We start from the raw sequence: 57411 nt of genomic DNA on the forward strand, positions 1-57411 counted from the left end.
GCGCGCGCGCGCCGCTACCCCCCCCGGCCCCCCCTTCTCGCTTCTAGGGGCGCGGGGAACTGCGCGAGCAACCACTCACGACGTGCACCCGCGAACCGGCCTCAGCCCTCTCGGCGATGGCGCGCAGGCCCCCCGGAGGACGCGGCCCCCTCACCGCCGGCCTCCCGCTCCTTGGCGGCAGCCTCCTCGGCCTCCATCTCCGCGAACACGTCGATGGGCGGCGGAGCCTTGGCGAGGAACACCCACGTCAGCCACACGGCCAGCAGGAACGGCGGAATCTTCAGCGCGATGAGCACCCAGCCGAACTGCGTGTTGTCCGAGTCGGTGTCGGCCCAGAAGTACATCGGGAAGAGGATCGCGCACTTCGCGAGCAGGATGAGCCCCCAGGCCCAACTCGCCTTCGCGTAGGCCTTCTTGCGGCCGGGGTTACGCGTCCGCCAGGACAGGTTCTCCTTGAAGACCGGCCCGAGGATCAGCCCGATCAGCGGGACCCCGCACAGCGTGGTCACGATGTACGCGACCGCGAGCCCCAGCGTGTAGAGCATGCCCGGCAGGTAGAAGTCCTTGGCGTTGCCGGTCATCATCGCGAAGACGACACCGAAGGCGACGCCGAAGACACCGCTGAAGGCGTGCTTGACCGTGTCCTTCATGACCAGGCGCACGACCACCAGGACGAGGGACACCGCGAGGGCCGCGATGGCCGACACGTGCAGGTCCTTGTTGATCGTGAAGATGGTCACGAAGAGGAGGCCGGGGACCACGGTCTCGACCATGCCCCGCACTCCGCCGAAGGCGTCGAAGAGCGCGGCCTCCGTCACCGCCCTGTCCGTGGTCGCGTCGGCGTCGGCACCGGCTTCGCGATCGGTCGGCTTGTCGTCGAGGGACGTCACCGGCTACTCCCGTCCGAGCGGTCTGAGTTCGTACTTGGGGTTGAAGAGCACCCTACGGCCCCGGCTCATCGAGACACGTCCCGAAGCGATCAGCTTGCGGCCCGGCTCGATGCCCACGATCGAGCGCCGGCCGAGCCAGACCACGTCGAGCGCGGCCGAGCCGTCGAACAACTCCGCTTCCAGGGCCGGGACTCCAGCGCGTGGCCGCAGGGTCACCGTGCGCAACGTACCAGTAACCGTCACGATCTGTCGGTCGTGGCAGTCACCGATCCGCGTACAACCAGTGGTCTCCGAGTCCTCGCGCAGCTCCTCCGACTCCAGGTCCTCCTGCGAGGTGGAGAGTCGGTCGAGCATGCGCCGGAACCGGCCCGCAACAGCACTCATACAGGAAGCGTACCCGGGGCCACCGGCACGGACGCAGGGGCTACTTCTCGAACCTGTACCCCATTCCGGGCTCCGTAATGAAGTGCCGCGGGTGGGAGGGATCGGTCTCCAGCTTGCGGCGCAGCTGCGCCATGTACACACGGAGATAGTTCGTCTCCGTACCGTAGGAGGGCCCCCACACCTCCTGCAGCAGCTGCTTCTGGCTCACCAGGCGCCCCGTGTTGCGCACCAGTACCTCGAGGAGGTGCCATTCGGTCGGGGTGAGGCGTACGTCTCGACCGGCGCGGTTGACCTTCTTGGCGGCCATGTCGACGGTGAAGTCCGACGTCTCGACGATCCCCTCGTCCTCGCCGCCGCCGGTCGGCTCGGCCCGTCGCACGGCCGCCCGCAGGCGGGCAAGGAGTTCGTCCATGCCGAAGGGCTTGGTGACGTAGTCGTCGGCGCCCGCGTCGAGCGCCTCGACCTTCTCGTCCGACGAGTGCCGCGCGGACAGCACCAGGATCGGCACCCGGGTCCAGCCGCGCAGGCCCCTGATCACCTCGACGCCGTCCATGTCGGGCAGGCCCAGGTCGAGGACGATGACGTCCGGGTGGCGTGCGGCGGCGAGCTGCAGCGCCTGCGCGCCGTCGGCGGCGGCGTCCACCTCGTACTTGCGCGCCTTCAGGTTGATGACGAGGGCGCGGACGATCTGCGGTTCGTCGTCGACGACGAGCACCCGGGTCATGCGGACCTGCCTCTCTGAGCTGTCGTGCGGATCAATGGTTGATCGAGTGCGGTGTACGGCGCCCGGTCCGCGTGCGCCGCGCGCAGGGTGAGGACCATGGTGAGGCCGCCGCCCGGGGTGTCCTCGGCGGTGAGCGTGCCGCCCATCGCTTCGGCGAAGCCCCGCGCGACCGCCAGGCCCAGGCCCACTCCGGCGCCCCGGGGAGCGTCGCCGTAGCGCTGGAACGGGGCGAAGATGCGGTCCTTCGCCTCGTCCGGGACGCCGGGACCGCGGTCGACCACCCGCAGCTCCACCCGGTCCCCCAGCGCGCTGGCCGCGACGAGCACCGGCTCGTCGGGCGGGCTGTACTTGACGGCGTTCTCTACGATGTTGGCCACCGCCCGCTCCAGCAGGCCCTTGTCGACGCTGACCATGGGCAGGGTCTCGGGGACGTCGAGATCGACGCTCAGGTCGGGGTCCGGTACGCCGACCAGGGCCAGCGGCACCACCTCGTCGAGGTCGGTCTCCCTGATCAGCGGGGTGACCGTGCCCGTCTGGAGGCGGGACATGTCCAGCAGGTTCCCGACCAGGTGATCGAGTCGGTCGGCGCCCTCCTCGATCCCGGCGAGCAGTTCCGCCCGGTCCTCGTCCGACCACTCGACGTCCTCGGAGCGCAGCGAGGACACGGACGCCTTGATCCCGGCCAGCGGGGTGCGCAGATCGTGCGAGACGGCCGCGAGCAGGGCCGTGCGGATGCGGTTGCCCTCGGCGAGCGAGCGGGCCTGGTCCGCCTCGGAGCGCAGCCGCTGGCGGTCGAGCACGACGGCGGCCTGCGCGGCGAAGGCGGCGAGGACGCGCCGGTCCTCGGCGGGCAGGACGCGGCCGGACAGGACGAGCGCGGTGTGATCACCCACCGGCATGTCCACATCGGCCTCCTCGGGGCGCCCGAGCGGCCGTGGTCCGACGCTGCCCGCGCAGGTCCACGGCTCGGTGTCGGCGGCCCGTTCCAGGAGCGCGACGGAGTCCATCGCGAAGGTCTCCCGTACGCGCTCCAGGAGCGCCTCCAGGCTGGTGTCGCCGCGCAGCACGCTGCCCGCGAGGAACGACAGGATCTCGGACTCGGCGCGCAGCCGGGCCGCCTGGTGGGTGCGCCGGGCCGCCAGGTCCACCACCGACGCCACCGACACCGCGACCCCGACGAAGATGGCGATGGCCACGATGTTCTTCGGGTCCGCGACGGTCCACAGGTGCAGCGGCGGGGTGAAGTAGTAGTTCAGCAGGAGCGAGCCGAACGCCGCCGAGGCGAGCGCCGGGAGCAGCCCGCCGACCAGCGCGGCCGCGACGATCAGCGACAGGAACAGCAGCATGTCGTTGGCGAGGCCGAGGTCGCTGTCCACGTTGGTGAGGATCAGCGCGAGCAGCGCGGGGCCGCCGACGCCGATGAGCCAGCCCCACACGACGCGGGACCGGCCGAGCCGGGCGCCGCGCGCGACGGGCAGGCCGCGCCCCTTGGCGACCTCCTCGTGCGTGACGATGTGCACGTCGAGGTCGGGGCCCGATTCGCGGGCCACGGTGGCGCCGACGCCGGGGCCGAACATGTACTGCCAGGTCTTGCGGCGGGAGGAGCCGAGTACGATCTGGGTGGCGTTGATCCCGCGCGCGAACTCCAGGAGGGCGGCGGGGATGTCGTCGCCGATCACATGATGGAACGTTCCGCCGAGGTCCTCGACGAGGGTGCGCTGAAGGGCCAGCTCCTTGGGGGACGCGGCCGTGAGCCCGTCGCTGCGGGCGATGTACACGGCCAGGACCTCGCCCCCGGCGCCCTTCTCCGCGAGCCGCGCCGCCCGTCTGATCAGCGTGCGGCCCTCGGGACCGCCCGTGAGGCCGACGACGATGCGCTCGCGGGCCTGCCAGGTGGAGCGGATGTTGTGCTCGCCCCGGTACTGCTGGAGGTACTCGTCGGCCCGGTCGGCGACCCAGAGCAGGGCCAGCTCGCGCAGGGCCGTGAGGTTGCCGGGACGGAAGTAGTTGGAGAGGGCCGCGTCGACCTTGTCCGGCTTGTAGATGTTGCCGTGCGCCATGCGGCGGCGCAGCGCCTGGGGCGACATGTCGACCAGCTCGATCTGGTCGGCGCGGCGGACCACCTCGTCCGGGACGGTCTCGCGCTGCCGGACCCCGGTGATCGACTCGACGACGTCGCCCAGCGACTCCAGGTGCTGGATGTTCACCGTCGAGACGACGTCGATGCCGGCGGCGAGCAGCTCCCCGACGTCCTGCCAGCGCTTGGCGTTGCGGGAACCCGGCACGTTCGTGTGGGCCAGTTCGTCGACGAGGGCGACGGCGGGCGCCCGCTGCAGGACGGCGTCCACGTCCATCTCCTGGAAGACGGATCCGCGGTAGGCGATCTCCGCCCGCGGGACCTGCTCGAGGCCGTGCAGCATCACCTCGGTGCGCGTACGCCCGTGGTGCTCGACGAACGCGACCACGCAGTCGGTGCCGCGCTCGACGCGGCGGTGCGCCTCGGAGAGCATCGCGTACGTCTTGCCGACGCCCGGTGCCGATCCGAGGTAGATCCGTAGCTTGCCGCGTCCCATGGCCCCATTGTCTTTCAGTCGGCGCTCCACGCAGCGTCGACCTTACGGCCAGCAATCCCGGCAAATGGGATGGATGCCTGGTGGGCGGGCGGCTTTGACGCAACCCTGATGCGCCGGAGCCGCCCGCCCGCGTACGCCTAACTCGGGTTCTCGGCGTGCGTCAGGGTCTCCCAGGCCACGAACAGGTTGTTGGAGCCTGCGGGCCGCTGCTGCTCGGTGAGCTTCTGGGTGTTGGTCATCGCGGTGCCGAGGCGGGTGTGCAGCGCGTTGTACCCGACCTCCGTGACGGGCCCGAGGCCGCGGTTGACGCTGCCGCCGCACAGCGAGGCGGGCGGCGCCTCGCCGAGCTCGTACCTGGCCTGGAAGCCGAGCGCCTGCCGCAGCCGCTCACCGACGTCCGTGCCGTACAGGTCCTGCCCCTGGATGCGGCTGGTCTCGGCGATGTGCGAGATGGCAGAGATGCCGTAGCCGGTGTGCGTGAAGTCGCGGCAGGTCTCCTGCGTCAGGCCCGTCACGAAGGTCGACTGCCCCTGCCAGTAGCTGACGATCTTCGCCCTGGTGTCGAGGTTCTGGCTCGGCACGGTCTTGGGCAGGTCGCCGTCCGAGGACAGGTAGACGTACGCGGCGGTGCGCGTGCGGAACTTCGCCATGGCCTTGTCGTACGAGGTCTTGTCCTCCAGGAAGACGGAGATCCCGACGGCGGCCTCCATCATCGACAGCTCCCAGTTGCCGTTGGAGTTGGAGCCGTTGATGACCTTGGGCAGGTAGACGTCGCGCAGCATGGTCCTGAAGCGGGCCTCGTTGGCCCAGCCGCCGCTGTACGTGTACTTGATGATCTCGGCGGCCTTGGGCCAGGAGGAGCCGGCCCAGCCGGTCTGCAGGGGCGCGTTGCTGTTGGTGTGCTCCTTGATCGTTCCGGACCAGGCGTCCATCAGCGCGATCGACTTCTTCGCGTACCGCTCGTCGCGGGTGAAGTACCAGGCGAGGGCGTCGGTGTACGCGGCTATCGCGTCCTCGCGCTCGTCGGTGCAGCCGTAGTTGGGGTTGGAGTACGAGCCGCACTCGACGGTGGCGCGGGGCTTGGGGGTGCGGTTCAGGTCCGCGTACTTGCTGGCCATCATCTGGTCGTAGGCGCTCTTCCAGGGCTGCGCCCCGGCGGCGACCTTGGCCTTGGCGAAGTCCAGCTGCCCCTTGGAGACGGTGACGCCGGGGTGGGCGAAGGTGCTCGGCGCCGCCTCGGCGCGATCGGCACCGGGCCAGGCGAGGACACCGGCGACGAGGGCCGTGACGGTGGTCGTCAGGGTGGCGAGCAGGGCGGTGCGCGATCTTCTGTGACGAGCCTGCATGGTGGGGGCCATCCGTTCTCGTATATGAACGTGGGGCGCCAATGTGAACTCTGGCGTTGGCCGGTGACCCTAGGTACGGACCAGACTTCCGTCAAGTGCTGAAGAAAGAACGGCAGTTGGGAGCAGGCAGCAAAAAGCCGGGGGCCGCGCACCCTTGCGGATGCGCGGCCCCCGGCCACGTACGGCGAACCTGCGGTGTCAGCGCACCTCGGTGATCTCCGGACCGCGGGCCAGCTGGCCCATGCCGCCGGAGAAGCGCGAAGCCTCCTGGCTGTCCTGAGCGGCGCCCTCGGCGACCATCTGCGCGTCGTCCGGGAGCTTGAGGACGATCGGGTCGCGCGGGGCCATCGGACCCTCACCGCGCACGACGACCGTGTCCCGGAAGATCTGCTCCAGCAGACCGGCGGCCTGCGGCTGCACCGCGCCCTGGCCCGAGATCACCCCGCGCAGGAACCAGCGCGGACCGTCCACACCGATGAACCGGACGACCTGGAAGCCGCCCGTGCCGTCGGGCAGCTGCACCGGAACCTGGGCGCGCAGCTCCCAGCCGAGCGAGCCCTCGATCTCGTCGATCACACCACCCTGCTGAGTGATGCCCGTGGCGATCTCCTCGCGGACCTCGCCCCAGATGCCCTCCTTCTTGGGGGCGGCGAAGGCCTGCAGCTGGATCGCGCTGTCCCGCAGGACGACGGTCGCGGCGACGATCGCGTCACCCGCGACCTCCACGCGCAGCTCCATGCCCTCCACACCGGGGACGAAGAGCCCGCCGAGGTCGACCCGGCCCTCGCCGGGCTCACGGACCTCGGAGCCGTCCCAGGGGCCGTCGGGACGCGGCTCGGGCTCGAGTCGCACCCGCCGCGAGCCGGTCGTGGCGTCGTCGTCGGCACTGTCGGCACTGTCGGCACTGTCGACGGGTCCGTCGACGACCTGCTCGGCCTCGCCCGCCGCGTCCACTGCGTCCTCAGCGGAGCTGTTCTTCTTGCGACGTCCGAACACGTCACTGTCCTTCCCGGTCGGATACGACCGAAGCGTATCGATTCCCACCCTTTTGACCGCCTGTGTCCTCGACGGTCCCGGCGGAGACGCCCACAGAGGCGTGCCCACCGGTGGACCCGAAGCCCCCCTCGGCCCGCGCCGATCCGGGAAGCTCCGCGACCTCGTGGAAGCGGACCTTCTCGACCTGCTGGACGACCAGTTGGGCAATCCGGTCGAAGCGCTCGAACCGCACGCTCTCGCGCGGGTCGAGATTCACCACGATCACCTTGATCTCTCCACGGTACCCGGCATCCACCGTCCCCGGGGCATTCACCAGAGCGACACCGCAGCGCGCGGCAAGACCGGATCGCGGGTGCACGAAGGCCGCGTACCCCTCGGGCAGGGCGACAGACACCCCCGTGGGCAGCACGGTCCGCTCGCCGGGGGCGAGCTCGCACGCCTCCGTGGTCCGCAGATCGGCGCCGGCGTCGCCCGGCTGCGCGTACGCGGGCAGCGGTACATCGGGGTCGACGCGCCGGATGAGCACGTCAAGGAGCTGCTGGGTCAAGGGTTCACCTCGAAGGCACGGGCGCGCCGGACCTGGTCCGGGTCGCTCATGGCCGCCTGAATCTCTTCCTGGCGGCCGTTGTCGATGAAGTGGTCGACCTTCACCTCGATGAAGAGGGCGTCGGCACGGACGGCGACGGGCCCCTCGGGGCCGCCGATCCGGCCGGTCGCGGTCGAGTAGATCTTGCGCCCGGCCACCGCGGTGATCTCGGCGGACAGGTGCAGCACGGTGCCGACCGGCACGGGCCGCACGTAGTCCGTCTCCAGACGACCGGTGACGGCGATGGCCTGCGTCAGCCAGTTCAGCGAGCCCAGCGTCTCGTCGAGCGCGGTGGCCAGCAGGCCGCCGTGCGCGAGCCCCGGGGCACCCTGGTGCTCGGGGCGTACGGTGAACTCGGCGGTGACGGTGACGCCGTCGCCGGCCCGTGCCGCCAGGTGCAGCCCGTGCGGCTGCTCGCCGCCGCAGCCGAAACAGTGGCCGTAGTGCGGGCCGAGGAGTTCGCCGGGGGCGGGCGCGTCGGGGTGCCGCACCGGCGCTATCGCGTCGGCGGGGGGCGTCAGAGCTGCTGAAGTACCACTCACAGGCGCAGACCTTACCCGCGAGTCCTGTGCCCGCACGCATCGTGCCAAGCTAGTCCGCATGGAGCTCTCGACGACACCGTACGAAGAACGACTCACCGCGCCCCGTTCGTGGTGGCTCATCACCTTTCTCGTCGGTGTCGCGGGCGGCATCATCGCGCTGCCCTTCGGCACGCTCCCGCTGCTCGGCGGCTTCGTCGTATTCCTGCTCGTCGCGGCCGTCATCACCAGCTCGTACGGCTCGATCCGGATCCGTGTCGTGGGTGACTCGCTGATCGCGGGCGACGCGAAGATCCCGCTGTCCGCGCTGGGTGCCGTGGAGGTGCTGGACGCCGAGGAGGCGCGCGCCTGGCGCATGCACAAGGCGGACCCGCGCGCCTTCATGCTCCTGCGCAGCTACGTGCCGACGGCGGTGCGGGCCGAGGTCACCGACCCGCAGGACCCCACCCCGTACGTCTATCTGTCGACGCGCGAACCTGAAACTTTGGCAAAGGCTCTGGGCGGCGGGTCAGCCCTCTAGCTCCAGGGGGTCCGCGGGGGCTTCCAGGGGCGGCAGCTCACCGAGCTCGTCCCAGGGCACCTGGGCGGCCCGCAGGTCCTTGCGGATCCGCTCGGCCAGCTTCTTGGTGTCCCGCCGGTTCATGACCGCGCCGACCGCCGCACCGACCATGAAGGGCGTCAGGCTCGGCAGGTTCCGCACCATCCGCTTCATGATCTGCTGCCGCAGCTCGCGCTTCATCTGGCTGCCGAGCGCCGCGTTGATCGTCAGCGGCTTGGACACGTCGATCCCGCGCTCGTCGGACCAGGAGTGCAGATAGGCCGTGCTGCGCTCCTTGAGGTTGCCGGGCGGGCGCAGCCCGTAGACCTCGTGCAGCTCGGCGATGAGTTTGAGCTCGATCGCCGCCACACCCGTGATCTCCGCGGCCAGCTCGGTGGGCATGGCGGGCGGTACGGGGAGCATCGCCGCGGCGCCGACTCCCGCGCCCACCGTGGACGTCGCGTTCGCCGCGCCGGTGATCAGCTTGTCGGCGAGCCGCTCGGGCTCCAGGCCGGGGAACTGCTTGCGGAGGGTCGCCAGGTCCCGTACGGGCACCCGCGGCGCGTTCTTGATGATCTGGTCGGCGAGATAGCCGATGCCGGCCTTGGCGGCGGCGCCGCCCTTGGCCATCCCCGTTCTCGCGGCGCTGCCGCCTCTTGCCATCCCCGCTCTCGCGAGGCCGCTGCTCCTGCGGACGCCGTCCCTGACGGCGGCCGCCCGGCCTCTGGCCGACGCCTCGGTGTGTGTGTCGGCGGCCGGGTCGGTGTCGTACAGCTCCACGGCGTCCACGGCTCTCGCTGAGGCCGCCGCTGCCGGGTCGCCCGTCGCCTCGTGACCGTCCGCCGATTCGAGCGAGGCCTCTTCACCGGCTGCGCCGGGGAAAGAGCCTCGCTCGTCGTCACGCACGGCCTCTGACGGGCCTTGAGCCGCATCCCTGCGCTTGCTCCAGGTGCGGCGCTTCCAGGGCGGGGTCGAGCCAGTCATGCCCGACCCTGCCTCAGTCGCAGTCGCGGCAGATCGGCTGCCCGTTCTTCTCCCGCGCGAGCTGGCTCCGGTGGTGCACCAGGAAGCAGCTCATGCAGGTGAACTCGTCCTGCTGCTTGGGCAGGACGCGGACGGCCAGCTCCTCGTTCGAGAGGTCGGCGCCCGGGAGTTCCAGGCCCTCGGCCGCCTCGAACTCGTCCACGTCGACATTCGACGCGGACTTGTCGTTCCGCCGGGACTTCAGTTCTTCGATGCTGTCCTCGTTGAGGTCGTCATCGGTCTTACGTGGAGTGTCGTAGTCCGTTGCCATGTCGCCTCTCCCCCTCTGGGTGTCTGCGGTGTCTCAGCGCACGTAACGCATGAGAGGCCGGACTTGTGCCCGACCTGAGGCGGAGATTTTGCCTCACATCAAGGTCTGTTACTCAATCGACACCCAACCGGATCCCCCGAGAGTGATCAGCTTGGGTGGCGAACGGGACCGTACACGGTCCTCATGTCGCACTGCACAGGCGCCATCCCGTGTACTTCCCGTGATCAAGGCGCCCGAAAACCCGGATTTTCCAGGCTTTCTGCCGCCTTGAGCGATCACGGACTGTAGATGGCCGGAAATTCGCCCATGTGATCGATCACACACGGCCTCTCCGGGAACAGGTCCCGAAAATTCCGCTAAAAGCGAACTCCGTCAGCGCGTCGGCGGAAGCATGTCAGATCCGCACGCGCTGTGCATCTCGAACCGGAGCAGTGGCGCCCGCGTCGCCCCTAGAGGGGCAAGGTGACGCGCATGACGAGGCCACCCCCCTCACGGGGCTCGGCCGCGATCCTGCCGCCGTGGGCGCGCGCCACGGACCGGGCGATGGACAGGCCGAGACCCACGCCCTTGTCGCTGCCGGTCCGCTCGGTGCGCAGCCGCCGGAACGGCTCGAAGAGGTTGTCGATCTCGTACGCGGGGACCACCGGACCGGTGTTGGCCACGAGGAGGACCGCCTGGCCGTGCTGGGCCTCGGTGTCGACCTCGACCCAGCCGCCCTCCGGGATGTTGTACCGGATCGCGTTCTGGACGAGGTTGAGCGCGATGCGCTCCAGGAGTACGCCGTTGCCCTGGACGACCGCCTCCTTGCGCTCGCCGCGGATCTCCACGCCCTTCTCGTCCGCCTCGGACCTGGCCTGATCGAGCGCCTGGGAGGCGACCTCCGCCAGGTTCACGGGCTTGCGCTCCACGATCTGGTTGTCGCTGCGGGCGAGCAGCAGCAGGCCCTCCACGAGCTGCTCACTGCGCTCGTTGGTGGCCAGGAGGGTCTTGCCGAGCTGCTGGAGCTCCACGGGGGCGCCCGGATCGGAGAGATGGACCTCCAGGAGGGTGCGGTTGATCGCGAGCGGGGTGCGCAGCTCGTGCGAGGCGTTGCCGACGAAGCGCTGCTGGGCGGTGAACGCCCGCTCCAGGCGGTCCAGCATCTCGTCGAAGGTGTCCGCCAGCTCCTTGAGCTCGTCGTCCGGGCCGTCCAGCTCGATCCGGCGCGTCAGGTCGGTGCCGGCCACCCGGCGCGCGGTGCGCGTGATGCGGCCGAGCGGGGACAGCACGCGGCCGGCCATGGCGTAGCCGAAGGCGAACGCGATGATCGCGAGGCCCAGCAGCGCCATGAGCGAGCGGCTGAGGAGGACGTCGAGCGCGTGCTGGCGCTGCTGGTTGACGCAGGCGTTCAGCGCGTCGTTCAGCTGGGAGTCCGACGGGCTGGACGGGAAGCTGCAGACGTTGCTGACGATGTTGACGGTGCTGCCGTTGTTGACGATCTTGAACGGCAGCTCGCTGCCCACGTTCAGGGCCTGAGCCGCCAGCAGATAGATGATCGACAGCAGCAGGATGCCCGCGATCAGGAACATGCCCCCGTACAGGAGCGTGAGCCGTATCCGGATCGTGGGGCGCAGCCAGGGGAAGGGCGGTTCGTCCTTCGGTCCCGGCAGCCAGGTCGGCTTGGGCGGTGCCGTGGGCTTGGGTGGGGCGGGTGAGGTGGCCATCGAGCGATCAGATCCGGTATCCCGAGCCCGGCACGGTGACGATCACGGCGGGTTCGCCGAGCTTGCGGCGCAGCGTCATGACGGTGACCCGGACGACGTTGGTGAACGGGTCCGTGTTCTCGTCCCAGGCCTTCTCCAGGAGCTGTTCGGCCGAGACCACGGCTCCCTCGCTGCGCAGCAGCACCTCCAGGACGGCGAACTCCTTGGGCGCCAGCTGGATCTCCTTGCCGTCGCGGAACACCTCGCGGCGGTTGGGGTCCAGCTTGATGCCTGCGCGCTCCAGGACGGGCGGCAGCGGCACGCTCGTACGGCGTCCGAGGGCCCGGACACGGGCCGTCAGCTCGCTGAACGCGAAGGGCTTGGGGAGATAGTCGTCCGCGCCGAGCTCCAGGCCCTCCACGCGGTCGCTGACGTCGCCGGAGGCGGTCAGCATCAGGATGCGGGTGGACATGCCCAGCTCGACGATCTTCCGGGCGACGTCGTCGCCGTGCACGAGCGGGAGGTCGCGGTCGAGGACGACCACGTCGTAGTCGTTGACGCCGATGCGCTCCAGGGCGGCCGCGCCGTCGTACACGACGTCGACGGCCATGGCCTCCCGGCGCAGTCCGGTGGCCACCGCATCGGCGAGCAGCTGCTCGTCCTCGACGACGAGTACGCGCACGTCGCTTGTCCTTCCACTAAAGCCTTCGGTCGCCCACGGACAGCGCTCGAGCGCACATGGGCAGGACCGGTCACGGGGTTGTGTGTCACCATCCTGCCCCTTTCGGCCATAAACCGGCTGTAAGACGGCCTGGCGTCCGGGGAATGCGGGATTTTCTCGCCGGGTTGAGGTTTCTGCGGAAGGACGCGGGGGGAGGACGGAGCTACACCCGCGATCACGCTTTGTATGTGGCATGCCACGAGCCGCTGTCGAGTCCGCTTCCGCAGGGCGGCCCGATACGTGATCGCCCCTTCCAGAGGGCACACCCCCGTGCCACCGACCCACGACCCAGGACGAGGGGGCGCAACCATGGACGCATTCACCGCAGGGCTGCTGCAGCGCATAAAGGCTGCCGAGACCGACCTGACGCGGGCGCGCGAGACCGGCGACGACTTCCTCGCGGAGGTCGAGCAGGGCGAGTTGGACGATCTCCACCGCCTCGCCGCCGAGCACGGCGTGGAGATCCACGCCACGACCGTCTGACACACCGCGCGCGCATCTCCAGAAGGACCGCACACGCACCGCACACAGGGAAGGGCCCCGGCGCCTGGTTCGATCCAGGCGGGCGCCGGGGCCCTTTCCGTGGGCGGGGTGCGGCGGTCAGTCGTGCCAGGCGCCGAGCTCTTCCAGGCGGTTCTGCAGGGCCTCGAAGAGGCCGGGCGGGGCGGCGATCGTCAGCTCGCTCGACAGGGCGTCTCCCGGGCGGCCGCCGGTGCGGGCACCCGCCTCGCGCGCGATGAGGTCGCCGGCCGCGAAGTCCCAGGGGTTCAGGCCGCGCTCGTAGTACGCGTCGAGGCGGCCGAGGGCCACGTCGCACAGGTCGATGGCGGCCGAGCCACCGCGCCGGATGTCGCGGACGCGCGGCACCAACTCCCGTACGACTTCCGCCTGATGGGCCCGCCGCTGCGCCAGGTAGCCGAACCCCGTACCGACCAGGGCCTGCTCGAAGGGCGGTGCCACGCGCACGCGCACGGGTTCGTCGTTCACGAACGCGCCGCCGCCGAGGACCGCGCGGTAGGTCTCCCCGCGCATCGGGGCCGCGACGACGCCGACCAGCGTCTCGCCGTCCTTGCGGGCCGCGATCGACACGGACCACTCGGGGCGCCCGTACAGGTAGTTGACCGTGCCGTCGATGGGGTCGATCACCCACTCGACGCCGCTGGTGCCCTCCGATGCGGCACCCTCCTCGCCGAGCACGCCGTCGTCGGGGCGGCACTCGGCCAGGAAGTCCGTGATCAGCTTCTCGGAGGCGATGTCCATCTCGGTGACCACGTCGACGGCGCTGGTCTTGGTGGCGGCGACGCCGAGGTCGGCCGGGCGGCCTTCGCGCAGGAAGACGCCCGCGCGGGCGGCCGCCTCCAGGGCGACGTCGAGCAGCTCTGCCTTCAGATCGGTCACAGCGGTGTCCTTACGCGTACGGGCTGTCGGCGCCCGCGGCCGCGGGCTTGGGGGCACGGGCCGGGCAGCAGCCCACCGGGCAGAGGTCGTGGCTCGGGCGGAGCGCGCCGAGTGCGCAGCGTGTGACGTTCCTGCCGCTCTCGGTCGCGGCGCGCTCCAGGATCAGCTCGCGTACAGCAGTGGCGAAGCGCGGGTCGGCGCCCACGGTGGCGGAGCGGCGCACCGGCAGGCCGATCTCCGCGGCCTTGTCCGTGGCCTCCGTGTCGAGGTCGTACAGGACCTCCATGTGGTCCGAGACGAAGCCGATGGGGGCCATGACGACCGCGGGCACCCCGGCTTCCTTCCGCTCCTCCAGGTGGTCGCAGATGTCGGGCTCCAGCCACGGGATGTGCGGGGCGCCGGACCGCGACTGGTAGACGAGCTGCCACGGGTGGTCGACGCCGGTCTCCTCGCGCACGGCGTCCGCGATCAGCCGCGCGACGTCCAGGTGCTGCGCCACGTACGCGCCACCGTCGCCGTGGTCCTCGGCGGGTCCGGAGGTGTCGGCGGCCGCCGTGGGGATGGAGTGGGTCGTGAAGGCGATGTGGGCGCCGTCCCGCACGTCGTCGGGGAGGTCGGCGAGCGACCTGAGGACGCCGTCGACCATGGGGCGCACGAAGCCGGGGTGGTTGAAGTAGTGCCGCAGCTTGTCGATCCTCGGCAGTTCGAGACCCTCGGCCTCCAGGACGGCCAGCGACTCCGCGAGGTTCTCGCGGTACTGGCGGCAGCCCGAGTACGAGGCGTACGCGCTGGTGGCGAGGACGAGAATGCGGCGGTGGCCGTCGGTGACCATCTCGCGCAGGGTGTCGGTCAGATACGGCGCCCAGTTCCTGTTCCCCCAGTAGACCGGCAGGTCGAGGCCGTGCTCCGCGAAGTCCTTGCGCAGGGCGTCGAGCAGCGCCCTGTTCTGGTCGTTGATCGGGCTGACCCCGCCGAACAGGAAGTAGTGCTGCCCGACTTCCTTGAGCCGTTCCTTGGGGATGCCTCGGCCCCTCGTCACGTTCTCCAGGAACGGGACGACGTCGTCGGGGCCCTCCGGGCCTCCGAAGGAGAGCAGGAGCAGGGCGTCGTACGGGCGGGCATCGAGGCTGGCAGCGTGCGCTTCTGGCATGTGTTCGATCCTGCCACCCGTCACTGACAGGCGGAAAACTGCCATGCCGGTCGAACTCTGACACGCGTAAGCTGTTTGAGCCGCGTTCACGCCTTACCAGTTACGCCCCGTACCGTGCCGAGCCGCCCTCGGGCGCGCCCGGGTGCCCGCCCGACCGGAGTCGTTTTGCCCAGCCCCTACCGCGCCATATTCGCCCTGCCCGGCACCAAGAGCTTCTCGGTCGCCGGGTTCCTGGGCCGGATGCCCCTGTCGATGATGGGCATCGGGATCGTGACGATGGTCTCGCAGCTGACCGGGCGCTACGGCCTCGCGGGGGCGCTGTCGGCGACGGTGGCGCTGTCCGCCGCCGCGATCGGGCCGCAGATCTCCCGCCTCGTCGACCAGTACGGCCAGCGGCGCGTGCTGCGTCCGGCCACGCTCGTCTCGCTCGTCGCGGTCGCCGGGATGCTGCTGTGCGCGAAGTACGAGGCACCGGACTGGACGCTGTTCGTGAGCGCCGCGTTCATCGGCTGCGTGCCGAGCGTCGGGTCGATGATCAGGGCCCGCTGGGCGGTGCTGTACCGGGACACCCCGCGGTCGCTGCACACGGCGTACTCCTTCGAGTCCGTCATCGACGAGGTGTGCTTCATCTTCGGGCCGATCATCTCGATCGGGCTGTCCACGGCGTGGTTCCCGGAGGCGGGCCCGCTGCTCGCCGGCTGCTTCCTCGCGGTCGGCGTCTTCTGGCTGACCGGCCAGCGCGCCACGGAGCCGCTACCGCACCCGCGGACCCAGGAGAGCTCGGGATCGGCGCTCCGCGCGCGCGGATTGCAGGTTCTGGTGGCCACGTTCGTCGCCACGGGCGCGATCTTCGGCTCCATCGACGTGGTGACGGTGGCCTTCGCGGAGGACCAGGGGCACAAGTCGATGGCCAGCCTCGTGCTCGCCGTGTACGCGGCCGGTTCGTGCCTCGCCGGAGCGGTGTTCGGGCTGCTGCACTTCAGCGGCGCCCCCGCCCGCAGGTGGGTGGTGGGAGTGTGCGTGATGGCCGTGAGTATGATCCCCCTCCAACTGGTCGGGAACCTGTCACTCCTGGCCGTGGCGCTCTTCGTAGCGGGCCTGACCGTCGCTCCCACGATGATCACGACGATGGCCCTCGTCGAGCAGCACGTACCGCGCGCGAAGCTGACCGAGGGCATGACCTGGGTGAGCACCGGACTGACGGCCGGTGTCGCGCTCGGCTCCTCCGTGTCCGGCTGGGTGATCGACGCCGCCGGCGCGAAGGCCGGGTACGGGGTGCCGGGGATCTCCGGCGCCGTCGCGGTCCTGGTCGCGTTCCTGGGGTACCGCCGGCTGAAGCAGCCGGTTCCGCAGCGGGGAGGAACAACCGATGAGCACGGCGCAGACGGGCAGCAGCAGCAAGAGCGGCGCAGCGTGGCGTAACTGGGCGGGGAACGTCGTCTCACGCCCCGTGCGCGAGGTGACGCCCGCCTCGGTCGAGGAACTGACCGCGGCCGTGCGCAGGGCGGCGGAGGACGGGCTGAAGGTGAAGGCCGTCGGCACGGGCCACTCCTTCACGGCCGCGGCGGCGACCGACGGCGTCCTGATCCGCCCTCAGTTGTTGACGGGCATACGGAACATCGATCGTGACAAGGGCACTGTCACGGTCGAGGCCGGCACTCCGCTCAAGCGGCTCAACATGGCCCTGGCCCGCGAGGGCCTGTCGCTCACGAACATGGGCGACATCATGGAGCAGACCGTCTCCGGCGCCACCAGCACCGGCACCCACGGCACGGGCCGCGACTCGGCCTCCATCGCCGCGCAGATCAAGGGCCTCGAACTGGTCACGGCGGCGGGCGAGCTGATCTCCTGCTCCGCGACGGAGCGCCCCGAGGTCTTCGCGGCCGCCCGGATCGGCCTGGGCGCGCTCGGCATCGTCACCGCGATCACCTTCGCCGTGGAGCCGGTCTTCCTGCTCACCGCGCGCGAGGAGCCGATGAGCTTCGACAAGGTGCTCGCGGACTTCGACGAGCTGCACGCCGAGAACGAGCACTTCGAGTTCTACTGGTTCCCGCACACCGGCAACTGCAACACCAAGCGCAACAACCGCAGCGCGGGTCCCGAGGCGCCGGTCTCGGCGGTCAGCAGCCTGTGGGAGGACGAGATCCTCTCCAACGGTCTCTTCCAGGTGGTCAATTCGATCGGCCGGGCCGTGCCCGCCACGATCCCGGCGATCGCCAAGGTCTCCAGCAAGGCGCTCTCCGCCCGGACGTACACCGACATTCCCTACAAGGTCTTCACATCTCCGCGCCGGGTGCGCTTCGTGGAGATGGAGTACGCGGTTCCGCGCGAAGCCCTCGCGGCGACGCTGCGCGAGCTGAAGGCCATGGTGGACGGCTCGGATCTGCGGGTCAGCTTCCCCGTGGAGGTCCGTACCGCCCCGGCGGACGACATCGCGCTGTCCACGGCCTCGGGCCGGGACAGCGCCTACATCGCCGTCCACATGTACAAGGGCACCCCGTACCAGCGGTACTTCACCGCGGCCGAGCGGATCTTCACCGCCCACGAGGGCCGCCCGCACTGGGGCAAGGTGCACACCCGCGACGCCGAGTACTTCGCGCAGGCCTACCCGCGCTTCGGCGAGTTCACGGAGCTGCGCGACCGCCTGGACCCGGACCGCCTGTTCGGCAACGCCTACCTGCGCCGGGTCCTCGGCGACTGACCGCGCCTACTCCCCCGGCGTCTGCGTGCCGGTGTCGCTGGTGGCACCGGTGCCCGAGCCCGTGCTCTGCGACGGGGTCGGCGTGGGCGTCGGGGTGGACGACGCACCGTCGTCATCGGAGTCCGAGCCGTTGTCGGACCCGTTGTCGGAACCGTTGTCCGTGTCGTTCCCCGTGCCGGAGTCGCTGCTCCGGCTGGGCGTCGGCGTGGGGCTGGCGCTCCCGTCCGTGGACGAGCCGTCACCGTTCTCCGTGGCTCCGTCCGTGCCGGTGCTGCCGGTGTCGGACGGCTCCTGCGAGGTGCCGGGCGCCGGACCGGTGTCGCCGCCGGAGGACCTGTTGTGCCCCTTGAAGACGTCGCTGATGGTGGTGTTGCCGTCACCGCTGAAGCTGTGGCCGCTCACCACCTCGTACGTCGTGATGCCCCCCATGGTGACGCCGAAGACGACGGCCGCGGCGATCAGCGGCCGCTTCCAGCTCTTGACACGGCTGCGGTGCACCGTCCCCTCGGTGAACTCCTCGTCACCCTCGCCCGGGGCCGGCAGCCCGCCGGGTTCGTCCCCCGCGACCCGCAGCAGACGCGTGGCCTCGTCGACGCCCTCGGTCGTGATCAGCTGCGTCTTGTCCGGGTCGGCCTCGCGGACCGTGCCCAGCACACGCGTACGGTCGTCGTCGGCGGCCGCCCCACCCGTGCCGGTGCCGGTGTCGGCCAGCAGGTCGGCCACGGCGCCGGTGTCGAGCAGTTGAGTCCCGTCGAGGTCCGTCGCGGGGCCACCGGACACCTGCGGCAGCACGGTGGTCTCGTCGGCGTACGCGGTGTGCGCCGTGTCGGCGGCGTCGGCGGTGTGTGCAGGATCGTTCCTGCCCCACGTGGTGGTGGTCGGGGCGGTCGGCATCGCGTTCACGGCGGGCCGTGCCGCGGGCGGGCGCTCGCCCGTGACCATCGCCTTCGTGGCGTCCATCGAGGCGTCCGAGCGGAACGTGCGCGGAACGGGGCGCCCTTCGGCCGTCACCGGAACCTGCCGCCCCTTGGGCTTGCCGGTCACGGCGACGTCGCGTATCTGCTCGCCCGTGCGCCGGAAGAAGTGCTGGAACACCGTGCCGCCGCAGGTGGCGAGGGCACTGACCACACCGGCGCCCAGGATCGTCCCGTAGACACCGAAGCTGGAGGCGAGCTTCGCGGCCACGACGGCGGCGACCGCACTGCCCGCCACCTGGGGCACGCTCAGATCCAGCCGCTTCTTCTCCTTGGGCTCACCCTGATCGTCCTTGGAGTTTTCCGGCTTCTCGCCCATCTCCTGATCTAGCCTGCCCTTCTCGACATACACGACTGATTCGTACAGAAGTTCCCGAGGTTACGCGAACTTCCTGTGTCGTATGAGAGAGGGACGTCTATAGGGAGCGTGCAGTTCCGGTTCCGCAGATTTCGTGAAGCACGCCACGCACATTCCCCACGAACGGGACGCTCCCGACAGGGATGCCGCACCCAACTCCCCACCAGCGTGAGAAGTTGAGCGGCGTGCCGATCCACGCGAGTGGCCCGAATGGAGTACTGTTGCGAGCCCTGGGTCCGGTCTCCCGGCAGGGTGCACCGGGGCCTTCCAGGACCGCCGGGAGGGGGCTCGTTGCACAGGGTGACGGACTCGGTCACTTAGCGTTGCGAACAAGTAACCGTGCCATAACGGCGATCTTGGGTCCATGCCCGACACGCCGGGCAACTCGGCAAGGTTGTGGCAGGCTGCACCCGGGCAGGCCACACTCGACTAGCGGAAGCAGCGACGCACGTGACGTCGGCAGGCACCACCCGGGAGGTCCCCATGCCCGAACTGCGTGTCGTGGCCGTCTCTAACGACGGCACACGGCTGGTGCTGAAGGCTGCGGACAGCACGGAGTACACGCTTCCGATCGACGAGCGCCTCCGGGCCGCCGTGCGCGGCGACCGTCCGCGCCTCGGCCAGATCGAGATCGAGGTGGAGAGCCACCTCCGCCCGCGTGACATCCAGGCGCGCATACGAGCAGGAGCCTCCGCCGAGGAGGTCGCCCAGCTCGCAGGCATTCCGGTCGACCGCGTACGCCGTTTCGAGGGCCCCGTGCTCGCGGAGCGTGCGTTCATGGCCGAGCGGGCCAGGAAGACTCCCGTGCGCCGTCCCGGCGAGAACACCGGCCCCCAGCTCGGCGAGGCGGTGCAGGAGCGACTCCTGCTGCGCGGCGCCGACAAGGAAACCGTCCAGTGGGACTCCTGGCGCCGCGACGACGGCACCTGGGAAGTCCTCCTCGTCTACCGGGTCGCGGGCGAACCGCACTCGGCGAGCTGGACCTACGACCCGCCCCGCAGGCTCGTCCAGGCCGTGGACGACGAGGCGCGCTCGCTGATCGGCGAGTCCGACGACATCGGTGCGCCCGAACCCACGTTCCCGTTCGTGCCGCGTATCGCGCGGCTGCCGCGGGACCGGCCGCTGGACCGCGCCCTGGACCGGCAGCTGGAGCGTCCCGCCCCGCCGCCGGAGCCGTCCTCCGAGGAGAACCTGCCGGCGATCGCCTCCTCCTCGGAGCGCGACTCGCTGACCAGCCTGCTGGAGGCGGTACCGAGCTACCGCGGCGACATCGTGGTCCCCGAGCGTCCGACGGCGGCTCCCGAGCCGCAGGAGGAGCCGGAGCCGCCCGCGGCCGCCGAGCTGGAGGAGCCGCCCGCGCCCGCCGCGTCGGCCGGAGCCGGAGCGGCGTACGCGGACGTGCTGATGCCGCGCTCCGTCGCGGGCCACCGGGACCGCCTCACCGGCACCACCGACCGGCAGGCCGAGGCCGACGGGGTGCGCCCCGGACGCCGGGCCGCGGTGCCGAGCTGGGACGAGATCGTGTTCGGCACGCGCCGTAAGAAGCAGGACTAGCGGCAGGAACCGCCAAGAGGTATGCGATCGGGGCCCGGGACGTTCACTCACCCGGGCCCCGATCGCGTTCCGGGGATCGCCTACTGCGGGTCGGGGCCCGTCGCCACCGGACGGGACGCGTCCGCCGACCACTGCGACCACGAACCGACGTACAGCTGCGCGTCGATCCCGGCGACCGCGAGCGCCAGGACCTCGTGGGCACCCGAGACACCGGAGCCGCAATACACGCCCACCTGGTCCGGATCACCGGTCGCGCCAAGCGACTTGAAGCGCTCGGCGAGGTCGGCGGCGTGACGGAAGCGGCCGTCACCGGTGACGTTCTCCGTGGTCGGGGCCGACACCGCGCCCGGGATGTGGCCGCCGACCCGGTCGATGGGCTCCACGTCGCCCCGGTAGCGCTCGGCGGCGCGGGCGTCCAGGAGCAGTCCGGAGCGGGCCAGCGCGGCCGCCGCGTCCGCGTCGAGGAGGCCGGTGGCACCGGGTGCAGGGTCGAAGGTGCCGGGGCGGGGCGACGGGCTCGCGGTCTCCGTCGGGCCCTCCCAGGCGGGCAGGCCACCGTCGAGGACCCGCACGGACGGGTGCCCCGTCCAGCGCAGCAGCCACCAGGCGCGGGCCGCCGCCCAGCCCTGTCCGCCGTCGTACACGACCACGTCGCGGTCCGCCGACACGCCGGCCGCCCGCATGGCGGCCCCGAACACGGCAAGATCCGGCAGGGGGTGCCGGCCCGCCTCGGGACCCGCCTGTCCGGCCAGCTCCCGGTCCAGGTCGACGAAGACGGCACCAGGGACGTGACCTGCTGCGTACGCGGCACGGCCGTCGAATTCCGGGGCTCCTGCGGCCTTCGCGAGGCTGAGCTGCCAGCGGACGTCGAGCACGACGGGCGGTCGCTCCCCCGCCAACTCGCTCGCAAGTTCGGATGCGGTGATGATGGCATTCATGCGGTCCATCCTTGCTCATGCTCTGGCCCGAGCGCCCGCGTTCGGATAGCGTGCTCGATCGACTACACAGCGTCGACCTGCCGGTCACGGTCCGGTCATGGCGCGGCAGCGTGCGCGACACACCGTTTCGGGCGTCCCGGGCGAGGAGCCCGAAGTCTCCGGTGCGGTCGGGAAGCGCCGCGCGGCACCCAGTGCCACCATCGACACGGGCGCGGTACGACGTGTGGAGCCCGATGCAGGGCCCGAGGGTTCTGGTCCGAGAAGTCCGAGGAGAGAGTGACGATGACCGAGGCAGCAGCCCGGCGCGTGCCCGGCACCCCTTGCTGGGTGAGCCTGATGGTGCACGACATGGCGGCGACCCAGGACTTCTACGGGGCGCTGTTCGGCTGGGAGTTCAGGCCGGGACCGCAGCAGCTCGGCCCGTATGCGCGGGCCCTGCTCGACGGCGCGGAGGTGGCCGGCATCGGCCAGCTGCCGCCCGACCGTCACCTGCCGATCGCCTGGACGCCGTATCTGGCCGCGGAGGACGTGGACGTGACGGCGGAGTCGGTGCGGCACTGCGGCGGCACCGTGGGCGTCGGCCCGCTGGACGCCGGCGAGGCGGGCCGGATGGCGATGGCCTCCGACCCGGTGGGCGCCGTGTTCGGGCTCTGGCAGGCGGCCTCGCACCTGGGCATGGCGGTGACCGGCGTGCCCGGCTCGGTGGTGTGGAACGAGCTGGTGACGCGGGAGACCGCGAGCGTCGCCAAGTTCTACCAGGCGGTCTTCGGGTACACCGAAGAGGCCGTGGTCTCCGCCGACTTCGACCATCTGGCACTGTGCCTTGAGGGTCGCCCGGTGGCGTCCGTGCAGGGCGTGGGGCACGCCCTGCCCCGTGATCGGGGCTCGCACTGGATGACGTACTTCGAGGCGGCCGATGTCGACGAGGCCGTGGAGCGCGTCGCCGATCTGGGCGGACACGTGGTCCGGCCCGCGCGGGAGGGCTCGCACGGGCGGGTGGCCACGGTGGCGGATCCGGAGGGGGCGCGGTTCGCGCTCGTGGCATCACGCGAGGCGTGACGCCGACGGCCGCGGACCGCTGGGAAGCGGATCTCAGGCCGGGGCGACCGGCAGCACATCGGGCGAGAGCGCGGCGGCCCGTGCGCCCGCGCTCGTCATCCGGCGCCGGTGATGGCGCCGGCACAGCACCTCGTAGCCGATCCGGTCCTCGGCCTGGTTGACGTCTCCGACGACGACCTGGGCGCCCTCGACGACCATCTCCCCGTTGACGGTGCGGGCGTTGTGGGTGGCGCGCGCACCGCACCAGCACAGCGCCTCGACCTGGAGCACCTCGACGCGGTCGGCGAGCTCGACCAGCCGCTGGGAGCCGGGGAACAGCTTGGAGCGGAAGTCCGTCGTGATGCCGAAGGCGTAGACGTCGAGTTCGAGGTCGTCGACGATCCGGGCCAGCTGGTCGATCTGTCCGGGAGCGAGGAACTGCGCCTCGTCGGCGATGACGTAGTCCACCTTGCCGCCCTGGGAGAGGTGGTCCACGACGTACGCGTACACATCCAGGTCGTCGGCGACCTCCACGGCGTCGGTGACCAGGCCGAGGCGCGAGGAGAGCTTTCCCTCGCCGGCCCGGTCGTCCCGGGTGAAGATCATGCCCTGGAGGCCGCGGGCCGAGCGGTTGTGCTCGATCTGCAGAGCCAGGGTGCTCTTTCCGCAGTCCATCGTTCCGGAGAAGAACACCAGCTCGGGCATGGGAGGTCGAGCACCTTTCGGATCGTGCGGCGGAGGGGAGGCGGTGGGGGGGGGGATGCGGTAGAGGGTCAGGAGCGTGCTTCGAGAAGCGGTACGAGCTGTTCCGCCGGGGTCATCGAGCCGTGGTTGCCCACCATCAGGGACTCCTTCGGCTCGCTCTGCGAGGCGATGATGAGCACGTCGTCGCGGGCGGCGGCGATCACGTCGCCGAGACGGTCGTACACCCGCTGGTCGACGTGGGGTCCGAACCAGCCCGCGGCGATCGCCTCGTCCCGGCTCGCGATCCAGAACTGCTCGCCGAGCACCTCGCGCCACACGGCGAGGACGTCACCCTGGGCGCCGGGCACCGCGTAGACATGGCGGGCGCGGCCCTCGCCGCCGAGCAGGGCGACACCCGCGCCCAGCTCCCAGTCCTCGTCGAAGTCGATCCGGGACTGCTCGTCGAAGGGGATGTCGACCATGCCGTGGTCGGCGGTGACGTACAGGGCGCTGCGCGGCGGCAGTTGCTCGGCGAGGCGCTGGGCGAGCCGGTCGACGTACATCAACTGGCCGCGCCACGGGTCGGAGTCGAGACCGAAGCGGTGCCCCTTGCCGTCCACCTCGCTGTAGTACGTGTAGACCAACGACCGGTCCCCCGCCGCCAGTTGCTCGGCGGCCAGGTCCATGCGGTCCTCGCCGGAGAGTCTGCCGTAGAAGGTGCCGCTCAGCGCGATCTTCGTGAGGGGGGTCGACTCGAAGGTGGGGGCGGACACCTGGGCGGTGTGCACGCCCGCGTCGTGGGCGCGCTGGAAGAGCGTGGGGTAGGGCTGCCAGGTCTTCGGCTTCGTCCAGGGCTTCCAGCGGAGCTGGTTCATCAGCTGGCCGGTCTCCGGGTTGCGCACCGTGTAGCCGGGCAGGCCGTGGGCGCCGGGCGGCAGTCCGGTGCCGACCGAGGCGAGGGAGGTCGCGGTGGTCGCCGGATAGCCGGCGGTGATCGGGCGGCCCGTGCCGCCGCGCGAGGACGCTATGAGCGAGTGCAGGAACGGCGCCTCGTCGGGGTGCGCCTTCAGCTGCTCCCAGCCGAGGCCGTCGATCAGGAAGACGCAGGCCCGGTCGACCGGGGAGAGCTCGGCGATGGCCGGGGTGCAGTCGGGGACGCCCAGGTGGGCGCCGAGGGTGGGCAGCAGGTCCGCGAGGGATCCGGTGCCGTACGCCGGGACGGGAGCGGTGTGGACGGGCAGCGGCTCTACGTCGTCCCAGGCGGCCTGCGTCATCAGCGTCCCGCGTCCGCGGTGGCCTCGGACAGGGACTGGGCGAAGGCGAGTGCCTGGCGCACGGTCTCGGGGCCGTCGCCCGCCTCGCTGACGCGCAGGCTCAGGTCGTCCGCCGTGGAGCTGCCCGTGTAGCCGTGGTCGGCCTCGCAGTTGGGGTCGCCGCAGGCGGCGGGCTCCAGGTCGAGGCGGGAGACGGCGCCCCAGCCGATGGTGAGGACGACCTCGCGGGGCAGGGTGCCCGGGACGTACTTCTCGGGATTGGCGACGACCCGACTGAGCACGACCGACGAGATCCGGTCGAGCTTGACCGACTCCGTGGACGTCGTCGCGTACGGCGTCGGGGAGGTGCTGTCGGCCGCCTGCTCGTCGGTGTGGCTGACGATGAAGCGGGTGTCGGTCAGGACCAGGACGGTGACATGACGACGGACCTCGTTCGCGTCGAACGTGGTCTCCTGGTGGACGAGGTACGACGAGATCGGCTCGCCGCCGACCGCGGCCTCCACCGCCTCGGCCACGAGGGCCGGGTAGTAGCCGCTGCGCTCGATCGCCGCTCGCAGCCCTTGGGTCGTCGTACTGGTCTTGGCCATGGGGTCCATCCTAAGGCCCGGGAAGAGGCTGCCGATGCGCCTGTGGATAACTCTCCGTGAGGGCATTTCGCTGCATCGCCGGAGGCGCGGGCCGGGTCAGTAGGCGCTGGGCAGCGTGCGCGGGCCCAGGTCGTCACGGGCGGGCGGGGGCGCGAGCCGGACGGAGGCGCCGAGGACGGTCAGGCCGGCCTGTGCGACCACGACCGGTTCGAGGGCGACGCCGACGACCTCGGGATGATCGTCGACGAGCCGGGACACCCGCTGGAGCAGTTCCTCCAGGGCAGGGGTGTCGACGGGGGCGGCGCCGCGCCAGCCGAACAGAATCGGGGCCGTCTTGATCGAACGGACGACCGCCTGCGCGTCGCGGTCGGTCACCGGGATCAGACGGTGCGCGGTGTCGCCGAGCAGTTCGGACGGAGCGCCGGCCAGGCCGAAGGAGAGCACGGCCCCGGCGGCCGGGTCGATGACGGCGCGGACGACGGTGTCGACACCCCGCGGCGCCATGGCCTGGACGACCGGACGCAGTTCGGCGGGCCTGCCGAGCCGGTCGGTGAGGTCCTCGTAGGCGCGGCGCAGGTCGTCCTCGTCGGCGAGGTCGAGGCGGACCCCGCCGAGGTCGGCGCGGTGGCGCAGGTGCGGGGCGGTCGTCTTCAGGGCCACCGGGTAGCCGAGCGTGCGGGCGGCCTCGGCGGCCCGGTCGGCGTCGGGTGCGGGCAGGGTCGGGCGGACGTCGACCCCGTAGAGGGCGAGCAGGTCGCGGGCGTCCTCGGGGGCGAGGTCCGTGCCACGCGGATCGTCGTCCTTGGCGAGCAGTCCGGTGATGAGGGCCGCGGCGGCCTGCTCGTCGACGCGGTCGAACTCGGGCACCTTGCCGGGCTCCGCCGCGTCGCGCCGCCACTGGGCGTACTTGGCGGCTTCGGAGAGGGCGCGGACGGCGCGCTCGGCCGCGGGGTAGGCGGGGATGAGGCGCGGGGCGCCCTCCGGGGTCCCGGCGGTCGCGGGGGTCGGCAGGGTCGGGGCGTTGGGGCCGGTGCTGGTCGCGGCGGAGAGCGCCTCGGCGAGGCCGCCGAGTTCGACGTGGACGACGAGCACGGTCTTGGTGGGGGCGGTGGCGGCGGCCGCGCTCAGGGCGGCCGCCAGTTCGGCGTCCCCGGTCGGGTCCTCCCCCACCACCGGCATCGCGGTGACGACAACGGCGTCGGTCTTGTCGTCGGCCAGCGCCTCCTCCAGGGCGGCCCGGAAGTCCGCGGCGGAGGCCTGGGTGGTGAGGTCACGCGGTGTCTTGGGCCGCAGCCCCTCGGAGAGAGCGACGTCGTAGGTCAGCAGACCGAGCGACTCCGAGTTGCCCAGGATGGCGACGCGCGGGCCCGCGGGCAGCGGCTGGCGTGCCAGCAGGAGTCCGGCGTCGACGAGTTCGGTGATCGTGTCGACGCGGATGACACCCGCCTGGCGCAGCAGGGCGGAGACGGTGGCGTAGGGCAGGCGCGTGGCACGGACGGCGTGCCCGGTCGGCGCGATGCCGCTGTGCCGGGCTCCCTGGACGACCACCAGGGGCTTGGCGGCCGCGGTACGGCGTGCGAGGCGGGTGAACTTGCGCGGGTTGCCGATCGATTCGAGGTACATCAGGGCGACGTCGGTGTCGGCGTCGTCGTACCAGTACTGCAGGACGTCGTTGCCGGAGACGTCGGCGCGGTTGCCCGCCGAGACGAACGTGGAGACGCCGGTGACCCCCGTGACGCCGCCGCCCCTGCGGTGCAGCCGGGACAGCAGGGCGATGCCGATGGCGCCGGACTGGGCGAACAGGCCGATGCGTCCGGCGCGGGGCATCTCGGGGGCGAGCGAGGCGTTGAGCCGTACGTCGGGCGAGGTGTTGACGACCCCGAAGGCGTTCGGCCCGATGATGCGCATGCCGTAGGTGCGTGCCTGGCGGACGAGTTCGCGCTGGCGCTCCCGGCCCTCGGCGCCGCTCTCGGCGTATCCGGCGGACACGACGACCAGGCCCTGTACGCCGCGCGCGCCGCATTCGGCGACGACCTCGGGGACGTCCGGCGCGGGCACCGCGACGACGGCCAGGTCCACGGGCTGGGCCGGGTCGATGTCCCCGACCGAACGGTGGGCGGGCACTCCGTCGACTTCCGTGAGGTCGGCGGGGAACGCCTTGTTGACGGCGTAGAGGCGGCCGGTGAATCCGGCCGCCTTCAGGTTGCCGAGAACGCTGTGGCCCACTCCTCCGGCCGTGCGTCCCACGCCGATCACGGCGACGGAGCCGGGCGCGAGGAGGCGCTGCACGGAGCGGGCCTCCGCGCGCTGCTCGCGCGCGTGCTGCACGGCGAGGGACGCCTCGGTGGGCTCGATGTCGAACTCCAGGCGGACGACGCCGTCCTCGAAGCTGCGCTTCTGCGTGTATCCGGCATCCCGGAACACCTTGATCATCTTGGTGTTGGCGGGCAGCACCTCGGCGGCGAACCGGCGGATGCCGCGCTCGCGCGCGACGGCCGCGATGTGTTCGAGGAGGGCGGAGGCGACACCGCGCCCCTGGTGGGCGTCCTGCACCAGGAAGGCGACCTCGGCCTCGTCGGCCGGGGCGGAGGCGGGCATCCCCCGTGCGTCGATCCGGTCGTAGCGGACCGTCGCGATGAACTCGCCGCCCACCGTGACCGCGAGGCCGACCCGGTCGACGTAGTCGTGATGGGTGAAGCGGTGCACGTCCTTGGCGGACAGCCGCGGGTAGGGCGCGAAGAAGCGGTAGTACTTCGACTCGTCCGAGACCTGCTCGTAGAAGCTGGTCAGCCGCTCGGCGTCCGCGGTGGTGATGGGCCTGATCCGGGCGGTGCCGCCGTCGCGCAGCACCACGTCGGCCTCCCAGTGGGCGGGGTAGGCGTGCCGGTCCGACGGGGTCTCCATGCCGCAAGGGTAGGGCCGACCGCCGGCCGGCGGAGGGATGCGTGTCGCCGTCGCACGGGTCGCGGCCCGCGCGCGTGGGAGGCAGGCTGAAGGAGGCCGAAGGGCCGTGCGCGTACGGGACGTGGGTCCGCGGCGAGCACGGGTCACGGTGTGTGAGAATGGTCTAGACAACTGTGAGACACCTGAAGGGCAGCATCACATGGCTGAGCGCCGCGTCAACGTCGGCTGGGCCGAGGGCCTCCACGCCCGTCCCGCCTCCATCTTCGTCCGCGCGGCCACGGCGGCCGGCGTCCCCGTGACGATCGCCAAGGCCGACGGCAACCCCGTCAACGCCGCCTCGATGCTCGCGGTGCTGGGCCTGGGCGCCCAGGGCGGCGAGGAGATCGTCCTGGCCTCCGACGCCGAGGGGGCGGACGCCGCGCTCGACCGGCTGGCCAAGCTGGTCGCCGAGGGCCTCGACGAGCTTCCCGAGACCGTCTGACCCACGGCACCCTTCGACGGAGCCGCGCGTTTCTCTTCGGAGCGCGCGGCTCCGTCGTTCTGTGCCACGACGGCCCTGGACGCTCTTCCCGCACTCACTGAAATTGACGCATGAAAGAAGTGCGCGAAAAAGCCTGCAGAATAAAACACAGGGATATGCGCAGGGGGAAGCCGCCGCACTGAATGCGGCACGGGCATAGGCAGCGGAAAACAGGGCGCGACCCATTCCGCGAATAGTGCACTTCTTTGTATACGGCTCCCCTGTTAATGCTGGAGCCCCGCCGTGTTTACGGGATGTTGCGAAGTCCTCACACGCTCACCCGCGCGCGGGACGCGCAGCCGGTGGGCCGCCGTCGCCCGCTCGGTGTGCTGGGCCGTCAGGGCGCGGGCCCGCTCGGCGTCGCCGCGGGCCACGGCGTCGACGATGGCCCCGTGCTCGGACCAGGAGTCGGCCGGCCGGGGCGGGGTCTCGACCGCGTACATCCAGGCGATCTTGTACCGCAGCTGGGTCAGCAGGGTGATCAGACCGGGGCTTCCGGAGGCCTGGGCGAGCGTCTCGTGGAACCAGCCGCCCAGGGAGCGCAGATCCTCGTTCTGCCCCCGCCTGGAGCGCTCCTGCCCGAGCCTGACCAGGCCGCGCAGCACTTTGAGGTGGGCCTCGGTGCGGCGCTGGGCCGCACGGGCCGCGCCCAGCGGTTCGAGCAGCATACGGATCTCCAGGAGATCGGCGGCCTCCTGCTCGGTGGGTTCGGCGACGCACGCGCCCGCGTGCCGCCGCGTGACGACGAACCCCTCCGCCTCCAGGGTGCGCAGCGCCTCACGGACCGGAACGCGCGAGACGCCGTAGCGCCGCGCGAGCAGTTCCTCGGTGAGCCTGCCGCCGCGCTCGTAGACACCCGCGACGATGTCGTCGCGGATCGCCGTGCATACCGAGTGCGCGGGAATGCGCATGACCCGACCTCCGCCTTAATCCCCGCGAAACGCGGTCGATTGACGCCCGTACAAACGCGATTGACCTCCGGTCAGCGCGCTTGACCGACGACTCTATTCCACCGCGCTTGAATTTCCGACGGCAGGCCGGAATCCAGGGATATTTTTTGGACACCGGAGGTCTGCTCGGGACAGGCGACGCGAAAGCCCCGGCTCGGCGAGCCGGGGCTTTCGGAGGTGGGTCGGGCGTGGGCGCGTCAGACGTTCACGCCGTGCGAGCGCAGGTACGCGACGGGGTCGATGTCCGAGCCGTAGTCGGGACCGGTGCGGGCCTCGAAGTGGAGGTGCGGGCCCGTGACGTTGCCGGTGGCGCCCGAGAGGGCTATCTGCTGGCCGGGGGTGACCGACTGGCCGACGGAGACGCCGATGGACGACAGGTGACCGTACTGGGTGTACGTACCGTCGTTCATCTTGATGACGATGTTGTTGCCGTACGCGCCGCCCCAGCCGGCCTCGACGACGGTGCCGGAGCCCACGGCGTGCACCGCGGTGCCGGTGGCGGCGTGGAAGTCGATGCCCGTGTGGCTGCCGGAGGACCACAGACCGCTGCTGGCCTTGTACGCGGTGGAGACGTACGAGCCGGAGACGGGCGCCACGAAGGAGTTGAGGCGCTTGCGCTCGGCCTCCCGGGCGGCGCGCTCCTTGGCCTCGCGCTCCTTCTTGGCCTTCTCCTCGGCCTTGCGCTTGGCCTCCTCGGCCCGCTTCTTGGCCTCGGCCTCCGCCTTCTTCTTCGCGGCGGCCGCGTCGGCGGCCTTCTTCTGGGCGGCGGCCTGGGCGTCGATCTGGTCGGCGAGGGAGTCGCCGATGGAGACGGCCTGCGTCAGGTTGTTCTGCTCCGGGGCCGCGGTGTCCGCGGCGAGCGCGGGGGCGGCGAGGCCGCCGACGACACCGGTCGTGGTGAGCGCGGCGACACTCGCGACCTGTGCGGTGGTACGCGTGATGCGGCTCGGACGACGGTGCTTCCCGGTGGCACGGGTGAACGCCATGGAGAGGCTGATCCTTTCCTTCCCTCTCGCCTACCGGGTTAGCTGACGGGTTCGGAGCAGGAAGGTCTCCTACGGGCAACCCCCTTGCGGGAGGAGCCCGATTCACCCCAGGGACTTCGGTGGGTCCCCGGCTCCCCCGGCTCGCGCCTTGGGGGACTCGGCGATGACTGTCCGGTGACGCGGGCGCGGCACTGGTGCGGCGGACAGCCGGACCGACGCTAAGCGGGACATCTTTTAATCAACAAACGGATCCCGGCTTTTGTCGCGCATGCCACAGGGCAGACACGCAACCTCCACACCATTTCGGACATATACGAAGCGAGGTGATCGCGTTTGCTCACGTGAGGGACATCACGGACACGCCGGAGCCCCGGCGACCTCACGGGTCGCCGGGGCTCCGATGCGGTGCGGCGCGGTGTGCCGATCAGCCGGTGACCACGGTCACTTCGCCGATGCCGAGCGCCCTGACCGGCTCCTCGATCTGCGCGGCGTCGCCCACGAGGACCGTCACCAGACGGTCCGCCGGGAAGGCGCTCACGACCGCCGCCGTGGCCTCCACGGTGCCCGTCTCGGCGAGTTGACGGTACAGACGGGCCTGGTAGTCGTCGGGCAGGTGCTGCTCGACCTGGTCGGCGAGGGTGCCCGCGACGTTCGCCGCGGTCTCGAACTTGAGCGGGGCCACCCCCACCAGGTTCTGCACGGCCGTGTCCCGCTCGGCGTCCGTGAGGCCCTCCGCGGCCAGCGTGCGCAGCACCTTCCACAGGTCGTCCAGCGCGGGGCCGGTGTTCGGGGTGTCCACGGAACCGCTGATGGCGAGCATCGCGGCGCCCGTCCCGTCCGGCGCGGAGCGCAGCACCTGCGCGAAGGACCGCACCCCGTAGGTGTAGCCCTTCTCCTCGCGCAGGACCCGGTCGAGGCGCGAGGTGAGCGTGCCGCCCAGGCAGTACGTGCCGAGGATCTGCGCGGCCCACACCCGGTCGTGCTTGTCGGGTCCGATGCGGCCGATCAGCAGCTGGGTCTGCACGGCGCCCGGACGGTCCACGATGACGACGCGGCCGGTGTCGTCGGCCGTGACGGGCGGCACGGGGCGCGCCTCCGCGGTGTTCCCGGTCCAGGCGCCGAGCGTGTCGGCGAGCAGGCCGTCGAGATCGACGCCGGTGAGGTCGCCCACCACCACGGCGGTGGCGGTGGCGGGGCGTACGTGCTTCTCGTAGAAGGCGCGGACCGCCGACGCGTCGATGGCGGCGACGGTCTCCTCGGTGCCCTGGCGCGGGCGCGACATGCGCGCGTCGGCCGGGAAGAGCTGCTTGGAGAGCTCCTTGGCGGCGCGGCGGGCCGGGCTGGCGCTCTCGTGCGGGATCTCGTCGAGCCGGTTGGCCACCAGGCGCTCGATCTCGCTGTCGGCGAAGGCGGGCGCCCGCAGGGCATCGGCGAGGAGGGCGAGGCCCTTGGGGAGCCGGGAGACCGGCACTTCGAGGGAGACCCGGACGCCGGGGTGGTCGGCGTGCGCGTCCATGGTGGCGCCGGCGCGCTCCAGTTCGGCCGCGAACTCCTCGGCGGAGTGCTTGTCGGTGCCCTCGTTGAAGGCGCGCGCCATGATCGTGGCGACGCCGTCGAGGCCCTGGGGCTCGGCCTCCAGGGGCGCCTCCAGATTGACCTCCACGGCGACGACCTGCTGGCCGGGGCGGTGGCAGTGCAGGACGGTGAGGCCGTTGTCGAGCGCGCCGCGCTGCGGGGCGGGGAACGCCCAGGGCTTGGCCGCACCGGGCTGCGGCTGAGGGTGGAAGTCCATGCTCGCGAGCTGCTCGGTCACTGGCCCGCCTCCTCGTCGTTCGCTGCGGTCTCGTCGTCGGCCTCGGCGGGGCCCGTGGGCTCGTACACCAGGACCGCGCGGTTGTCGGGGCGCAGGCGGGCCTCGGCGATCTCCCGGACCTCCTCGGCGGTCACGTCGAGGACACGCTGCACGGCGGTGAGGGCGAGCTGCGGGTCACCGAACAGGACCGCGTAGCGGCACAGTTCGTCGGCGCGGCCCGCGACGGTGCCGAGCCGGTCCAGCCACTCGCGCTCCAACTGGGCCTGCGCGCGCTCCATTTCCTCGGGGCTCGGCCCCTCCTCGGCGAACCGGGCCAGCTCCTCGTCGACGGCCGCCTCGATGACGGGCACCTCGACGTCGCCGGACGTCTTCACGTCCAGCCAGCCGAGGGAGGGCGCGCCGGCGAGCCGCAGCAGGCCGAAGCCGGCGGCGACCGCGGTGCGGTCCCGTCGCACGAGGCGGTTGTACAGCCGCGAGGACTCGCCGCCGCCGAGCACGGTCAGGGCGAGGTCGGCGGCGTCGGACGCGCGCGTGCCGTCCGCGGGGAGCCGGTAGGCGGCCATCAGGGCGCGGGCCGGCACCTCCTCCTCGACGACCTCGCGCAGCTGCTCGCCGATGACGTCCGGCAGGCCGCCGTCGCGCGGGGCGGGCTTGCCGTCGTGGGCGGGAATGGAACCGAAGTACTTCTCGACCCACGCGAGCGTCTGCTCGGGGTCGATGTCGCCCACCACGGAGAGCACCGCGTTGTTCGGCGCGTAGTACGTGCGGAAGAAGCTCCGCGCGTCCTCCAGCGTGGCGGCGTCCAGGTCGGCCATGGAACCGATGGGCGTGTGGTGGTACGGGTGGCCCTCGGGGTACATGAGGGCGGTCAGCTTCTCGAAGGCGGTGCCGTACGGGACGTTGTCGTAGCGCTGCCGGCGCTCGTTCTTGACGACGTCGCGCTGGTTCTCCATCGACTCGTCGTCGAGGGCCGTCAGGAGCGAGCCCATGCGGTCGGCCTCCAGCCAGAGCGCGAGCTCCAGCTGGTGGGCGGGCATGGTCTCGAAGTAGTTCGTGCGCTCGAAGCTCGTCGTACCGTTGAGCGAACCGCCCGCGCCCTGGACCAGCTCGAAGTGGCCGTTGCCCGACACCTGCTTCGAGCCCTGGAACATCAGGTGCTCGAAAAGGTGAGCCAGACCGGTACGGCCCTTGACCTCGTGGCGCGAGCCGACGTCGTACCAGAGGCAGACCGCCGCGACCGGGGTCAGGTGATCCTCGGAGAGCACCACGCGCAGGCCGTTGGCCAGCCGGTGCTCGGTCGCTGTCAGGCCGCCGGAACCGGCCTCGGCGGTGGCCGTGTGACCCATGGGCATGTACGTCCCTTCGATCGCGGAAAGTGCAGAAGTGCTGCCAGTCCTGCCACTGTATGCAAGCGTGCTGACCCCTGGCGAAGTTCCCGCCCGGGCTACGCCGTAAGCGAGCACACGGCCCCCGGAAGCGCCCCGTACCGCGCGGTACGGACGGGTCGCGAGCAGCGTTGTCAGTGGCGCGGTCCACAATGGTCCGCGACAGTTCCCGTTTCATGTACCCGTTCATGTTGGTGAAGGAGCCGCAGCAGCGATGGCCCGCCGCAGCACGAAGACCCCGCGACCCGATGACGACGCTGCCTTCGAGGAGAGGATCCTCGACATCGACGTGGTCGACGAAATGCAGGGCTCCTACCTGGAGTACGCGTACTCGGTCATCTACTCCCGCGCCCTGCCCGACGCGCGCGACGGGATGAAGCCCGTCCACCGCCGCATCGTCTACCAGATGAACGAGATGGGGCTGCGCCCCGAGCGCGGCTATGTGAAGTGCGCCCGCGTGGTCGGCGAGGTCATGGGTAAGTTGCACCCTCATGGCGACGCGTCGATCTACGACGCGCTGGTGCGTCTGGCCCAGCCGTTCTCCATGCGCGTCCCGCTGGTGGACGGGCACGGCAACTTCGGCTCGCTGGGCAATGACGACCGCCCGGCCGCCATGCGGTACACCGAGTGCCGCCCGGACGCCGCCGCGGCCCTGATGACCGACTCGATCGACGAGAACACGGTCGACTTCGCGCCGAACTACGACGGCCAGGAGCAGGAGCCCCTGGTCCTCCCGGCGGCCTACCCGAACCTGCTGGTGAACGGCGCGTCGGGCATCGCGGTCGGCATGGCGACGAACATGCCGCCGCACAACCTGGGCGAAGTGATCGCCGCCGCGCGGCACTTGATCAAGCACCCGGGGGCGGACCTCGAGACGCTCATGAAGTTCGTGCCCGGCCCCGACCTGCCGACCGGCGGCCGGATCGTCGGCCTGTCCGGCATCAAGGACGCCTACGAGTCGGGGCGCGGCACCTTCAAGATCCGCGCGACGGTCGCGGTGGAGACCGTCACGGCGCGCCGCAAGGGCATCGTCGTCACGGAGCTGCCCTTCGCGGTCGGCCCCGAGAAGGTCATCACGAAGATCAAGGAACTGGTCGGCGCGAAGAAGCTCCAGGGCATCGCCGACGTCAAGGACCTCACCGACCGCGAGCACGGCCTGCGTCTCGTCATCGAGATCAAGAACGGCTTCGTGCCGGAGGCCGTCCTGGAGCAGCTCTACAAGCTGACGCCGATGGAGGAGTCCTTCGGCATCAACAATGTGGCGCTGGTCGACGGGCAGCCGCTCACCCTCGGCCTCAAGGAGCTCCTCGAGGTCTACCTGGACCACCGTTTCACCGTGGTGCGCCGCCGCAGCGAGTTCCGCCGCAGCAAGAAGCAGGACCGGCTCCACCTGGTGGAGGGCCTGCTGGTCGCCCTGGTCGACATCGACGAGGTCATCCGCATCATCCGCTCCAGTGAGAACAGCGCGGAGGCCAAGCAGCGCCTCATCGAGCGCTTCTCGCTGAGCGAGATCCAGACGCAGTACATCCTGGACACCCCGCTGCGCCGGCTCACCAAGTTCGACCGCATCGAGCTGGACGCGGAGCGCGACAAGCTCAACGGCGAGATCGACGAGCTGACCGGGATCCTCGACTCGGACGCCGAGCTGCGCAAGCTGGTCTCCACCGAACTGGCCTCGGTGGCGAAGAAGTTCGGCTCCGACCGGCGCACGGTCCTCCTGGAGTCCGCGGGCACCCCCGTCGCCTCGGTGTCGCTGCAGGTGGCCGACGACCCGTGCCGCGTGCTGCTCTCCTCGACCGGCCTGCTGGCCCGTACGGCGAACGGCGAGCCGTTCGCCGAGGACGAGGGCGCCAAGCGCGTCAAGCACGATCTGATCGTCTCCGCGGTACCGGCCACGGCCCGGGGCGAGATCGGTGTGGTCACCTCCACGGGCCGTCTGCTGCGGCTGAACGTGATCGATCTGCCGCAGCTCCCGGACACGGCGTCCGTGCCGAACCTGTCCGGCGGTGCGCCGATCTCCGAGTTCCTGTCCTCCCTGGAGGCCGACGAGAAGGTCATCTGCCTGATGACGCTCGACGAGTCGTCACCGGGTCTGGCCATCGGCACCGAGCAGGGTGTGGTCAAGCGCGTGGTGCCCGACTATCCGGCCAACAAGGAGGAGCTGGAGGTCATCACCCTCAAGGACAACGACCGGATCGTGGGCGCGATCGAGTTGCGGACGGGCGAGGAGGATCTGGTCTTCGTCACGGACGACGCGCAGTTGCTGCGCTTCCAGGCGTCCATCGTGCGCCCGCAGGGCCGTCCCGCGGGCGGCATGGCCGGTGTGAAGCTGGCGACCGGCGCGAAGGTCATCTCGTTCACGGCGGTCGATCCCGCGGTCGACGCGGTGGTGTTCACGGTGGCCGGTTCGCGCGGCACGCTCGACGACTCGGTGCAGACGACGGCGAAGCTGACGCCGTTCGACCAGTACCCGAGGAAGGGCCGCGCCACGGGCGGTGTGCGCTGCCAGCGGTTCCTGAAGGGCGAGGACTGTCTGAGCCTGGCCTGGGCAGGACCGGCGCCCGCGCGCGCGGCGCAGAAGAACGGCACCCCGGCCGAGCTGCCCGAGATGGATCCGCGCCGCGACGGCTCGGGCGTCTCGCTGGCGAAGACGGTGGCGGTGGTGGCGGGCCCCGTCTAGGGGCTGTCCGGCGGATCAGGTCGCAGCCCGGTCCGCCCGCGCATTTCTGTACTGGTGAGCGGGGTCTGGCGCGTCGAGCTGCAAGGCGGAGGAGGGCGTCGACGCGGAGCGTCGGCAACCGACGACAACGCCGCAGGTCGGCATGCCAGACCCCGCGCCCGCGACAAGATGCGCCGGACAGGCCCTAGAGGTCCGCTGTCTCCTTGTCCTGTACGTAGCGGAGAACGCCCCACATGCTGTGCTCGTCGGCAGTGTGCGGGGCGTCGCTCTCGCAGGCGGCGAGTGCGCGGTCGAGCGCCCCTGTGTCGACGCCCGCGCCGATGAGGACGAGCTGCGTCAGCCGCGGCCCGCCGCCCGGCCACGGTTCCGGATAGAAACGCAGGAACCGCCCGACGGCGTGTACGGCGTACCTGTTGCGCGGATCGAAGGCGCCGAAGTCGACGTACCCCTTGATGCGGTAGAGCCCCTCGGGCCGGCTGTCCAGGAAAGCCATCAGCCGCCGTGGGTCCATGGGCACTTCGGAGGTGAAGGAGACGCTCTCGTAGGCGTCGTGCAGATGCCCCTCGTGCGCCCCGTCCTCGCCGTGGCCGTGCCGGTGCAGATCGTCGAACGACAGCTGCCCGATCCGCTCCTCGCCCGGCCGGCAGTCGAAGAGCATCTCCGGGTCGACACGGCCGTACGACGCGGTGACCACGGCCGCGCTCTTCGCCGCCGCCCGGACGGCGTCGAGCACCCGCTCCCGCTCCGCCGTGTCCACCCTGTCGCCCTTGTTCACGACGACGAGGTCCGCGAGGCCCAGGTGCCGGGTCACCTCGGGATGCTTCTCGCGGGTGGTGTCGAACTCGGCGGCGTCGACGACCTCGACCAGGCCGCCGTAGACGATCCGCGGATTCTCACTGGCGAGCACCATCCGCACCAGTTCCTGCGGTTCCGCGATCCCGCTGGCCTCGATCACGATGACGTCAATGGCGTGCATGTCATTGACGGGACGAGTCAACTTGTCCAGATAGACGTCAAGTTCACTCGCGTCCACGGCACAGCACAGACACCCGTTCCCGAGCGACACGGTCGAGTCGCCCAGCTGGCCCGCGACGGCCATCGCGTCGATCTCGATGGACCCGAAGTCATTGACGATCGCGCCGATGCGCGTCCCCCCGCTGCGGTGGAGCAGGTGGTTCAGCAGCGTGGTCTTCCCCGATCCCAGGAAGCCCGCCAGGACGACGACAGGGATCTGCGACGGGTTCGCCTTGCTCAACGCGCGACCTCTCTCACACCGGGGCGCGACCGGGTCGGCGGCGGCCGGGTCTCGTACGAAGGATGAATGCCGCTCCCAGGATACGAGCGCGGAGAAAGATGGCGGAGTGAACGATTGCTAACGCCGCTCCCGGGGCAGATGTCTGGACATGGCGCCGGTTTGCCCCAGTACCCTTCCGCGCGCCTTCTCTCCGCCTCCCTGCCGATCAGAGCCGCTCGGCATCCGGGAGGGCCAAGCGCACCGCCTACTGCTCGCCGGTTCTCCACACGTCGACCACCACCCGACGACCGGCGGACGGTCGCCTGAATCGGGGGTTGACATGGCCACACTCGCAAGCGGCAGGCGCTGGTGGGAGCGCGCCACCGAAGTGAGCGTCGCAGCAGTGGCGGCAGGAGCCTGCGCCGCCCTCCTGGCACGACGCCATCGACCAGGCACATGTCACCCACATGCCGACCGGCTGCGGCAGCACGACATGACGCGGCTCCACCTCAATCTGGCTCACCAGCAGCGCCTCCACTGGGAGTTGCTGAAGAAGGCGATCGACGACCCCGACCTCGCCAAGGTCCTGGACGTCTTCGACCCACCACCGCCCGCGGACAAGCTCCGGCAGTACCTCTTCGCCAACGCCCTGTACACCAACGCGCTGTTCTACCACCGCATCGGCAACATCAGCCGCAGCGAGCTGTTCGGGTACATGCGCGGACTGCTGCAGAACGACACCGTCAGGGAGTACTGGATCGCGACCCGCGGTCAGCGGGCCACGCTGCGGCACGGATCGGACGAAGCCGAGATCGGGCACATGATCGACGACCTGCTGCAGGAGTTGGACGACGCCGACAGCGATGAATGGTGGGTGGCCGGGACGCCGCCGGACAGCCCCGAGTCACCCAACTGACTCGTTATAGCGGGCCCTGGGCCATTACGAATCCGGTACGCTCCGCGTTGTCCATGGCGCCGAAGGCGCCGACCTGCAAGCCACCAGCTTCGGGCGGTTCCAAGGTCTACCACTGCTGCCGCCGGTTGCCGAGCGCGCCCACAAAGCCTCTCGCTCGCCTTGACGCAACGGTGCTCCGTCCTAGAAATCAAGGGAAACAAGAGTGAGCCAGATCATCCGACGGATCGGTGTGCCTCCCCACGCCCGAGGCAGCGTGGGAGGCGGGAACTGTCCGGACATCTTCGAGCTGTCCGACGGGAACTTCGCCGTCATCGGCACCGAGGCCACAGCGGCACTCCAGGGTGAGCTCCCCGCAGACGCCGGGGTCGCCGACTACGAGCGGATCGTGATCGTCAGCCGCGAAACGCTCGTCAAGGCGAAGAAGGACATTCCGAACCTCTGACTCCGCGCGTCGGCGCACCGAGGAGACCTTGCCCGGCGACACCGCCGAAGGCCGGCCGAACCGTGTCTGCGAGCGCGACACGCACTCCGAGCACGTCGGCCCTCTCGTCGGAGGAGTCACGGACAACCGGGCAAGGCACCTCCAGTACGTCAGCGCACGGGCGGCACCGCCACCGGCGGTTCCGCCCCCACATAGCGCGCCGCAGGCCTGATGATCTTCGGGTCCTGAGCCTGCTCGAGGATGTTGGCGCTCCAGCCGACGACCCGCGCCGCGGCGAACGTCGGGGTGAACATGGTGCGCGGCAGGCCGCACAGCTCCATGACCACGCCCGCGTAGAACTCCACGTTCGTGTGCAGTTCACGGCCCGGCTTCAGCTCGGCGAGGATCGCCTCGACATGGCGCTCGACCTCGACCGCGAACTCCACCAGCGGCCCGCCGAACCCCTCCGCGATCCCGCGCAGCATCCGTGAACGCGGGTCCTCCGTGCGGTAGACGGGGTGTCCGAAGCCCATGATCCGGTCACCGGCCAGGACCCGCTCGCGGATCCACGAGTCGATGCGGTCCGGAGTGCCGATCGCGTCCAGGGTGTCGAGCGCACGGCTGGGCGCGCCGCCGTGCAGCGGCCCGGACAGCGCCCCGATCGCGCCGACCAGACAGGCGGCGACGTCCGCGCCGGTCGACGTGATGACGCGTGCCGTGAACGTTGACGCATTGAAACCGTGGTCAATGGTGGAGATGAGGTACTGCTCCACGGCTCGCGCGTGCGCAGGATCCGGCTCCGAACCCGTGAGCATGTACAGGTAGTTGGCCGCGTAGGAGAGGTCCGCGCGCGGCTCCACCGGATCGAGCCCTTCGGCGAGCCGGTGCAGCGCGGTGAGCATCGTGGGAACCACGGCGGCCGCGGCGAGGGTGTCCTCGCGGCGCCGGTCGGCATCGATGTCGTAGACGGGCCGGAAGCCGCGGGAGGCGCCGAAGAGCGACAGGGCCGTACGGAGCCCGGCGAGCGGCCCCGACAGGGCACCGGCCCGGGCGATGGCGGGCAGCGCCGCGCGCACCTCGTCGGGAAGGGTGCGCAGTGCGGCGGTCTCACGGGCGAAGGCGGCCGACCGCTCCGCGTCGGGCAGTGCGCCGTGGATCATCAGGTGCCAGACGTCCTCGAAGCTGCGGCTCTGCGCGAGTTCGACGGCGGAGTACTGGCGGTAGTGGTAGAAGCCCTCACGTCCCCTGACATCCCCGAGCGTGGTGTCGGTGACGACGACACCGGCGAGCCCGCGCGGTACGTCGACGACAGGGGTGGCCGTGGTCCCGTTGATCGGCATGTTTCCTCCCTTTACTTGATTCGACTGTCCATGCTTGACTCGATCTCTGTCAATATTGATTCAATCAACCTATTGCCGTCCGGATACGGTGACGCACATGAGGGATCAGGAACCGGGACCGCCGCCCACCACCCGTCCATCTCGTCGGCTGAGCACCAGGGAGACCGCCGAGCTCCTCGGCGTGAAACCCGAGACGGTGTACGCGTACGTGAGCCGGGGACAGCTCACGAGCCGGCGCGGCGAGGGCAGGCGCGGCAGCACCTTCGACGCCACCGAGGTCGAGGCCCTGGCCCGTCGCAACAAGCGCGAGAGCACGACGGGTTCGGCGGCGAACGAGCTGACGGTGCGCACCCGCCTCACCCTCATCGACGCGGACAGGTACTTCTTCCGGGGGGTCGATGCCGTGGAGCTCGCGAAGCGTCACTCCTACGAGGAGGTGGCGGAGTGGCTGTGGACCGGGACCCTGCGCCCCGGCGCCCGGTTCACCGCCCCGAAGGAGTCCCGCGCCGCGGCCGCGCGCGCGGTGGCCGCGCTGCCCGAATTCACGAGTCCCGTGGACCGGTTGCGGGTCGCGGCCGTCGCCGCCGCCACCGCCGACCCGCTGCGCTACGACCTGTCCGAGGAGTCCGTCCTCGGCGCCGCGCGCTCCCTCATCCCGACGCTCGCGACCGCCCTGCCCCTGGTGAGGTCCACGTACGCCGACGGTGAACCGATCGCGCGGCGGCTGTGGGGCCGGCTGTCCCACAAGATGCCCGACGAGGCGTCCCTGCGCGTTCTCGACATGGCCCTCGCCCTGCTCGCCGACCACGACCTCGCCGCCTCGACACTCGCCGTCCGTGTGGCGGCGTCGGCGCGCGCGCACGCGTACGCGGCCGTCTCCGCGGGGCTGGGCGTCCTGGAGGGGCCCCTGCACGGCGCGGCGAGCGGCCTGGCCCACCGGATGCTCCTCGACGTCCTGGACCGCGGCGGCGCGGGACCGGTGGTCTCCGACGAACTGCGCGCCGGGCGCCGCGTCCCCGGGCTCGGGCACCGTCTCTACCGGGGCGAGGATCCGCGCGCGCAGGCGCTGTTCGCGGCGTTGGAGGAACTGCCCGGGGCGCGGCCCGCGCTGGCCGCCGCCCGTGACGTGGTGGCGACGACGGCCCGCCACACCGATCTGCACGCCAACGTGGACCTCGCGCTCGCCGTGTTCACGGCCTCCTCCGGAATGCCGGCCGAGGCGGGCGAGACGCTGTTCGCCGTCGCACGCACCGCGGGCTGGATCGCCCACGCCATGGAGGAGTACGGGGAACGGCCGCTGCGGATGCGGCCCACGGGCCACTACGTGGGCGCGCGTCCACCGCAGCCCCTGCCCGCGCCACCGGGGCAGGAGTGATCGCCGGAGCGGATTAGGCTGCCCTGTGTGAGTACGTGCACGACCGCCTCGCGGGATCTCGACGAACCTCTCGCGGGAACCGCGGCCACCGCCCGGACCTGGCTGCTGATCGAGCAGTCGGGCCCCTGGGGCGCCAAGGCCCTGACCTCCAGCCACCTCGACCCCGAGGTGGGACGCGCCCTGGAGGCGGCCGCCGAAGGCACCGGCGTCCGCGTCGCACTCGTGCGCCGCCCCGGCCGGCACGCGGACCGCCACGGACAGCCGCGGCGTCAGGTGTACGTCGCCCACACCGCTCCCGGTGACGCCTGGCTGCGCAGCGCCACGATCACGGCTCCCGAGGAGTTGCTCGCACTCGACTTCGCCGCTCTGGGGGCGGGTGTTCACGGCGGCTTCGGCACGCCCCACCAGGGTGCTCCGCTCGCGCTCGTCTGCACGAACGGAAAGCGCGACCGCTGCTGCGCCGTCCTGGGCAGACCGCTCGCCGCCGAACTCGCGCTCTCCGGCGAGGAGGGCGTCTGGGAGGTCACCCACCTCGGCGGCCACCGCTTCTCCCCCACCCTCCTGGTGCTGCCGTACGGCTACGCCTACGGAAGGTCCACGGCCGCGGAGGTGAAGGAGATCCTGCAGGCGGTCCGTACGGGCCGCGTCGTCACCGAGGGGTGCCGTGGCAGCTCCGCCTGGGACCGCCCCGGTCAGGCGGCGGAGCTCGCGGTGCGCAGGGCCGCCCGCGAGGACGCCGCCGACGCTCTGACGGTCGTACGCACGGAGGCGGTGGAGGGCGACCTCCCGTGCTGGGAGGTGGCGCTCGCGCACGTCGACGGGCGCCGGTGGCAGGTCACGGTGGCTCAAGGGACGTCCGCGCCGCCGCGTCCCGAGAGCTGTGGTGCCGCCCTCGGATCACCGGCCCGCATGGACGTCGTGGAGGTGCGGGAGGTCTCCGCGCCTCTCGGCTGACGGGGTACGTGTGACGGGGTACGTGCCTCTACGGGCTCGGTTCCGGCTCGTTCGGACTCGTTCGGGGTCGTACGAGATGGGGTTCGGGCGTCGTAGGAGATCCGCGCCACACGGTGTTCGACGGGGACCCACGGGCCCGTACCGTTCGTCATCATGAGCACGACTTCCCCCGCCCGCCGCCTGCGTCTCGGCCTGCCCCGGCGCGTGTTCGCGCAGGTACTGGTCATGCAGCTGGCGATCGCGGCCGGTGTCGCCGTGCTCGCCACCGGGCTGTTCTTGGCGCCCCTGAGCGACCAGCTGGACGACCAGGCGATGCGGCGGGCACTGGCCATCGCGCAGACCACCGCGGCCCAGCCGCGGATCGCCGACGATCTGCGGTCCACGCGGCCCACGATCGGCGGGCCCGTGCAGGCCGCGGCGGAGCGGATCCGGCGCGGCAGCGGCGCCGAGTACGTCGTGATCATGAACAAGAAGGGGGTGCGCTGGTCCCACCCCGACACCGCACAGGTCGGCAAGGTCGTCTCGACGGACCCCAGCGAGGCGCTGGAGGGCCACGACGTGATGCAGATCGACGACGGGACCCTGGGCCGCTCCGCGCGCGGCAAAGTGCCCCTGAGGGGCCGTGACGGCACCATCGTGGGCGCGGTGTCGGTCGGCATCGAGTACGACAGCGTCCGGGCCCGCCTCGTCCACGCGATCCCCGGCCTCTTCGCGTACGCGGGCGGAGCGCTGGCCGTCGGCGCGCTCGCCGCCTATCTGATCTCCCGCCGGATCCAGCGGCAGACACGCGACCTGGCCTTCTCGGACATCGCCGCGCTCCTGGCCGAGCGCGAGGCGATGCTGCACGGCATCCGGGAGGGTGTCGTCGCCCTGGACCGCGGTGGCCGCGTCCGGCTGCTGAACGACGAAGCGCAGCGGCTGCTCGGCCTCGACGCGGCGTCGATCGGACAGCCGCTGGAAACGGTGCTCGGCCCCGGGCGGACGGCCGAAGTGCTCGGGGGCCGGGTCGCCGGCACCGATCTGCTGACCGTGCGCGGCCAGCGCGTTCTGGTCGCCAACCGGATGCCCACGCACGACGGGGGCGCCGTCGCCACCCTGCGCGACCGGACCGAACTGGAGCAGCTCGGCCGCGAACTCGACTCCACACGCGGCCTGATCGACGCACTGCGCGCCCAGGACCACGAGCACGCCAACCACCTGCACACCCTGCTGGGGCTGCTGGAGCTGGAGATGTACGAGGACGCCGTGGAGTTCGTGGGCGAGGTGGTCGGCGACCACAGGGCGACCGCGGAGCAGGTCACCGAGAAGATCCACGATCCGCTGCTGGCCGCGCTGCTCGTCGGCAAGGCGTCCGTGGCGGCCGAGCGTGGCGTGGCCCTGTTGGTCTCCGACCGCACGCTGCTGCCCGACCGGCTGATCGATCCGCGCGGTCTGGTGACGGCGGTGGGCAATCTGGTCGACAACGCGCTGGACGCCGTCGCGGGCACCCCGCACGCGCGTGTGGAGGTCGAATTGCGTGCGGAGGGGACCACGGCGGTCGTGCGCGTGCGGGACACCGGACCCGGAATCCCCCGGGAGCAGAGGGAGTTGATCTTCACCGAGGGCTGGTCCACGAAGAAGCCGCCCGCGCACGGCAAGCGCGGCATCGGTCTGGCCCTGGTGCGCCGGCTGGCGGAGCGGCAGGGCGGCCGCGCCACGGTCACGACGGCCGACGGCGGCGGAGCCCTGTTCACGATCGTGCTGCCCGACGCCCTCACCGAACCGGCCTCCGGCGCCGAGCACGACGGCGCGGGCACCCTGGCGACGGAGGAGTCGCGATGAACCACGTACCGAACGCCGCAGCGACCGGCGCATCGACCGGCGCATCGGCCGCCGCACCGATCGAGGTCCTGGTCGTGGACGACGACACCCGGGTGGCCCGGGTCAATGCCGCGTACGTGGCGAAGGTCGCGGGATTCCGGGTCGTCGGCGAGGCGCACAACGCGGCCGACGCGCTGCGGATGGTGGAGGAGCGGCCCGGGATCGACCTGGTGCTCCTGGATCACTATCTGCCCGACGAGACGGGGCTCGACCTGGTGCGCGAGATGCGCCGGCGCGGCCACCAGACCGATGTGATCATGGTGACCGCGGCCCGTGACGTGGCCACGGTGCAGGCGGCGATGCGCCAGGGGGCGCTGCAGTACCTGGTCAAGCCGTTCGCGTTCGCCGGTCTGCGCGCCAAGCTGGAGGCGTACCTGGCGCTGCGGCACACCTTCGCGGGCGGCGGTGAGGCCGAACAGGCCCAGGTGGACCGGATCTTCGCCGCCCTCTCGGCGGCCGGGGCGCAGCCCGAGCTGCCCAAGGGGCACTCGCCGAGCACGGCGGAGCTGGTCCGCAGGACGCTGGTCGACGCCGAACGGGCGCTGTCCGCCCAGGAGATCGCCGACCTGACGGGCCTGAGCCGGCAGACCGCGCAGCGCTACCTGAAGCTGCTGGAGCGCACCGGCAGCGCGAAACTGACGCTGAAATACGGCGACGCGGGCCGCCCGGAGCATCTCTACGTCTGGGCGGACCCGCGCCGGAGGTCCGGAGCCTGACCCCGGCCCCACGAGGCCCCACGAGCACCCCGAGAACGGCCCCGACGGTCCGCCTGCGGCTGGTGCGGTCCGTCGGGGCCGTGGGCTCACACGGCGCCCGCGCCGGTGAGCGCCCGCACCTCGGTCTCCGCGTGCTTGGCGTCGTCCGGGGGCTCGTGCGAGGTCACGGTGCCCAACCAGCCCGCCAGGAAGCCCAGCGGGATGGAGACGAGGCCGGGGTTCTCCAGGGGGAAGTACTGGAAGTCGACGCCCGGGAACAGCGAGGTCGGGCTGCCCGAGACCACCGGCGACAGCACGACCAGCAGCAGCGCGGGCACCAGACCGCCGTATACCGACCATACCGCGCCGCGCGTCGTGAAGTTCCGCCAGAACAGCGAGTAGAGCAGCACCGGAAGATTGGCCGAGGCGGCCACGGCGAAGGCCAGACCGACCAGGAACGCCACGTTCAGATCACGGGCGAGCAGTCCGAGCGCGATGGCGAGCACGCCGATGCCGGCCGCGGCGACCCGTGCCACCGCGACCTCGCTGCGCTGCTTGCCCACCGGCTTTCCGGTCCGGTCACGACGCCGCAGCGAGGCGTACAGGTCGTGCGCGACGGACGCGGAGGAGGCCAGCGTGATCCCGGCGACGACGGCGAGGATCGTGGCGAAGGCGACCGCCGCGACGATCGCGAACAGCACGGTGCCGCCCGTGGAGTTGGCACCGCCGCCGAGGTCGAGGGCGAGCAGCGGGACCGCCGTGTTCCCCGCCGGGTTCGACTCCCGGACGGCGCTCGAGCCCACGATGGCGGCCGCGCCGAACCCGAGCACGATCGTCATCAGGTAGAAGCTGCCGATGAGCCCGATGGACCAGACGACGGAACGGCGTGCGGCCCGTGCGGTCGGCACCGTGTAGAAGCGCGACAGGATGTGCGGAAGACCGGCCGTGCCGAGTACCAGAGCGAGGCCCAGGCTGATGAAGTCGAAGCGGGCGGTCCAGCTTCCGCCGTACTTCAGACCGGGCACGAGGAAGTCGGATCCGTGCCCGCTGCGTGCCGCGGCGGCGCGCAGCAACTGGTCGAAGTCACCGTGGAATCGCGCCAGGACGAGCACCGTCAGCGCGATCGTGCCGCCCATGAGCAGAACGGCCTTCACGATCTGGATCCAGGTGGTGGCCCGCATCCCTCCCATCGATACGTAGATCACCATGAGCGCGCCGACACCGACGACGGTCCAGGCCTGCGCACCCCCGCTCTTCCCGCCGAGCAACAGCGCGACCAGGCTGCCCGCACCCACCATCTGTGCCACCAGATAGAGAACGGACACGGTGACCGAGGAAGTTCCCGCGGCGATGCGCACCGGGCGCTCCCGCATCCGCGCCGCGACCACGTCGGCGAGGGTGAACCGGCCGCAGTTGCGGACCAGTTCGGCGACCAGGAAGAGCACCACGAGCCAGGCCACGAGGAAGCCCACGGAATAGAGCAGCCCGTCGTATCCGAAAAGCGCGATCACTCCCGAGATGCCGAGGAACGAAGCCGCCGACATGTAGTCACCGGCAATGGCAAAGCCGTTCTCCATGGGAGAGAAGAGGCGACCGCCCGCGTAGAACTCCTCCGCCGATCCATGGCGGTTGCGACTCACCCATGTCGTGATCCCCAGCGTCACCGCCACGAAGGCGCTGAACAGCACCAATGCCAGGGTCTGATGCGTCCCGGTCACCACTGACCACCCTCGTTGCGAGCCGAAGCGTTCTTGCTCGCGGTGCTTGCGATGCCGCGTGTCATCTCCTGTGTGTCCCACCGCAGTTCGAGCGCGGGACGGTCACGGCGCAGCCGCGCGTGACGCACGTACAGCCACGTCAGCAGGAACGTGCTGGCGAACTGACCGAGCCCCGCCACCATCGCGACGTTCACCGCGCCCGTGACCTGCTGGGCCATCAGGCCCGGCGCGGTCGTGGCTGCCACCACGTACACCACGTACCAGATGAAGAAGACCACGCACGCGGGGACGACGAACCTCCGATAGCGCCTGCGCACTTCTTGGAAGGCCTCGCTGCGCTGCACTTCCAGATAGATGCCCGCCGCACTCCGCTGCTCCGGCACGGGCTGGGCGGGGACGGTCGGCGCCGGCCCGCCCGTGGCGTCCACATCGCCCCACCCCGAGGCCAGCGCGTCGTACCAGGGATCGCTGATTCCACCGCGATCACCGGCCCGGGGCTGCGCCGTCTCGCGCCCGTCTTGCTTCTCCACCGAACTCTCCTTGTCCGCGGCCCACTGCGGCCGCGACCCAAGGATGGACAGATCGGGAAGATCCTGGACTCAGCTCACAAGTCGTTCACCCCATTAGGTGATGGCAAAGTGCGGTTAGTTTCCGGTGGGTTCGCAAGCCCGTGCCGATATGCGTAACGCATCGCCTGCGCACGGTCCTTGAGGCCCGTTTTCGCGAACAGATTATTAATGTGCGTTTTCACCGTCGCGGTGGACACGTGGAGCGCCCTGGCGATCTCCTGGTTCGTCAGCCCGTCCGCGATGAGGCCAATGACCTCCGCCTCCCGCGCCGTGAGCCCGTCGGGCGGTTCCGTCGGCCCGGGCGCCGCCACGGGCTCGGGCCGCGCCAGCCTCTCCAGCAGCCTCCGCTGGATTCTCGGGGAGAGTCCGGCGTCACCGGACAGCACATTCTCGACGGCCTTGACGATCTCGTCGCCGCCCGCGTCCTTCGTGAGATATCCCCGTGCTCCCGCCGTGAGCGCGGGGAACAGCGACTCGTCATCGGCGTACGTGGTCAGAATGACGACCTGGGTCCCCGGATACCGGGCCCTGATCCGCCGGGTCGCCTCGACCCCGTCGCAGCGGGGCATGCGCAGATCCATCAGAACGACGTCGGGCGCCAGCTCGGCCACGAGCGCCAACGCCTCCTCTCCGTCGCCCCCGGAGCCGACCACCTCGATCCCGGGCAGCAGCCCGAGGAGCATCACGATGCCTTCGCGCACCACCGTCTGGTCGTCGATCACCACCACGCGGGCCGACGGCCTGCCCGCGCGCTCCCCCGCCTCGGCCCCGCTCACAGGGGCACCCTCAACATGACCACGAACCCCTCCTCGTACGGCCCTGCCTCGAGCGTCCCGCCCAGCAGCTCGGCACGCTCCCTCATCCCCAACAGACCGTAACCGGCACCACTGACAGTGAGCTCCGCACGCGGCCGGGTCGCCCCCGAGTCCCGCACCTCCAGGGCGACTTCGCGTGCCTCGTACGTCAGCCGCATCGCCGTCTTGGCTCCCGGAGCGTGCTTGCGTACGTTCGTCAGCGCCTCCTGGGCGACTCTGCGCACCGCCTGCGAGGACTCGGCGGGCAGCCTGCTGCGCTCGCCCTCCACCGTGAGCGTGGCGCCGTCCTCGGCGGCGACCAGCCCTTCGAGGAACTCCTCCAGTGGTGTCATCTCACCGCGCAGCGCCGACAGCGCCTGCCGGGTCTCGGTGAGACCGTCGCGGGCCATACCGCGTGCCGCCACGACCCGGTCCAGAATCTGCTGCCGGTCGGCGCCGCGCTCGATGAGGAGGCGTGCCGCCTCCAGGTGGACGAGCTGCGCGGAGAGGCTGTGCGCGAGCACGTCGTGGATCTCCCGGGCGATCCGGGCCCGCTCGGCGAGGGCCGCCGATTCGGCCTCCGCTGCCCTCGCCGCCCGCTCCTGCACCAGCAGGCGCTGCGCGCTGCCCCTGGCCTCGGCGTCCAGACGCAGGACGTATCCGGACAGGCACAGCCCCGCCATGATCGCCGCGGTGGTCAGCCACGGGTCCTGGTTGACGACGGCGAAGCCGGCGAGCGAGGCACCGGCGGCGGGGACCGCGGCCAGGAGTGGCATGCGCTGCAGAGCGGTGACGGCGCAGCCGCACCACAGGAGGGTGGACGGCCCGAGGAATCCGATGCGGTGCGTCACGACCGCGGCCAGCAGGAGCAGCGCGAGCAGGCCGAGCGAGGGCCACAACCGATGGGCCAGCGTCATCCAGTAGAAGCTCCAGGTCGCCGCCGCACAGGCGATCAGGCCCACCGGAGCGGCGGCGACGGCCCACGGGCCGACGTCGCGCTGCGCCACCGCGGTCCACAGCAGCGTGCCCACCAGGGCGATCCGCACCGCCCAGGAGAGCCAGCGCCGGGAGCGCGTCCGCCCCACGCGGGAGAGCGCCTCCCGCGTGGGCCACGTCGTCCAGAGACCGGAATTCACCTGTGGCCCTCCCCCACCGGCTGCGGGACGGCACCAACGTACGCCGCCTGCTCGTGACCGGCCCGCCACATCAGGACACCGGTACGAACCAGGAGCGAGAGGGCGAAGCCCAGCATGAACGACGAGCTGCCGAGGTGGACGCCCATCGCCAGGCCGACCCCGGCGACGGCCGCCCGGGCCGCGATACCCCCGACCCAGGTACCGGCGGTGGCCGCCGTGCCCCTGGTCCAGACATCCCCCCGCTCATCGGTCCAGATCCGGGTGGTGAACGCCCAGCCGATCCCTATGCCGATGCTGACCACCACCTCGACGGCGAGCAGGACCACCGACGCCGCGGTGTGCCGCGGGTCCATCAGGGAACCGTCACTGACCGCCACGAATCCGAGGATCAGGGGCAGCAGCCACCACTTGCGGCCCATCGCCAGGCGCTCGGTCCTGAACTGGCGCACGACGACGAGCGCGACGACGGCGACGATCACGAGAACTTCGGTCGGGCCGGACATGACTGCCTCCGGGGAGCGGTCGGAACGGAGTGGTTCAACACCGTCGACGCTACGGAAGAGTGCAGGTCAGGAGATCGGAGCCGGGGTGGATCGTGGGTGGATCCTGCGCCTCCACCCACGGGTGGAGGCGCAGGCCACGCGAAAGGGGCGCGCCGGTCGGCGCGCCCCTTGGGTACCGCGGCGGTCAGGCGTCGATGCGCGAGCGGTCGAGAGTCGCGGCGGAGCTGCTGATGAACTCCTTGCGCGGCGCCACGTCGTTGCCCATCAGCAGATCGAAGACCTGCTCCGCGGCCTCCAGCTCGCCGATGTTGATCCGGCGCAGCGTGCGGTGGCGCGGGTCCATCGTGGTCTCGGCCAGCTGGTCGGCGTCCATCTCGCCCAGACCCTTGTAGCGCTGGATGGAGTCCTTGTACCGGACGCCCTTGCGCTGGAACTCGAGCAGCGTTTCGCGCAGCTCACGGTCCGAGTACGTGTAGACGTACTTGTCCTGGCCCTTCTTCGGCTGGACCAGTTCGATGCGGTGCAGCGGCGGCACGGCGGCGAAGACGCGGCCGGCCTCGATCATCGGCCGCATGTAGCGCTGGAACAGCGTCAGCAGCAGCGTCCGGATGTGGGCGCCGTCGACGTCGGCGTCGACGAGCAGGATGATCTTTCCGTACCGCGCCGCGTCGATGTCGAAGGTCCGGCCCGACCCGGCTCCTATGACCTGGATGATCGCGCCGCACTCGACGTTCTTCAGCATGTCCGAGACGGACGACTTCTGAACGTTGAGGATCTTGCCGCGGATCGGCAGCAAGGCCTGGAACTCGGAGTTCCGGGCCAGCTTGGCGGTGCCGAGCGCCGAGTCGCCCTCGACGATGAACAGCTCGCTGCGCTCCACGTCGTCGCTGCGGCAGTCCGCGAGCTTCGCGGGCAGCGACGACGACTCCAGGGCCGTCTTACGGCGCTGCGCGTCCTTGTGCTGACGGGCCGCGATACGCGTCCGGGCCGCGGCGACGGCCTTCTCCATGACGGAACGGGCCTGCGCCTTGGCGTCGCGCTTGGTGGACGTCAGGAACGCCTTGAGTTCCTTGGCGATCACATTGGCGACGATGCGGTTCGCCGCCGAGGTGCCGAGGACCTCCTTGGTCTGGCCCTCGAACTGCGGCTCCGCGAGGCGCACGGTGACGACTGCCGTCAGGCCTTCCAGGGCGTCGTCCTTGACGATGTCGTCCTCGGCCACACGCAGCAGCTTCTGGGCGCGGAGCACCTCGTTCATCGTCTTGGTGAGCGAGCGCTCGAAGCCGCTGACGTGGGTGCCGCCCTTGGGGGTGGCGATGATGTTCACGAAGGACTTGATGGTCGCGTCGTAACCGGTGCCCCAGCGCAGCGCGACGTCGACACCGAGTTCGCGCTGGACCTCGGTCGGCGTCATCTGACCGTGCTCGTCGAGCACCGGGACGGTCTCCTTGAAGGTGCCCGACCCGGTCAGGCGGAGGACGTCGCAGACGGCCTTGTCCTGCGCCAGGTACTCGCAGAACTCGCTGATGCCGCCGTCGAAGCGGAAGGATTCCTCGCCCTTGCTGCCCCCCTCGCCGAGACCGAACTCGTCCCGTACGACGATGGTGAGTCCCGGCACCAGGAACGCGGTCTGACGGGCGCGCTGGTGCAGGTTGTCCAGGGAGAGCTTGGCGTCCTTCAGGAAGATCTGGCGGTCCGCCCAGTAGCGGATGCGCGTGCCCTGGCGGGCCTTGGGGACCCTCTTGGTCTTGCTCAGCCGCGCCGCCGGGTCGAACGGGGCGTCGGGGCCGGCCTTGGAGAAGGCACCGGGGACGCCGCGCCGGAAGCTGATGGCGTGCGTGTTCCCGCCGCGGTCGACCTCGACGTCGAGACGCGCCGACAGCGCGTTCACCACCGAGGCGCCCACGCCGTGCAGACCGCCGGATGCGGCGTAGGAGCCGCCGCCGAACTTGCCGCCCGCGTGGAGCTTGGTCATGACGACCTCGACTCCGGAAAGGCCGGTCTTGGGCTCGACATCCACCGGGATGCCGCGGCCGTTGTCCCGGACCTCGACGGAGCCGTCGTCGTGCAGGATCACGTCGATGTGGTCGCAGTAACCGCCGAGGGCCTCGTCGACGGAGTTGTCGATGATCTCCCAGAGGCAGTGCATGAGACCGCGGCTGTCGGTCGAGCCGATGTACATGCCCGGACGCTTGCGTACGGCCTCGAGCCCCTCGAGGACGAGGAGGTGCCGCGCGGTGTAGTTGGAACCGTCCCGGTCTGCTCCGGTCAGCAGCGCTGTGGACGGCACGGACGTTTCGGCGGTCACGCGGTTCGCTCCTCGCTGAATTTCAGATGGGGCCCATGTGGGTACAGGGCCGGCGTCGGTCGACGCTCAGAGGGTACCGAGGCCTGGTAGAGCCGTTGTCACGCCACCCTCACCTCCCGCCCAGACTAATCCAAGGTCGTATGCATGTTCGATCCCTCGATGGAGTGAAGCACACATCACGTTCCCTTCCAGGCATGAACCATTTAGGCTCCGGGCACGTCCTCATGAACAACCCGGCAAGCCGGCCGGGGAGGACCGACCTGACAGAACGCGCGAACCCGTAAGACACGTAAGAGACGCAATACGGCACATTCGCCGCCACCCGGCAGCACCTGGCCGGCCTCGGAGAAAATTTTCGAGGAAAAGCCGCGAGCGGGAACGTTTTCGGCCTGGTTGGATGTTGACCCTGGTACGACAGCTCGTCGAGCTAGAGAAGAGGCGACGTGACTACTGTTCTGACCCCCGCGAGCCCGCTGACGGCCGCTGACCGCTGTGACCGTTGCGGCGCCCAGGCATATCTGCGCGTCGTTCTCATCAGCGGTGGTGAACTGCTCTTCTGCGCCCACCACGGTCGCAAGTTCGAGCCGGAACTCAAGAAGATCGCCGCTGAGATACAGGACGAGACGGAGCGACTCACCGCCGCTCCGGCAAGCGCCGACACCGAGGAACGCTGACGCCTCGCATCCACGACGAGCCAGCTACGGCACCAGGCCGGTAAACGGGCGGCCGCCCCTGCACCCAGGGGTGGCCGCCCGTCCTCATGTCCGCGGGACGGCGTCAGGAGTGCTTCCGCAGCACACGCAGCACGTCCGAGACCCGCGTGTAGACACCGGGGCTCCCCGCACGCCCGCAGCCGCTCCCCCAGGACACGAGGCCGATCAGCTTCCCCTGGGCGACCAGCGGGCCCCCGCTGTCCCCCTGGCAGGCATCCTTGCCGCCGCGCGACTCGCCCGCGCACAGCATCGAGGCCGGCAGATACGTGCCGTCCGAGTTGCCCGGGTACGCCTCCTGGCACACCGAGTCCGGCAGCACGTGGACACGCGCCGCGTGCAGTGTGCGCGCGTAGTCGCCCGCACCCGTCGTGTCACCCCACCCGTAGACCTCGGCCTCCGTGCCCGGCTCGTAGGCGGAGTCGCCCTCGTCCGCCATCGGGAGGACGTATCCCTCGGGCAGCGGTGTGGCCAGTGTGAGGACCGCCACATCTCCGGAGTTCGTGGAGCCGTCGTAGTCCGGGTTGACCCATGACTCCCGGACGGGGATCTCCGCACCGTCGTCCGCGCGCAGATCCTCGCGCCCGGCGATCACCTTGAGATCGCGCACCTCACCGCGCGCCACCCCGAGCACACTCCGGCTCATGCAGTGGGCCGCGGTGAGAACCGTGGTCCGCGCGACGACCACGCCCCCGCAGAACTGTCCCGAGCGCGTACCTCCGAACCGGTCACGACTGGAGAGGGCTACCGTCCACGGGTTGTCGGACACCTGAACCTGACGGCCGCCGATGATCCCGCCGTCGGCGGCCGCGGGCACCGCCGAGGACACGGACAGCACGGCCGCGGCGGTCAGCACGGTCAGCGACGCGCTCAGCGCTCTCGCGAAGGGACGACTCATACGGTCTCCTCACTCTGAGTTGCAGTGGCACACCCAGAGTGATTCACCGGGGGATCGCACGCATCGCGAGGATCGAACCACAGGCGCGCACGCAGAAGGCCCGGCACCCTTCCCTCACGAGACGAGTGCCGGGCCTTCTGATGGCCGTACAGGAGCTTGTGACTAGTCGAGGTAGTCGCGCAGGACCTGCGAACGCGACGGGTGACGCAGCTTCGACATCGTCTTGGACTCGATCTGGCGGATGCGCTCACGCGTGACGCCGTAGACCTTGCCGATCTCGTCGAGGGTCTTCGGCTGACCGTCGGTGAGACCGAAGCGCATCGAGACGACGCCCGCCTCGCGCTCGGACAAGGTGTCGAGCACGGAGTGCAGCTGCTCCTGGAGGAGCGTGAAGCTGACCGCGTCGGCCGGGACGACGGCCTCGGAGTCCTCGATGAGGTCACCGAACTCGCTGTCACCGTCCTCGCCCAGCGGAGTGTGCAGGGAGATCGGCTCACGGCCGTACTTCTGGACCTCGATGACCTTCTCGGGGGTCATGTCGAGTTCCTTGGCCAGCTCCTCCGGGGTGGGCTCGCGGCCCAGGTCCTGGAGCATCTGGCGCTGCACACGCGCGAGCTTGTTGATGACCTCGACCATGTGCACCGGGATACGGATGGTGCGGGCCTGGTCGGCCATGGCGCGGGTGATCGCCTGACGGATCCACCAGGTGGCGTACGTGGAGAACTTGTAGCCCTTGGTGTAGTCGAACTTCTCGACCGCGCGGATCAGACCGAGGTTGCCCTCCTGGATGAGGTCCAGGAAGAGCATGCCGCGGCCGGTGTAGCGCTTGGCCAGGGAGACCACCAGACGGAGGTTGGCCTCCAGGAGGTGGTTCTTGGCGCGGCGACCGTCCTCGGCGATGATCTCCAGCTCGCGCTTGAGCTTGGGGGCGAGCTTGTCGGCGTTGGCCAGCTTGTCCTCGGCGAACAGGCCGGCCTCGATGCGCTTGGCGAGCTCGACCTCCTGCTCCGCGTTGAGCAGCGGGACCTTACCGATCTGCTTCAGGTAGTCCTTGACGGGGTCGGCGGTGGCGCCGGCGGCGGCGACCTGCTGGGCAGGCGCGTCGTCCTCGTCCTCGTCCGACAGGACGAAGCCCTGGCCCTCGGGAGTCTCCTCGTCGCCGGCCTTGGCGGCCGCGGGGGTCTCCTCTGTCGCCTCGTCCTCGAGAAGCTCGTCGTCCTTCTTGCCTGCCGTCTTCTTGGCGGCGGCCTTCTTGGCGACGGTCTTCTTGGCGGTGGCCTTCTTGGCTGTCGCCTTCTTCGCCACGGCCTTCTTCAGAGGAGTGGCTTCCTCGCCGTCCTCGGCGGTCGCCGACTCGGCAGTGGTGGTCGCGGCAACCCTCTTGGCGGTGACCGTCTTCGCCGCGACGGTCTTGGTGGCGGTGCGCTTGACCGGACTCTTGGCTGCAACGCTCTTTCGGGGACGCTTGGGCTCAGCAGCACTGACCATCAGCGTCACACCCTCTTCCTCGAGGATCTGGTTGAGGCTGCGCAGAACGTTCTTCCACTGAGTGGCCGGAATCTGGTCGGCTTCGAACGCACGGCGCACGTCGTCGCCGGCGATCTGGCCATCAGCCTTTCCCCGCTCAATGAGCGCCATGACAGAGACGGACTCGGCGATCTCCGGCGGGAGCGTACGGGATGTGCTGGCCGACACGAACAACCTCTCGGAACGTTGGAAAACGGCTTCCGGCCCCGTCCTGTGTGGACCGGAGCCGACGACCGCCGGCTTGGGGATGGGCCGACGGCGTGGGCTGGGACCGGGGAGATAGTCAGCGCCGCAAGCGGCTGCCGTATTCCCTCCTCGGCTGTCACCTCTTAGGTCATCGCGCTGCCCCGAGGAGCGTTACGCCCAATCTGCGTGGCCCGAGTCACACCCCGTAAGCGGTCAAAAACTGACGGATACGGGCAGATGCGGTCACCTCCGGGAGCGCGTTCGGTCTCGCGACGAACCCCGGCACCAAGGCCCGGCGAATCCCTCAACGACCGAGTCGCCGGATCGTGCCCGCCTCCACGCGCGCGGGGCACGTGGTGGGGCCGTCCGGCGACACCTGGTCGTGACTTCTCTTGTGACGGCGCTCAGTGCTCGCGCGGGGCCGGGACCACGCGCTCCCCCTCGGGGTGGACGGTGAGCAGGTGGCGCATCGCGGACTCGGCACCGGTGCCGTCCCCCGCGGCGAGCGCGTCGACGATGCGCGCGTGGTGGCCGATGGCCGTCTCGTTCGGGCGGTCACAGCCGGTGACGGGGCCGCCGGAGACGTGAAGGGCCGCCGAGACGATGCCGGAGAGGTGCTCCAGCATCCGGTTGCCGGCGAGCTGGATCAGCAGCGAGTGGAACTCGGCATCGGCCCGGGAGAACGTGATCGCGTCCCCCTGCCCCAGGGCGTGCCCCATGATCTCGACCATGTCGGCAAGGCGCTGCTGCACGTCCTCGCGGCCGTGACCGGCGGCGAGCCGCGCGGCGAGCGGCTCGATCGTCCAGCGCAGCTCGTTCAGCTCACGGCGCTGATCGTCGCGCTGCGGGCCGAAGGCACGCCACTCGATGATGTCCGGGTCCAGCAGGTTCCAGTCGCTGACCGGACGCACGCGCGTGCCGACGTTCGGCCGGGCGCTGACCAGGCCCTTGGCCTCGAGTACGCGAAGGGACTCGCGGACGACGGTCCGGGACACCTCAAAACGCTGGCCGATCTCCTCGGGCACCAGCGGGCGGTCGGCGCCCAGGTCGCCGGAGACGATCATCTGCCCGAGCTGCTGGACGAGTTGACCGTGCAGACCACGGCCGCGGTTGCCCGTGGCACGCCGGCCGACGCGGCCCAGTTCGTGGTCCGTGCCGTCCCAGGCGGAGACGCCGACTCTGTCGGCGGCCGACTCCGGGAAGGGGTAGCGGTCGAGTTCGCCCGGTCCGGCGAGGCCGGAGTCGGCGGAGCGGGCGGCGGTCATCATGGTGTGCGCAAGGGTACTCACGGAATCTGTTGTCGGCGCTGTTCCCAACTCCCTTGAGGTCTTTGGTGAAAAGCACACGAAAGGGTGATCGCCGTCCTCGCTGCAATTGACGCCTTATCGGAAAGAAATGGGCGTTCCAGAAGGAGTTGCGAACGGGGGACCACCGGAAGGCTCCGGACGGTCGTCATCGCACCTTGGGGCGCAGCACGGTGAGCAGATATGCGCAGAGCAGCGCAGTGAGCGACAACATCAGCGCGCCGCCCACAGGTTGGGCGACCATGCGCACTCCGGCCGCGAGGAGCCGCTCCGCACCGAAGGGCCAGTGCAGCAGCGTGAGTTCCTGGAGCCGTCCCGGCAGTCCTGCCGCTGTTCGCACAGATGGACCCTCGACGGCCTTTTGTACGAGGGGCACGATGACGATCGGGACGGCCACCACGGCGGCGAGTCCGGCGGCCGTTGAGCGGAAGACTCCGGACGCCAGAACCCCCGCCCATGCGCACGCCACGACCAGGGCGGTCCAATGGGCGCTCAGCGAAAGCCAGTCGGCGGGAACCTGAGTGAGCTCCTGTCCGTATACGAGGTGGAGCAGCGCGGCGTCGCAGCCGATGACGAGGACGGCCATGAGGACGGCTGTCGCCGCGCCGATGATCAGTTTGGCCGCGAGAAGCCCCAGGCGGTGCGGGACGGTGCCGCGGTCGGCGGCGAGGGCGGGGTGGCGGAACTCGTCGCCGAAGGCGAAGGCGCCGAGCAGTCCCGCTCCCACGGCGGCGGGCGGCAGGGGCAGCGCCTGGGGCCATGCGGCCAGGAGCAGCGGCTGCGGGGAGTGCCCCGC

51 protein-coding genes and 1 riboswitch (1 of these 52 only partly in view) are annotated in these 57411 nt (G+C 70.8%); of the genes, 15 read left to right on the forward strand and 36 right to left on the reverse strand.

Annotated elements, in window-relative coordinates; genetic code table 11:
- Positions 1 to 101: 101 nt before the first annotated feature.
- The 8 genes from ABT127_RS28170 to ABT127_RS28205 form a co-directional block, all read right to left on the reverse strand.
- Complete coding sequence (locus ABT127_RS28170; protein ID WP_351455720.1) at positions 102 to 890, reverse strand: DUF3159 domain-containing protein; 789 nt, start codon at positions 888 to 890, stop codon at positions 102 to 104.
- Between the two features lie 3 nt (positions 891 to 893).
- Positions 894 to 1274 (reverse strand): OB-fold nucleic acid binding domain-containing protein, encoded by a 381-nt coding sequence (locus ABT127_RS28175; RefSeq protein ID WP_111662529.1) that lies wholly within the window; start codon positions 1272 to 1274, stop codon positions 894 to 896.
- 40 nt (positions 1275 to 1314) lie between these two features.
- Positions 1315 to 1998, reverse strand: coding sequence for a response regulator (locus tag ABT127_RS28180; protein WP_111662530.1), 684 nt, complete (start codon positions 1996 to 1998; stop codon positions 1315 to 1317).
- Positions 1995 to 4571 (reverse strand): ATP-binding protein, encoded by a 2577-nt coding sequence (locus ABT127_RS28185; RefSeq protein WP_351455724.1) that lies wholly within the window; start codon positions 4569 to 4571, stop codon positions 1995 to 1997. Before ABT127_RS28185 ends, ABT127_RS28180 begins: the two co-directional genes overlap by 4 nt.
- Positions 4572 to 4708: 137 nt before the next feature.
- On the reverse strand, positions 4709 to 5917 hold the full coding sequence (locus ABT127_RS28190) for an alginate lyase family protein (protein WP_351455727.1): 1209 nt from the start codon (positions 5915 to 5917) through the stop codon (positions 4709 to 4711).
- A 198-nt stretch (positions 5918 to 6115) separates the two neighbouring features.
- On the reverse strand, positions 6116 to 6913 hold the full coding sequence (locus tag ABT127_RS28195; RefSeq protein WP_351455730.1) for a DUF3710 domain-containing protein: 798 nt from the start codon (positions 6911 to 6913) through the stop codon (positions 6116 to 6118).
- 1 nt (position 6914) lies between these two features.
- Positions 6915 to 7460 (reverse strand): dUTP diphosphatase, encoded by a 546-nt coding sequence (dut, locus tag ABT127_RS28200; RefSeq protein ID WP_351455732.1) that lies wholly within the window; start codon positions 7458 to 7460, stop codon positions 6915 to 6917.
- The gene (locus ABT127_RS28205; protein WP_351455735.1) at positions 7457 to 8041 is read right to left on the reverse strand and encodes a PaaI family thioesterase; all 585 of its coding nucleotides are present in this window, start codon (positions 8039 to 8041) and stop codon (positions 7457 to 7459) included. Before ABT127_RS28205 ends, dut begins: the two co-directional genes overlap by 4 nt.
- 58 nt (positions 8042 to 8099) lie before the next feature.
- Between ABT127_RS28205 and ABT127_RS28210 the strand changes: the two genes are divergently transcribed.
- Entirely contained in the window at positions 8100 to 8558 is a 459-nt protein-coding gene (locus tag ABT127_RS28210; RefSeq protein WP_351455737.1) for a DUF3093 domain-containing protein, read from the forward strand.
- Here ABT127_RS28210 and ABT127_RS28215 read toward each other — a convergent pair.
- The 4 genes from ABT127_RS28215 to ABT127_RS28230 all read right to left on the reverse strand — a co-directional run bounded on the left by ABT127_RS28215 (position 8547) and on the right by ABT127_RS28230 (position 12234).
- Positions 8547 to 9560: a hypothetical protein gene (locus tag ABT127_RS28215; protein WP_351455740.1), complete on the reverse strand. Its 1014-nt coding sequence runs from the start codon at positions 9558 to 9560 to the stop codon at positions 8547 to 8549. The genes ABT127_RS28210 and ABT127_RS28215 overlap by 12 nt on opposite strands.
- A 13-nt stretch (positions 9561 to 9573) precedes the next feature.
- A complete protein-coding gene (locus ABT127_RS28220) occupies positions 9574 to 9870 on the reverse strand; it encodes a DUF4193 domain-containing protein (RefSeq protein WP_018535993.1) in 297 nt (98 codons plus the stop codon).
- A gap of 449 nt (positions 9871 to 10319) precedes the next feature.
- Positions 10320 to 11573, reverse strand: coding sequence for a sensor histidine kinase (locus ABT127_RS28225; RefSeq protein WP_351455742.1), 1254 nt, complete (start codon positions 11571 to 11573; stop codon positions 10320 to 10322).
- 7 nt (positions 11574 to 11580) lie between these two features.
- Positions 11581 to 12234, reverse strand: a complete 654-nt coding sequence (locus ABT127_RS28230; protein ID WP_111662538.1) for a response regulator transcription factor — start codon at positions 12232 to 12234, stop codon at positions 11581 to 11583.
- A 348-nt stretch (positions 12235 to 12582) separates the two neighbouring features.
- Between ABT127_RS28230 and ABT127_RS28235 the strand changes: the two genes are divergently transcribed.
- Positions 12583 to 12756 (forward strand): hypothetical protein, encoded by a 174-nt coding sequence (locus ABT127_RS28235; protein WP_351455745.1) that lies wholly within the window; start codon positions 12583 to 12585, stop codon positions 12754 to 12756.
- Positions 12757 to 12873: 117 nt separating this feature from the next.
- Here ABT127_RS28235 and ABT127_RS28240 read toward each other — a convergent pair whose 3' ends face one another.
- Positions 12874 to 13671 carry an inositol monophosphatase family protein gene (locus tag ABT127_RS28240; RefSeq protein ID WP_351455748.1) on the reverse strand — a complete coding sequence of 266 codons (798 nt, stop codon included), beginning with the start codon at positions 13669 to 13671 and terminating at the stop codon, positions 12874 to 12876.
- A gap of 10 nt (positions 13672 to 13681) precedes the next feature.
- A complete protein-coding gene (locus tag ABT127_RS28245; RefSeq protein WP_351455751.1) occupies positions 13682 to 14821 on the reverse strand; it encodes a ferrochelatase in 1140 nt (379 codons plus the stop codon).
- Between the two features lie 165 nt (positions 14822 to 14986).
- Between ABT127_RS28245 and ABT127_RS28250 the strand changes: the two genes are divergently transcribed.
- Together ABT127_RS28250 and ABT127_RS28255 are read left to right on the forward strand one after the other, a co-directional pair.
- Positions 14987 to 16243, forward strand: coding sequence for an MFS transporter (locus tag ABT127_RS28250; RefSeq protein WP_351455754.1), 1257 nt, complete (start codon positions 14987 to 14989; stop codon positions 16241 to 16243).
- Complete coding sequence (locus ABT127_RS28255; protein ID WP_351455756.1) at positions 16191 to 17522, forward strand: D-arabinono-1,4-lactone oxidase; 1332 nt, start codon at positions 16191 to 16193, stop codon at positions 17520 to 17522. Before ABT127_RS28250 ends, ABT127_RS28255 begins: the two co-directional genes overlap by 53 nt.
- A gap of 6 nt (positions 17523 to 17528) precedes the next feature.
- Here the strand turns inward: ABT127_RS28255 and ABT127_RS28260 are convergent, their stop codons facing one another.
- The gene (locus ABT127_RS28260; protein ID WP_351455758.1) at positions 17529 to 18848 is read right to left on the reverse strand and encodes a hypothetical protein; all 1320 of its coding nucleotides are present in this window, start codon (positions 18846 to 18848) and stop codon (positions 17529 to 17531) included.
- 489 nt (positions 18849 to 19337) lie between these two features.
- Between ABT127_RS28260 and sepH the strand changes: the two genes are divergently transcribed.
- On the forward strand, positions 19338 to 20408 hold the full coding sequence (gene sepH, locus ABT127_RS28265; RefSeq protein WP_351455760.1) for a septation protein SepH: 1071 nt from the start codon (positions 19338 to 19340) through the stop codon (positions 20406 to 20408).
- 80 nt (positions 20409 to 20488) lie between these two features.
- Here sepH and ABT127_RS28270 read toward each other — a convergent pair whose 3' ends face one another.
- Positions 20489 to 21346, reverse strand: coding sequence for a sulfurtransferase (locus tag ABT127_RS28270; RefSeq protein WP_351455763.1), 858 nt, complete (start codon positions 21344 to 21346; stop codon positions 20489 to 20491).
- 282 nt (positions 21347 to 21628) lie between these two features.
- Here ABT127_RS28270 and ABT127_RS28275 point away from each other — a divergent pair, with 282 nt between their 5' ends.
- Positions 21629 to 22405 (forward strand): VOC family protein, encoded by a 777-nt coding sequence (locus ABT127_RS28275; protein ID WP_351455765.1) that lies wholly within the window; start codon positions 21629 to 21631, stop codon positions 22403 to 22405.
- A gap of 33 nt (positions 22406 to 22438) precedes the next feature.
- On the opposite strand, the gene ABT127_RS28280 is transcribed toward ABT127_RS28275, so the two are convergent.
- The 4 genes from ABT127_RS28280 to ABT127_RS28295 form a co-directional block, all read right to left on the reverse strand.
- On the reverse strand, positions 22439 to 23089 hold the full coding sequence (locus ABT127_RS28280) for a thymidine kinase (RefSeq protein WP_351455768.1): 651 nt from the start codon (positions 23087 to 23089) through the stop codon (positions 22439 to 22441).
- 68 nt (positions 23090 to 23157) lie between these two features.
- Complete coding sequence (locus ABT127_RS28285; protein WP_351455771.1) at positions 23158 to 24342, reverse strand: alkaline phosphatase family protein; 1185 nt, start codon at positions 24340 to 24342, stop codon at positions 23158 to 23160.
- Positions 24342 to 24938, reverse strand: a complete 597-nt coding sequence (locus tag ABT127_RS28290) for a DUF5998 family protein (RefSeq protein ID WP_111662547.1) — start codon at positions 24936 to 24938, stop codon at positions 24342 to 24344. The genes ABT127_RS28285 and ABT127_RS28290 overlap by 1 nt, the downstream gene beginning before the upstream one ends.
- A gap of 87 nt (positions 24939 to 25025) precedes the next feature.
- Complete coding sequence (locus ABT127_RS28295) at positions 25026 to 27833, reverse strand: bifunctional acetate--CoA ligase family protein/GNAT family N-acetyltransferase (protein WP_351455773.1); 2808 nt, start codon at positions 27831 to 27833, stop codon at positions 25026 to 25028.
- A gap of 199 nt (positions 27834 to 28032) precedes the next feature.
- On the opposite strand from ABT127_RS28295, the gene ABT127_RS28300 reads away from it, so the two are divergent.
- Entirely contained in the window at positions 28033 to 28314 is a 282-nt protein-coding gene (locus ABT127_RS28300; protein ID WP_073755402.1) for an HPr family phosphocarrier protein, read from the forward strand.
- 263 nt (positions 28315 to 28577) lie between these two features.
- Here ABT127_RS28300 and ABT127_RS28305 read toward each other — a convergent pair whose 3' ends face one another.
- From ABT127_RS28305 to ABT127_RS28320, 4 genes are all read right to left on the reverse strand, one after another.
- Complete coding sequence (locus tag ABT127_RS28305; protein ID WP_351455777.1) at positions 28578 to 29264, reverse strand: GntR family transcriptional regulator; 687 nt, start codon at positions 29262 to 29264, stop codon at positions 28578 to 28580.
- Between the two features lie 236 nt (positions 29265 to 29500).
- Positions 29501 to 30289 carry a M23 family metallopeptidase gene (locus ABT127_RS28310; protein ID WP_351455780.1) on the reverse strand — a complete coding sequence of 263 codons (789 nt, stop codon included), beginning with the start codon at positions 30287 to 30289 and terminating at the stop codon, positions 29501 to 29503.
- A gap of 12 nt (positions 30290 to 30301) precedes the next feature.
- Positions 30302 to 30462, reverse strand: a riboswitch (cyclic di-AMP (ydaO/yuaA leader).
- 251 nt (positions 30463 to 30713) lie between these two features.
- A complete protein-coding gene (locus ABT127_RS28315) occupies positions 30714 to 32081 on the reverse strand; it encodes a M16 family metallopeptidase (RefSeq protein ID WP_351456017.1) in 1368 nt (455 codons plus the stop codon).
- A gap of 17 nt (positions 32082 to 32098) precedes the next feature.
- Complete coding sequence (locus tag ABT127_RS28320; protein WP_351456019.1) at positions 32099 to 33448, reverse strand: M16 family metallopeptidase; 1350 nt, start codon at positions 33446 to 33448, stop codon at positions 32099 to 32101.
- Positions 33449 to 33701: 253 nt separating this feature from the next.
- Here ABT127_RS28320 and ABT127_RS28325 point away from each other — a divergent pair, with 253 nt between their 5' ends.
- Positions 33702 to 36167 (forward strand): DNA gyrase/topoisomerase IV subunit A, encoded by a 2466-nt coding sequence (locus ABT127_RS28325; protein WP_351455783.1) that lies wholly within the window; start codon positions 33702 to 33704, stop codon positions 36165 to 36167.
- A gap of 184 nt (positions 36168 to 36351) precedes the next feature.
- Here ABT127_RS28325 and ABT127_RS28330 read toward each other — a convergent pair whose 3' ends face one another.
- Positions 36352 to 37422, reverse strand: a complete 1071-nt coding sequence (locus ABT127_RS28330; protein ID WP_351455786.1) for a CobW family GTP-binding protein — start codon at positions 37420 to 37422, stop codon at positions 36352 to 36354.
- A 319-nt stretch (positions 37423 to 37741) separates the two neighbouring features.
- Here ABT127_RS28330 and ABT127_RS28335 point away from each other — a divergent pair, with 319 nt between their 5' ends.
- Both ABT127_RS28335 and ABT127_RS28340 read left to right on the forward strand, forming a co-directional pair.
- Positions 37742 to 38317 carry a DUF6082 family protein gene (locus tag ABT127_RS28335; RefSeq protein ID WP_351455788.1) on the forward strand — a complete coding sequence of 192 codons (576 nt, stop codon included), beginning with the start codon at positions 37742 to 37744 and terminating at the stop codon, positions 38315 to 38317.
- 202 nt (positions 38318 to 38519) lie between these two features.
- Positions 38520 to 38759: a hypothetical protein gene (locus tag ABT127_RS28340; RefSeq protein ID WP_351455791.1), complete on the forward strand. Its 240-nt coding sequence runs from the start codon at positions 38520 to 38522 to the stop codon at positions 38757 to 38759.
- Between the two features lie 149 nt (positions 38760 to 38908).
- Here ABT127_RS28340 and ABT127_RS28345 read toward each other — a convergent pair whose 3' ends face one another.
- Positions 38909 to 40078: a citrate synthase gene (locus tag ABT127_RS28345; RefSeq protein WP_351455793.1), complete on the reverse strand. Its 1170-nt coding sequence runs from the start codon at positions 40076 to 40078 to the stop codon at positions 38909 to 38911.
- A gap of 97 nt (positions 40079 to 40175) precedes the next feature.
- On the opposite strand from ABT127_RS28345, the gene ABT127_RS28350 reads away from it, so the two are divergent.
- The 4 genes from ABT127_RS28350 to ABT127_RS28365 all read left to right on the forward strand — a co-directional run bounded on the left by ABT127_RS28350 (position 40176) and on the right by ABT127_RS28365 (position 44983).
- Positions 40176 to 41453 carry a citrate synthase gene (locus ABT127_RS28350; protein WP_351455796.1) on the forward strand — a complete coding sequence of 426 codons (1278 nt, stop codon included), beginning with the start codon at positions 40176 to 40178 and terminating at the stop codon, positions 41451 to 41453.
- Positions 41454 to 41480: 27 nt separating this feature from the next.
- Positions 41481 to 42407 carry a ferredoxin family protein gene (locus tag ABT127_RS28355; RefSeq protein WP_351455799.1) on the forward strand — a complete coding sequence of 309 codons (927 nt, stop codon included), beginning with the start codon at positions 41481 to 41483 and terminating at the stop codon, positions 42405 to 42407.
- A 153-nt stretch (positions 42408 to 42560) separates the two neighbouring features.
- Positions 42561 to 44228: an ATP-binding protein gene (locus ABT127_RS28360; RefSeq protein WP_351455802.1), complete on the forward strand. Its 1668-nt coding sequence runs from the start codon at positions 42561 to 42563 to the stop codon at positions 44226 to 44228.
- Positions 44225 to 44983: a response regulator gene (locus ABT127_RS28365; protein ID WP_351455805.1), complete on the forward strand. Its 759-nt coding sequence runs from the start codon at positions 44225 to 44227 to the stop codon at positions 44981 to 44983. Before ABT127_RS28360 ends, ABT127_RS28365 begins: the two co-directional genes overlap by 4 nt.
- An 86-nt stretch (positions 44984 to 45069) precedes the next feature.
- Here the strand turns inward: ABT127_RS28365 and ABT127_RS28370 are convergent, their stop codons facing one another.
- The 6 genes from ABT127_RS28370 to ABT127_RS28395 all read right to left on the reverse strand — a co-directional run bounded on the left by ABT127_RS28370 (position 45070) and on the right by ABT127_RS28395 (position 51990).
- A complete protein-coding gene (locus ABT127_RS28370) occupies positions 45070 to 46680 on the reverse strand; it encodes a monocarboxylic acid transporter (protein ID WP_351455808.1) in 1611 nt (536 codons plus the stop codon).
- Positions 46677 to 47210, reverse strand: a complete 534-nt coding sequence (locus tag ABT127_RS28375; RefSeq protein ID WP_351455811.1) for a DUF485 domain-containing protein — start codon at positions 47208 to 47210, stop codon at positions 46677 to 46679. The genes ABT127_RS28370 and ABT127_RS28375 overlap by 4 nt, the downstream gene beginning before the upstream one ends.
- Before the next feature lie 74 nt (positions 47211 to 47284).
- On the reverse strand, positions 47285 to 48025 hold the full coding sequence (locus tag ABT127_RS28380) for a response regulator transcription factor (protein WP_351455814.1): 741 nt from the start codon (positions 48023 to 48025) through the stop codon (positions 47285 to 47287).
- Positions 48022 to 49179, reverse strand: coding sequence for a sensor histidine kinase (locus tag ABT127_RS28385; RefSeq protein WP_351455816.1), 1158 nt, complete (start codon positions 49177 to 49179; stop codon positions 48022 to 48024). The genes ABT127_RS28380 and ABT127_RS28385 overlap by 4 nt, the downstream gene beginning before the upstream one ends.
- On the reverse strand, positions 49176 to 49682 hold the full coding sequence (locus ABT127_RS28390; protein WP_351455819.1) for a DUF1453 domain-containing protein: 507 nt from the start codon (positions 49680 to 49682) through the stop codon (positions 49176 to 49178). The genes ABT127_RS28385 and ABT127_RS28390 overlap by 4 nt, the downstream gene beginning before the upstream one ends.
- 184 nt (positions 49683 to 49866) lie before the next feature.
- A complete protein-coding gene (locus tag ABT127_RS28395) occupies positions 49867 to 51990 on the reverse strand; it encodes a DNA gyrase/topoisomerase IV subunit B (protein WP_351455822.1) in 2124 nt (707 codons plus the stop codon).
- 443 nt (positions 51991 to 52433) lie between these two features.
- On the opposite strand from ABT127_RS28395, the gene ABT127_RS28400 reads away from it, so the two are divergent.
- Complete coding sequence (locus tag ABT127_RS28400) at positions 52434 to 52664, forward strand: DUF7455 domain-containing protein (protein WP_111662563.1); 231 nt, start codon at positions 52434 to 52436, stop codon at positions 52662 to 52664.
- 103 nt (positions 52665 to 52767) lie between these two features.
- Here the strand turns inward: ABT127_RS28400 and ABT127_RS28405 are convergent, their stop codons facing one another.
- The 4 genes from ABT127_RS28405 to ABT127_RS28420 all read right to left on the reverse strand — a co-directional run.
- Positions 52768 to 53598, reverse strand: a complete 831-nt coding sequence (locus ABT127_RS28405; RefSeq protein ID WP_351455826.1) for a S1 family peptidase — start codon at positions 53596 to 53598, stop codon at positions 52768 to 52770.
- A 162-nt stretch (positions 53599 to 53760) separates the two neighbouring features.
- Complete coding sequence (locus ABT127_RS28410) at positions 53761 to 55293, reverse strand: RNA polymerase sigma factor (RefSeq protein WP_351455829.1); 1533 nt, start codon at positions 55291 to 55293, stop codon at positions 53761 to 53763.
- Positions 55294 to 55715: 422 nt separating this feature from the next.
- Positions 55716 to 56600, reverse strand: a complete 885-nt coding sequence (locus ABT127_RS28415) for a FadR/GntR family transcriptional regulator (protein WP_351455832.1) — start codon at positions 56598 to 56600, stop codon at positions 55716 to 55718.
- A gap of 163 nt (positions 56601 to 56763) precedes the next feature.
- Positions 56764 to 57411: the 3' end of an ABC transporter ATP-binding protein gene (locus ABT127_RS28420; RefSeq protein WP_351455835.1), read on the reverse strand. The gene runs 1350 nt beyond the window's last position; only the last 648 of its 1998 coding nucleotides appear in the window; its start codon lies off the right edge, out of view — the gene reads right to left on this strand; it ends in the stop codon at positions 56764 to 56766.

The sequence above is a fragment of the Streptomyces sp. NPDC001904 genome (assembly GCF_040297005.1).
Lineage (GTDB): Bacteria > Actinomycetota > Actinomycetes > Streptomycetales > Streptomycetaceae > Streptomyces.

Bases quoted from the DNA above. Each gene is read 5' to 3' on its own strand.
- ABT127_RS28175 (WP_111662529.1), bottom strand. From the start codon at position 1,274: ATGAGTGCTGTTGCGGGCCGGTTCCGGCGCATGCTCGACCGACTCTCC.
- ABT127_RS28180 (WP_111662530.1), bottom strand. From the start codon at position 1,998: ATGACCCGGGTGCTCGTCGTCGACGACGAACCGCAGATCGTCCGCGCC.
- ABT127_RS28185 (WP_351455724.1), bottom strand. From the start codon at position 4,571: ATGGGACGCGGCAAGCTACGGATCTACCTCGGATCGGCACCGGGCGTC.
- ABT127_RS28190 (WP_351455727.1), bottom strand. From the start codon at position 5,917: ATGCAGGCTCGTCACAGAAGATCGCGCACCGCCCTGCTCGCCACCCTG.
- ABT127_RS28210 (WP_351455737.1), top strand. From the start codon at position 8,100: ATGGAGCTCTCGACGACACCGTACGAAGAACGACTCACCGCGCCCCGT.
- ABT127_RS28215 (WP_351455740.1), bottom strand. From the start codon at position 9,560: ATGACTGGCTCGACCCCGCCCTGGAAGCGCCGCACCTGGAGCAAGCGC.
- ABT127_RS28220 (WP_018535993.1), bottom strand. From the start codon at position 9,870: ATGGCAACGGACTACGACACTCCACGTAAGACCGATGACGACCTCAAC.
- ABT127_RS28225 (WP_351455742.1), bottom strand. From the start codon at position 11,573: ATGGCCACCTCACCCGCCCCACCCAAGCCCACGGCACCGCCCAAGCCG.
- ABT127_RS28235 (WP_351455745.1), top strand. From the start codon at position 12,583: ATGGACGCATTCACCGCAGGGCTGCTGCAGCGCATAAAGGCTGCCGAG.
- ABT127_RS28245 (WP_351455751.1), bottom strand. From the start codon at position 14,821: ATGCCAGAAGCGCACGCTGCCAGCCTCGATGCCCGCCCGTACGACGCC.
- ABT127_RS28255 (WP_351455756.1), top strand. From the start codon at position 16,191: ATGAGCACGGCGCAGACGGGCAGCAGCAGCAAGAGCGGCGCAGCGTGG.
- sepH (WP_351455760.1), top strand. From the start codon at position 19,338: ATGCCCGAACTGCGTGTCGTGGCCGTCTCTAACGACGGCACACGGCTG.
- ABT127_RS28270 (WP_351455763.1), bottom strand. From the start codon at position 21,346: ATGAATGCCATCATCACCGCATCCGAACTTGCGAGCGAGTTGGCGGGG.
- ABT127_RS28275 (WP_351455765.1), top strand. From the start codon at position 21,629: ATGACCGAGGCAGCAGCCCGGCGCGTGCCCGGCACCCCTTGCTGGGTG.
- ABT127_RS28280 (WP_351455768.1), bottom strand. From the start codon at position 23,089: ATGCCCGAGCTGGTGTTCTTCTCCGGAACGATGGACTGCGGAAAGAGC.
- ABT127_RS28285 (WP_351455771.1), bottom strand. From the start codon at position 24,342: ATGACGCAGGCCGCCTGGGACGACGTAGAGCCGCTGCCCGTCCACACC.
- ABT127_RS28290 (WP_111662547.1), bottom strand. From the start codon at position 24,938: ATGGACCCCATGGCCAAGACCAGTACGACGACCCAAGGGCTGCGAGCG.
- ABT127_RS28295 (WP_351455773.1), bottom strand. From the start codon at position 27,833: ATGGAGACCCCGTCGGACCGGCACGCCTACCCCGCCCACTGGGAGGCC.
- ABT127_RS28300 (WP_073755402.1), top strand. From the start codon at position 28,033: ATGGCTGAGCGCCGCGTCAACGTCGGCTGGGCCGAGGGCCTCCACGCC.
- ABT127_RS28305 (WP_351455777.1), bottom strand. From the start codon at position 29,264: ATGCGCATTCCCGCGCACTCGGTATGCACGGCGATCCGCGACGACATC.
- ABT127_RS28310 (WP_351455780.1), bottom strand. From the start codon at position 30,289: ATGGCGTTCACCCGTGCCACCGGGAAGCACCGTCGTCCGAGCCGCATC.
- ABT127_RS28315 (WP_351456017.1), bottom strand. From the start codon at position 32,081: ATGGACTTCCACCCTCAGCCGCAGCCCGGTGCGGCCAAGCCCTGGGCG.
- ABT127_RS28320 (WP_351456019.1), bottom strand. From the start codon at position 33,448: ATGGGTCACACGGCCACCGCCGAGGCCGGTTCCGGCGGCCTGACAGCG.
- ABT127_RS28325 (WP_351455783.1), top strand. From the start codon at position 33,702: ATGGCCCGCCGCAGCACGAAGACCCCGCGACCCGATGACGACGCTGCC.
- ABT127_RS28335 (WP_351455788.1), top strand. From the start codon at position 37,742: ATGGCCACACTCGCAAGCGGCAGGCGCTGGTGGGAGCGCGCCACCGAA.
- ABT127_RS28345 (WP_351455793.1), bottom strand. From the start codon at position 40,078: ATGCCGATCAACGGGACCACGGCCACCCCTGTCGTCGACGTACCGCGC.
- ABT127_RS28350 (WP_351455796.1), top strand. From the start codon at position 40,176: ATGAGGGATCAGGAACCGGGACCGCCGCCCACCACCCGTCCATCTCGT.
- ABT127_RS28360 (WP_351455802.1), top strand. From the start codon at position 42,561: ATGAGCACGACTTCCCCCGCCCGCCGCCTGCGTCTCGGCCTGCCCCGG.
- ABT127_RS28365 (WP_351455805.1), top strand. From the start codon at position 44,225: ATGAACCACGTACCGAACGCCGCAGCGACCGGCGCATCGACCGGCGCA.
- ABT127_RS28390 (WP_351455819.1), bottom strand. From the start codon at position 49,682: ATGTCCGGCCCGACCGAAGTTCTCGTGATCGTCGCCGTCGTCGCGCTC.
- ABT127_RS28405 (WP_351455826.1), bottom strand. From the start codon at position 53,598: ATGAGTCGTCCCTTCGCGAGAGCGCTGAGCGCGTCGCTGACCGTGCTG.